This window comes from Alkalihalobacterium elongatum, from assembly GCF_019024285.1.
GTDB classification, from domain to species: domain Bacteria; phylum Bacillota; class Bacilli; order Bacillales; family Bacillaceae_F; genus Alkalihalobacterium; species Alkalihalobacterium elongatum.
This window is the reverse complement of record NZ_WMKZ01000002.1, coordinates 1-57,671: the sequence shown is the minus strand read 5'-3', so window position 1 is coordinate 57,671 and position 57,671 is coordinate 1. Positions and strand designations below refer to the sequence as shown.

Sequence of the window (57,671 nt, the reverse complement as noted above, 5' to 3'; positions counted from 1 at the left end):
TATCAGCTCGTCTTGCAGCAGACGTTTCTGGTGTACCAACACTAGTAATTGCTCGTACAGATGCTGATGCAGCAGACTTAATTACAAGCGACATCGATCCATTAGATGCTCCATTTATTACTGGTGAGCGTACTCCAGAAGGTTTCTTCCGTACAAATGCTGGTATCGATCAAGCGATCGCACGTGGTCTTGCTTATGCTCCATATGCTGACCTTATCTGGTGCGAAACTTCTAAACCAAGTCTTGAAGAAGCGAAGCAATTTGCTGATGCTATTCATGCAAAATTCCCTGGGAAAATGCTTGCATATAACTGCTCGCCTTCATTCAACTGGGAAGCTAACCTTGACAAAGATACAATCGAAACTTACCAACAAGAACTTGGGAAAATGGGATACAAATTCCAATTCGTTACACTTGCTGGTTTCCACTCTCTTAACTACAGCATGTTTGAACTTGCTCGTGGCTACAAGACTCGTGGTATGGGTGCTTACTCTGAGCTTCAACAAGCTGAATTTGCTGCTGAAGAGCATGGTTACACAGCTACTCGTCACCAACGTGAAGTTGGTACTGGTTACTTTGACCAAGTATCTCAAACTGTATCTGGTGGTACTTCTTCAACTACAGCACTTAAAGGTTCAACTGAAGAAGCTCAATTCCAAAAGCAATAATCAATATAGCGGTTTTCTAACAAAACTCTCTCATCAATTTAAATAAATCTTGAAAGGCTGACTCCCAAAAAAGGTGGTCAGCCTTCTTTTTTTCTTCAAGCTTTTGGCAGTTTAAGGATCCAATAGAAAAGTACGTTCTTTAAGAAAAGAACCTTCAAAAATTATAACGTGAAAAAAACGAGCACATAATATGCTCGTTTTAGACATTTTTTTTAAAATTTAATCTAACTTGTTTTCTGCGATTAAGATACCGTCACTATCAGCATAGACATAATGGTTAGGCTGCCAGTTTACTCCTGCAAATTGAACAGGTACATTTCTATCTCCTAATCCTTTTTTAATACTACGAATTGGATTCGTTCCAATTGCAAACACACCAATATTCATTTCGTTAATTTGGGCAGAATCACGAATGCAACCATTGATAATAACACCCGCTAAATTACGTGAGACTGCAATCTCAGCTAAGTTATCTCCCATTAAAGCACATTTTTTTGAAGCTCCTCCATCAACTACGAGAACACTTCCTTCAGGTACTTCTTGAAGAGCTTTTTTTACTAATACATTGTCCTCAAAAACACGTACAGTACATATTGGTCCTTCAAATGTTTTTTTCTGTCCCCAAAATTGAAAGATTGGTTCAGCAAGTATTAATTGATCTCCATGTGCATCGTGTAAGTCAGCAGTTTGTATAGGCATTGTTTCTCCTCCTAGTAAATATTGATGAATAAATATTCGTCATTTCCTCTTAAAATTCCTGCTTTTTTGCTAAATAATTTATATCATGAAGAGAGTTTTTTTGTTATTGTGGGATGTTATAATAGAGGTCTGTTAACTTTTTTGATACAATCATACTATCGGAAAAATTCGTCATCTGTTTTTAACACAACACGACATTTTTCTCATAATCATTGAAAGAAAATATTGGAGGCTTGAACAATGAAAATGATGGATGCAAATGAAATTATCTCTTTTATCTCTAATAGTGTAAAAAAGACACCAGTTAAAGTACATATTAAAGGTGATTTAGAAGGAATTGAATTTGGTTCTGAAACAAAAGCATTTATTACTGGTAATGTAGGTGTACTTTTTGGTGAGTGGAAAGAGATTGAAGCTGCTATTCAGCAAAATGAGGCAAAAATTGAAGATTATGTTGTAGAAAATGATCGTCGTAATTCAGCGATCCCATTACTTGATATGAAAAACATCCAAGCTCGTATTGAGCCAGGTGCAATCATTCGTGATCAAGTTGAAATCGGTAATAACGCAGTCATCATGATGGGTGCTAGCATAAATATCGGTTCAGTTATCGGAGAAGGTACGATGATCGATATGAATGTTGTAATGGGTGGACGTGCTACTGTAGGGAAAAACTGCCACATTGGTGCAGGTGCAGTATTAGCAGGTGTAATTGAGCCACCTTCTGCAAAACCAGTTGTAGTTGAAGATGATGTAGTAGTTGGAGCTAATGCTGTAATTCTTGAAGGTGTTACAGTTGGTAAAGGTGCGGTAGTTGCAGCAGGTGCAATCGTTACTGAAGATGTTCCTCCTAATACAGTTGTAGCTGGAACTCCAGCTCGTGTTATTAAAGAAATTGATGAAAAAACTAAAGGAAAAACAGAAATTAAGCAAGAATTACGTCGCTTAAACGAAGATAATTAATTTACCTACGGCATTCATTAAGCTACCGCTTGATGGATGCCTCAATTCTATCTAAAAAGGAGGGCCACTAATGACGGATTGGCAAAGCCTCGATCAACAATATATGATGTCTACGTATAATCGTTTACCAATTACGATTGAGAAAGGTGAAGGAAACCATCTTATTGATACAGATGGAAAAAGCTATCTAGATTTATTTACTGGCTTAGCAGTTAATGTACTCGGTCACTCACATCCAGAGATTGTGAAAACTATTAAAGACCAGGGTGAAAAGTTTTTACATATATCAAATGTGTTTTTAAATCAACCAGCTATTCAATTAGCGAAAGTGTTAGTGGAGCAGTCAATCGCTGGGAAAGTTTTCTTTACGAATTCAGGAGCTGAAGCGACAGAGGCTGCTGTTAAATTAATTCATAAGTGGACGAAAGATGGAGAAAAAAGTAATCGTGGAGTTGTCGTTCTGGAAAAGAGTTTTCACGGTAGAACGTTGGGGGCATTAAAATTAACTCGCCAACCAGGGGTTTACCAAGACTTCCCTGTAACAGATATGCCTGTTTATGAAGTTGAACCTCACAATCTGGACCAGCTAGAAGAAATTATTAAAACGAAGAAACCTGCTGCAATTTTAATGGAGCCAGTGCTCGGATCAGGAGGTATTTTACCATTAGAAGAGGAGTATTTACGTGAGGTTGTTCGTTTAACGAAAAAGTATGGTGTGCTCTGCTGCATGGATGAAATACAAACAGGAATCGGACGTACAGGAAAAATCTTTGCTTATCAGCACGCTGGAATTTCACCAGATTTAATTTTATTTGCCAAGGGAGTTGGCGGTGGATTACCACTGGGAGGTATTATCGTTTCTAGCGAATTAAGCCATCTATTTAAACCAGGTGATCACGGGACAACTTTTGCGCCTTCACCATTAAGTGCTGCCTTGGGTAATACAGTGTTAAAGGTGTTACTAGAAGATGGTGAACTTGAGAAATCAGTGGCTCGCTCAAAATACTTACACGATAAATTAAATAGTTTAAAAGACAAAAATCCTAATGTATTAGAAAAAATTCGTGGTAAGGGAATGATGGTTGGTATAGTGACATTCCTTGCCCCAGAGGATGCAAAGAGGTTGCAACGTGACCTGTTAGCAGAAGGCTATTTAGTCGATGTAACGCAACAAACGATCATTCGTTTACTTCCACCACTTACCCTAACGGAAACTGAAATAGATGCATTTATCGAAATCTTTGAAGCAAAACTTAAGCTTGTGCAGCAGAAGGAGCTTAACCAATGATTGATGTTTCTAAATTAGTAGAAGTAAGAAGATCACTTCACCAAATTCCAGAGTTAGGCTTTGAAGAAGTGAAAACACAAGCTTTCCTTTTAGACTATATCAACCAACTTCCGCAGGAACACTTGGAAATCAAAACGTGGAAAACTGGTATCGTTGTAAAGGTTCAAGGAAGTGAACCTGCAAAGATGATTGGCTACCGGGCTGACATTGATGGGTTGCCGATGGATGAAGAGACGTCATATTCGTTTCGTTCCACTCACCCTGGTAAGATGCATGCTTGTGGTCATGACCTTCATATGACGATTGCATTAGGGGTACTGACCCACTTTTCAAATGTACAACCTAAGGATGACCTTTTATTTATTTTCCAACCAGCTGAAGAAGGGCCAGGCGGGGCACAACCAATGCTAGCATCAGACATCTTAAAAGATTGGCGTCCTGATCAAATGGTTGCTTTACACATTGCGCCAGAGTATCCAGTCGGTACAATTGCGACGAGAGAAGGTTTGTTATTTGCTAATACCTCTGAGTTGTTTATTGACTTAAAAGGTCAAGGTGGACATGCAGCTTATCCACATACCACAAGAGATATGATCGTTGCTGGTGCTCATTTAGTGACGCAACTTCAATCCATCGTTTCACGAAATGTAGATCCACTCGACTCTGCTGTTGTTACAATTGGAAAAATCACAGGTGGCACGAAGCAAAACATTATTGCTGAAAAGGCACGTATTGAAGGAACGATTCGAACGCTGTCCATTGAATCCATGCAAAAAGTCAAGCAGCGAATAGAAGCACTTGTAAAGGGAATCGAAGCCGGTTTTGAATGTACCGCAACGATCGATTACGGTGCAAACTATTGTCAAGTTTATAATAATGAAGAGTTAACTCGCGAGTTTATGAACTTTACGCGTAACCACTCAAAATTCGACTTGATTGAATGTACAGAAGCAATGACTGGAGAAGACTTTGGTTATTTCTTAGAAGAAATCCCAGGCTTTATGTTTTGGCTGGGTGTCAACAGTTCACATGGCCTTCATGATAGTCGCTTGGAGCCAAATGAACAGGCTATAGAAGTTGCTGTTAGGCATTTAATTGATTACTTACTCTTTAAATCTGAAAAATAGATCTTCACTTGATGTGAGGGTCTTTTTTATTTGATTTAAAAATAAACGAAGTGGAAGTTATTATAAAGACAATGCAGCAATTAAATGCAGATAGTATAGGAATAGGGAGATATGTCAGGAATAGTATAAGTTATAAAGAGTGGAGACAAATCGATTGGAGAGAGGTATACCCAAACATACATGTTACATGTAACGTAGAAGCAGAGATACGGGACTTCGGATATTTTAGATAAAAACAAAATTAGAATAATAATCCTTTTTCTGTACATCCTAACATTGAAACAAATAATTGATATGTTTTTTGGAGGTGTTTGACATGCCAAGAATTGGTGTGGAACAATCGTTAACTGCTGTACAACAAGAACTTCAATCTAGAGGATATGATGTTGTTCAATTAAAGCAAGAGCAAGATGCAAATGGTTGTGATTGCTGCGTAATTACGGGACAAGATCAAGATATGATGGGAATTCAAAATGTGGTTACAGCTGGATCTGTCATTTCAGCACAAGGAATGTCTGCTGAAGAAGTTTGTCAGCAAGTTGAGCAAAAATTAAATCAATAATGATAAAAAAGGTGAGATCATATTTTAAAATGTGATTTCACTTTTTTTTGTGAATAGGACATTCTAGTCACCGAATGTAATAAATAATGGAGGTGATTAGATGTTTTACCATATAAAAGAGTTACAACATCCCGCAAAGCCAGAGTGTCCAGATCCAGTCTATGCTAAAAAATTGCAAGAAGTACTAGGTGGTCAATTTGGTGAAATATCAGTAGCGTTACAATATTTATTTCAAGGCTGGTCATTTAGAGGGGATGAAAAATATAGAGATTTACTTATGGATACTGGAACAGAGGAATTAGCCCATGTTGAAATGTTGGCAACAATGATTGCAAGATTGCTTGACGGTGCCCCAGTCGGAGATTTGGAAGATGCCGCAAAAGATCCTGTCATTGGTGCGATCTTAGGTGGCATGAACCCACAGCATGCGATTGTTTCAGGTTTAGGGGCAATGCCTGCAGATAGTGTAGGGAATCCTTGGACAGCAAGTTATATTAATGCAAGCGGAAATCTATTAGCAGATTTTCGAATGAATTTAACTTATGAGTCTCAAGGACGACTTCAAGCGGTACGTCTTTATGAAATGACAAATGATCGAGGCGTAAAGGATATGCTTTCGTGGTTAATAGCTAGGGATACGATGCATCAAAATATGTGGAAAGCTGCCATTGCTGAGCTAGAAGCTCAAGAAAATATTGTTGTTCCTAGTACGTTTCCTCGGCATTTGGAAAAACAAGAAGTTTCATATACTTTCTTCAATTTATCTCGTGGTGAAGAAAGTAGTAGAGGGCGCTGGGCCAGTGGACCAAGTATGGATAGTATGGGGCAATTCCAGTATGTGGCGCAACCAGTACCATTTGGCAGAAAGCCTAAGCTTAAACCAGCTCCACCATATATGCATAACACGATGCTACCAGGCCATCATCACCATATTCCTCCACATCTCACATAAAGAAAAAGCCCCCTATAGCGAGGCACCTTTTTAAAGTATTAAAGGTGCCTGGCACCACATAGGGGAGTTATTTATAATTAAAGAATGTCGATTTGTACTAGTACAGCTAACAATAATTGAAGTAATAATTGAATGTTAGCTGCAATTTGCGTGTCAGTTGTCGTTACGTTAACGTTACGTGAGTTTTCAATGATTGTTTTTTGGTTCGTTACCTGTTTAATCTTTGATGACTGTAGTAATTCTTGCGTAATCGTTTCTGCTTTAGCACTATCCAATATTGAAATGCTAATTACAATTGCGATGGCTGCTTGAAGAGAAGCTTGAAGTGATAGTGCAGCTTTCGTATCAGTTGTATTTACTGATACATCACAAGAATCTTTAATAAAAATATACTCTTCAGATAGTTGTAATGTTTTATTTGTTTGAGTTGCTCCTTGCGTAACATCATCTTCTTCTACTTTTTTCGGTGGACATAGAGGGTGTTTCTTTTTAGAGTCTAATGCTGACCAATCTGATTTTTTCTTATCAGTTGAATAGAAAACTTCTTGGTTACTCATAATTGGTTATTCCTCCTTTTTAAGTTTCTACTTCAACATATGTACTGACTGACTACCTTGTTTGGACAAATATCATGGTCACTTCGTCCAATGTACAAAAAAACAGCTCCAAATTAATGGAGCTGTGTACTTTAATCACGATATTTATTAAAAAATGTTTTGACAGATTTAATGTCATTTGTTGAATGGTAAGTTGGACGTTTCTTTTGAGTAGGTGGGGCAGACTGTGCAGATGGTGTTGGGTCAGATTGAACTTCGTTTGTTTGATTATTTGAAAAATCACGTTCAGTTAATTGTTTGTTTTGGTTATCAAGAAAGCGTTGAACCTCACTTTCAATATCCCCAACTATTTCTTTAATCTTCTTTTTTTCCTTTTTTGAAAGGTTTATATCTTTAGTGGAAACCTTATGCTTTTTTAACACTTGACCTACAACCAATTCCATTAATTTTTGTTGATTAGTCGGATCGAAGTTATTGCTCATCTCGAATCTTCCTTTCTTTGCGGTACAAGATATTAATAACATATGGTTAAATGACGAAAAAGTGTAGGCGGTTGTCCATGAATTATTAAAGAAAATATAATAGGTTTGTTTCGTTGTTTCCAAAAATGGAGATTAGAAATATAAAAAGTGGCTGAAGTAATCCAGCCACAGATAATTTGAAAAACATTTAACTATTTCTCTTTTCGATATACACCTGATGTGGGAAGGGAATTTCAATGTTATTTGCATCAAGAGCTTCTTTTAACTCCTTACGTAAAATACGCTCGACCGCCCATTGTTCCATATTTGCTGTCTTTGCAACTATTCGAAGAACAACATCAGAATCACCCAAGCTATGCACACCTACAACATTAGGACCTTCAACAATTCTTTCATCCTCAGCTGCAATTCGATCACAAACCTCTTGCATGACAGCAACAGCTTTATCTATATCATCATCATATGAGATGCTCATATCTACTAAAGCACGCATATTGCCTCTTGAGTGATTACTAACATTTGAAATGTTTCGGTTTGGTATGAAGTGTAATGTACCATCAAACCCTCTGATTAAAGTAGTCCGTAAACCTACCTCTTCAACAATCCCATCAATTCCTGAAGCCGTAATGTAATCTCCTACATCAACTTGCCTTTCTAATAAAAGGAAAAAACCAGTAACGACATCACTTACTAAACCTTGGGCACCAAAACCGATTGCTAGTCCAATTATACCTGCACCAGCAATTAGTCCAGTAGCGTCAAGTCCGAATATACTAATAATAATCGTGATAAAAATAAAGATGAGAACATATGAAAAAGCATTCATTGTTAATTTCTCTAATGTTTTAACGCGACCTACCGACATATCTCTTTGTGCTTGCATCTTTGCAAAACCAGTTGTAATCAATTTATTTCCAATAGCCTTAGCGATGAGAAAAGCGATTATAGCTAATAGAGCTTGACCTAGATTAACGATAGCTCCTTCTAGAAATGTCGTCCAATTAATATTTTGTAACCATTGATCCACAAAACCACTCCTATACCATTCAATTATTATCAGTAAGTTTAAGTAAAAACTCACTATGTATAAAGTTCATACCTAACGTAATCAAACCTTCCCTTATTCTATTCCCAGAAAATTTGAATGTAAAACGATTCGCATGAAAAAAATAATATTCTTAAAAGTCAAACTGTGCAAACTGTGTAGGTTCGGTTTCGTTGAGAAACATTGTAGAAGTCAGGAAGGTTATTTCAACCAAGATGTTTTACTATGAAGAACATTCCAAGATAGAAATGTAATGTAAGGGAAATGGTCTTCATATGGATGGTGAACGGATCATTTAATTTATCGAACGCAATACATAACACATAAAAAATGTTGGCTATAATTGTTGATTTTGGGTTCGATGTTAGCAAAGATTAAAATTTAGAAAGCTGCTCATAATACTTAGATAAATGAGAATTAATGGAGTATATTAAGTAGTTTTTTTGAAAAAACATTTATAATTATTTACATAAAATTAAAGTTTAGTTGAGCAAACTGTGGGTATAATAGCAATAGTGTGAAAAAGGAAGGAATATGTTAGTAATTTAAATTAATTATTATTTAATATTGACTAAAAATAACCCTTCTCTTATAACTACGATGTAAAACATTTAGGAGGTATGTACATATGTCAGATAAGCGTATGGTAGCAAAACAAGCTCCTCGTTTCGAAATGGAGGCTGTTTTACCGAACAAAGAATTTGGAAAAGTAAGTCTGGAAGAAAACATGAAAAACGATAAGTGGACAGTTTTATTCTTCTATCCAATGGACTTCACATTCGTATGTCCTACTGAAATTACGGCTTTAAGCGATCGTTACGATGAATTCGAGGATTTAGATGCAGAAGTAATTGGTGTTTCTACTGATACAATCCACACACATAAAGCTTGGATCAACACATCTCGTGATGATAATGGTTTAGGTGAGTTAAAGTATCCATTAGCAGCTGATACAAACCACCAGGTATCACGTGACTATGGTGTATTAATTGAAGATGCAGGTGTCGCTCTACGTGGACTATTCATTATTAGTCCAGAAGGCGAGCTAATGTACTCTGTTGTAAACCACAACAACATTGGTCGGGATGTTGATGAAACGTTACGTGTTCTTCAAGCATTACAAACTGGTGGACTTTGCCCAGCAAACTGGAAACCAGGACAAGAAACATTAAACGTATAATTTAAGCACATATTATAAATGAAATTAAAGGTCTAGCAGCTATGTTAGACCTTTTTCAACTATTTCTTTGATATTATAGGAGGAAAAAATTTATGGCACTGAAATTACGTTCACCAATGCCAGATCTAAGTGGAGCAACCGAGTGGTTAAATGGGAATGAAATTAGTAAAGAAAATTTAGTAGGAGATAAACCAACATTGTTTCACTTTTGGTCAGTATCATGCGGCCTTTGTAAAGAAGCAATGCCAAACATTAATGAATTCCGTGATAAATATGCGGATAAGTTAAATGTAATTGCAATCCATATGCCACGCTCAGAAAAAGATACAGATCTAGAACAAATTAAACAAGTTGCAGAAGAACATGGCATTTCACAATTAATTGCTGTAGACAACGCTCATAAAATTACAGATGCCTTTGAAAACGAGTATGTTCCTGCATACTATGTATTTGATGCTGAAGGTCAACTGCGCCATTTTCAGGCTGGTGGAAGTGGTATGAAGATGTTAACGAAACGAGTTAATCGAGTATTAGGAATTAAAGAAGAGTAGTTCGATTTCAATTGATTGCTAATTATATAGAAATTATGTATTACAAAGAGCAGACGAATTTTTTAGAAATTCAGTCTGTTTTTTTGTACAAACATAAGGCATAAAGAAACATTTTGTTAACCATAACTGATTAGTGCTATTCCATTTAGAACTGATCCAGAAATGACAATAGGCATATCACCCTTTTTCACTCATTGCATATATAAGTAATGAGGTGATTTGATGAATATTATAGACAAGCGTAATTCGTTAGCTAGACACGGAAGTCGTAGATATCGCCGTCGCTCAAGAGGTGCTATTAGAAATATTGCTATTCATCATAGCGCCACCACTTCAGGTAGTGCAGAAGCTTTTGCAAGGTACCATGTAAATAGTTTAGGTTGGCCAGGAATTGGCTACCATTACGTTGTAGATCGCGATGGTTCTATAAGTTGGTGCCATGATCTAGAAGTAGTTAGCTACCATGTAGGTAATAGTAATGGGATGGCAGTTGGTGTTTGTATGGTAGGAGATTTCCGAACGCAAACCCCGACATCGCAACAGCGAGAGGCAGCACTGCAACTAACAGAATATCTAATGAACGAATTGAATATTCCAGTTGATAATGTCTGGGGACATATTGAATTTCCAGGCTATTCTTGGAAACCATGTCCTTCTATTAGTATGACCCAATATCGCTCCCAATTAGCAGAAAGAACAGGTCAAACTGACCGTTCAGCTATACCTTCTCCTACGTACATTGCTGGAGCAAGACAACGTACGGTTTTATCAAGAGGCGACCAAGGTGATGACATTATGGCACTCCAGGAACGTCTCAATGAATTAAATTTTATACCAGGCCCAATAGATGGAATTTTTGGACCACAAACCTATGATGCAGTTGTTCGTTTTCAACGAGCAGCAGGTATTGCTGTAGATGGAATTGTTGGACCACAAACACGTGCTGCTTTAAGAGATTTTAGTGAAACGATGGAAGTCGTAGAGCATGGTTCGCCAACCGATGAACCTAATGAGAGAGAAGACCTCTTTACAAGTGAGTCAAGAAGGATGTTACGGCATATTACCCCTCTGATGCGTGGAGAAGATGTACGTGAGGTTCAACAGAAGGTTGGAGCGATGGTTGATGGACTTTATGGTCCTGAAACAGCACAGAGAGTAAGAGAGTTTCAACAACGAGAAAATATAACTGTAGATGGAATCGTTGGACCGCAAACATGGAGAGCATTAGATCGGGTCAGTGCGAATGAACAGCCTAGCTACTCGCGCTTACTCTCCCTTCAAACACCGTATATGAGGGGGGCTGATGTAAGAAGAGTTCAACGTGCTCTAAATGTTACTGTAGACGGTTTGTATGGCCCGATTACAGAGCGAGCTGTTCGTTCTTTTCAAAGAAGGGAAGGTATAACTGTAGATGGAATCGTTGGACCCCAAACATGGTCACGTTTATTTTCATAATTAGAAACGTCTAATACCTTCTTAAGTGCCAGTATCCTCACAAAGGGTAGATAAGGTGCAACGAATAATTCCTTTATATCGGCTTTGAGGTTCTGGCTCTTCCTGTTTTTTTGGTCACAAATCCCATCATCATGATAGAATAAAGTAAGAAGGCTAAGATGGAGGAAGTTCGTCATGAAAAAGCAATTTGCTGTAATTGGTTTAGGGAGATTTGGAGGGAGTATTTGTAAGGAACTTAGTAGACTTGGAATGGAAGTTTTAGCGATTGATCATTCTCCTGAAAAGGTCGATGAATTTAAAGATATTGTCACTCATGCTGTCGTTGCCAATTCAACTGATGAAATGGCTTTAAAAAACTTAGGGATTCGAAATTTTGAGCATGTGATCGTAGCCATTGGTGATGATATTCAATCGAGTATCCTAACAACATTAATGTTAAATGAACTAGGAGTAAAACACATTACAGTAAAAGCACAAAATGATTATCATGAAAAAGTCCTTGAAAAAATTGGTGCACATGAAATTGTTCATCCAGAGCGTGATATTGGAATTCGAATTGCGCACCATATTGTTTCAAAAAATGTATTAGACTACCTTGAGCTATCTGATGAATATAGCATAGTTGAGTTAATTGCTGGTGAAAAACTGCATGGAAAAACCTTAATTGACTTAAATATTCGTGCTAAATATGGGATCAACATTATGGCCATTAAACGTAAGGAAGATATTAATGTTTCTCCCCGAGCGTATGAAAAGATCATTAGAGGAGACATACTTATTGTCATCGGTGCGGATAAGGATATTGATCGATTTGAGAAGCAGTTATTAGATGAGGAATAGAATAAATATATAAACAATAAGAGAGGTGATTCAAAATGTCAGCCTCTCTTATTTTATATAAATCTTGTTTATACTTCCATAATAATCGGTAAAATCATTGGCTTTCTTTTTGTCCGTTCATATAGGAAAGGACCAAGAATATCACTAATTTCATTTTTAATTTCGGACCATTGTGTTGTCTTTCTTTCCATGACTTCATCAAGATGTTTTGCAAGCAGTTGTTGTGCTTCTTGGATTAGATCGCCTGCTTCACGCATATACACAAAGCCACGAGAGATGATATCAGGACCTGCAGATACTTTAAATTCCTTCATGTTTAAGCTCACTACGACAACGACTAGTCCCTCTTCAGATAAGATACGACGATCACGTAATACTATATTACCAATATCACCGATACCGCTTCCGTCTACATAAACAGAACCAGAGGGAACTTTACCTGAAATCATTGCTTCTTCTTTGTTCATAGATAAGACTTCTCCGTTATCCATAATAAAGCAATTCTTCTCTGGAACACCACAATCCTGAGCAAGTTTGGTATGCATTTTTAACATGCGGTATTCACCGTGAATCGGTAAGAAATATTGGGGTTTAATTAGTCTTAACATTAACTTCTGTTCTTCTTGTCCACCATGCCCAGAAGTGTGAATATTACTTAGTGAACCGTGAATAACATTGGCACCAACCCGATAAAGCTGGTTAATTGTCTTACTTACACTTAATGTGTTTCCTGGAATTGGAGATGATGAAAATACTACAGTGTCCCCAGGAATAATTTGAATTTGACGATGGGTTCCAAACGCTATTCGCGATAACGCAGCCATCGGTTCACCTTGACTACCAGTACATAAAATTGTTATTTGATTGTCTGGAAGTTTATTTAATTGTGATGGTTCAATAAACGTACCTTTAGGAGCACGGATATAACCAAGGTCTTGTCCAATGGTTAAAGCAGATTCCATACTTCTTCCAAATACAGCAATTTTTCGACCGTATTGAACAGCAGACTCAACTACTTGTTGTAAACGGTGAATGTTTGAAGCGAAAGTTGCAAAGATAACACGTCCCTCGACTTTTCTAAAAATGTTATCAATACTTTCACCGACTTTGCGTTCAGACATTGTGAATTCAGGTATTTCACTATTTGTACTGTCAGATAGTAAACATAGTACACCTTCTTCACCGATTTTTGCCATCTTCGTTAAGTTTGCTGGTTCACCAACAGGAGTAAAATCAAATTTGAAGTCACCAGTGTGAACAATGTTTCCTGCTGGTGTTTTTACAATTATTCCGTATGCATCAGGAATACTATGTGTTGTACGGAAAAACTCAACTGATGTATTGGCAAATTTTATCGCTTGGTCTTCGTGAATTTCATACATTTTTACCTTGCGAAGTAGGCCATGCTCTTCTAGTTTATTTTTTATTAAGCCAAGGGCTAGCTTACCACCATATATGGGAATGTTTATTTCTCGCATTAAATATGGAATTCCACCAATGTGGTCTTCATGTCCGTGCGTAATAAATAACCCTTTAATCTTTTCTTCATTCCGAACTAAGTACGTATAATCAGGAATGACATAATCAATTCCCAAAAGTTCGTCCTCTGGAAATTTAATACCAGCATCAATTAAAATAATTTCGTCTTGATATTGGACTGCATAGGTGTTCTTGCCGATCTCACCTAAGCCACCTAAAGCAAAGACGGATGCTTGATTTGGTTTAGCTTGTTTCATGTTTTACCCCTGTTCTATTCTAAAGTTAGGATTTTGTTTTTCGTATTCAAGAAATTCGCCAGAGATTGCTTGAACAAACTCGATGCTAATATTTTTGTCGGCAAGTTTTTTTCGTGCTTCTCTTTCACTATTTGCTTCAACATAATATGACCTTGTGTTTTCCCGAACTGGAACTTGTTCAGGTTTTGGTTGATAAAATACTTTGTAAATCATAATACCTCTCCTTATAACCTTATATTTATTATCATATTATAAATTAAAATGGTTAGATTTTCATGCATTTATTCTTCTTTGCCATTTTAACTCTATTATATTCCTATTTTATGTAAAAAGGGGAGATTTTAAAAATTTCCCCATTGCTTAGTTATACTTATCATTGTGGACTTTGTGCAAGCCTTTTTTTTGGAAGTAATCCACGACAGTGCTTAACTAATTTTCGCTTGATTTTTTTTAGCATGTCCGTCTCCTCCTTTAAGGAAGTGATAAAGTAACCAGTCCTACATTTATTTGTTTTTAGTATGTGGAAATTTACAAAAAAGCTACGAGGTAATTAATGGCTATTTTAGACTTTTTCCTTTTAAATAGGTTCGAAATCCTTCATACTTATACTAGTAGCAACAATCGCTTAGAAAGAGCGTACATAAATAAGTTAAAGGAGCTAAACGATGGGAAGAGAAGAGAAGGTTGTGTTTTTTGATATTGACGGGACGTTATATAACGAAAATAAAACAATTCCAACTTCAACAGTGAAAGCAATTAATGAACTTAAACGAAATGGAGTACATGTAGCGATTGCTACTGGTAGAGCTCCTTTTATGTATAAGGATTTACGTGATCAATTGGGCATTGACACTTATATTAGCTTTAATGGCTCGTATGTTATTTTCAACAATGATATTGTTTTCAAAAGTCCATTAGAGACGGAAAAACTAAAGCGCTTAGAAAAAGATGCTTTGCAAAATGAGCACCCAATGATTTTTCTAGATCATCTCAATCACTATTCTAATTATAAAGAGCACCCTTATATCGAAGAGTGCATTGGAAACCTAAAACTTCATTTACCAGACTACAATCCATCTTTTTATCATACACAAGACGTGTACCAAGCGTTAATATTCTGTAAAGATCAACATGAGGATTTATATACACGCGGACATGAACATTTTGATTATGTTAGGTGGCACCGATATTCGATTGATGTACTTCCAAGTGGAGGATCAAAAGCTAAAGGTATAGAAATTCTTCTGGATCAAATGAATATACCAGTGGAGAACGCATTCGCTTTTGGAGATGGTCTGAATGATATTGAGATGCTATCTTACGTTGGTACAGGTGTTGCAATGGGGAATGGTCATGAAGCTGTAAAAGATGTTGCTAATGTGGTGACAAACCATGTCGATGACGACGGTATACTAATCGGCCTTCAAAAAGTAGGACTTTTAAAATAAAGTGAGTGAAATATTGAATGGAAAAAAAGACGTGACTTCACATTTGTAGTCACGTCTTTTTATTATAGTTTAGGTAATGGTTTTGTATATTTATCTTGGTACCCTTCAATACGGTCGTAGAACATAATTCCATTTAAATGGTCAATTTCATGCTGAAACACGATAGAAACAAGGCCTTTTAATCGCATAGTAACTTCTTTGCCATCAATGGTTGTTCCTTTTACTGTTATTCTTGAATAGCGTGGAACGAGACCAGGTACTTCGCGATCTACTGAAAGGCATCCTTCTCCATTTTCAAGGTGATTAAGTTCAACAGAATGACTAATGATTTTAGGATTAAACATTCCACAGCTTACTAATTCGTCATTTTCATCATAAACATGGACCGCGATCATTCTTTTGCTAATTCCAATTTGTGGTGCAGCTAGACCAATTCCTGGACGTAAACCATAACGTTCCGCAATTTCAGGATCTTGACTATTAATAACAAATTCAAGCATTTTTTGTAAAGTTTCTTTGTCTTCATTTGATGGTGGAAGTTGTACTTCCTTTGCAACTTGTCTTAAGACAGGGTGACCTTCACGTATAACATCTTTCATCGTAATCATTCTTACAACCCCTTTTGATAACTTTTACATATGTACTTTATTAAAACATATTATTTCATACCTATAGTATACCAAAAAAGCTAAGTATGGAAAAAACGGAAGTCTCAATGACTTCCGTTTTTTTGAATCAATGATTAGCAACCGTATTTAGATGCACCTACAATGATTAATAAAATGAAGAGAACGACAATTAAAGCGAAGCCTCTTCCGCGTCCGTGACCATACCCTGGGGCATAAGCACCTGCAACTTGTGGTCCATAACCGTATCCGCAAGGATCATAGCATCCATATCCGTACATTTAAATGACCTCCTTTGAAAAGTACATCGCTAACTTGCGACTCACTAATACACTATGCATTTAATATCATCTTGTTTGGTCATATACCCATTTTTTAGTTATTTTTTTAGTTATTTTCTTAGATTAACTTTGTTTGGTGATTGTAAATTGTGTTACCATTCCTTTTTACAAGCAAAATTATTTCAATGGTTTTAAGTACTATATTTTTTATAAACACAATATACTAACCTATAAAGTACAGGCGTAATTGAAATAAGATATTGTCAATTTGTTTGTTTTCGTATAATGTTTTATTGGATGAATATGTATATTTGGCATAATGGTGAATGGAGGTTTTCAGTTTGAAACTGAAGTATGTTGGCTTAGTCTTAGGAATGGCAATGGTAGTTTTTCTTGCAGCCTGTGGAAACAATCCAGCGGAAGATATGTTTACGCATATGGAAAAGGCGGTTGTTTTAGAAGAAGTTTTTGAGCAACAACAAGAGCCGCTTGTAGCTGCAGAAAAAAAAGAGCATGAAATATATGAACAAATTATTAAATTAGGTATGTCGGAATATGAAGAAATTGTAGAACTTTCTAAACAAGCAATTTCTATTGTTCAAGAGAGAAAACAATTGATGGACAAGGAAAAAATGAGTATTGAAGCGGGATATGAAGAGTTTTTAAAAATTGAACCTGTAATTGAAGAACTAAAAGAGGAAGAATTAAGAGATCAGGCTGTTCAGTTAAAAGAAACGATGACAAAAAGATTTGAAAGTTACCAGGCGTTATACGATGAGTATGATATTGCGCTAAGTTTAGATGAAGAATTATATACAATGTTACAACAAGAAGATTTAACAATTGATGATCTACAGGGAAAAATTGATGAAATTAATGAAGCTTATGAAAAAGTTATGAATGCTAAAGATGTTTTTAATGAGTATACAGAGGCGTACAATGTGGAGAAAAAAGAATTTTACCTCCTTGCTGAATTGGATATTACATTTGAAGAATAGTCGAAAAAGGAAGTGCTTTTTATCAGGCATTTCCTTTTTTTTGCAGTTAAAGGACCCCAAGTCTGCTGAAATATATCAGGGCATATTTTTATAGGTCTGATTAAAGTTTTAAAAATAGAGAACATTAAGCAAAAAGGAGGGAGGATATATAAATTGTTTTTATTAAAAGGTGTATCAATCTGTACTAGTTTATAAATAGTTATTATATAACACAGTTGTCTGGTGTGTATGTGAATAAATTTTAGTTTACCTTTTTAAAAATTGTTGAGCAAAAGGATTGACGAGGGAAAACTTTGTGATGTAGACTTAATCCTGAAAGTAGAATTGTATTAGTGGTTCCTATGAAAAAGTGATACAGTTCGGAAGTTAAATTATATTTTGGTTAAGCTATGAAGACATAGGATATTTAATATATTACATACTTTTATAATTGCGATTGGGTAGACTATGCTCTAATATTTTTTTGATAAAAACAAACTTAACTAAAAGAACAGTATAGTTACTGATCTTAGCGTTGGTGACAGTGTATTGGAATTATGTAAAAATGGGTATCCTAGAAAGTGGGTATTCATGTTACTTTTAGATGTTTTCAACACATTATTTATTTCGGTGCTAAGCATGGTAAGTCCAAATGAAAAAACATGCCAATAGGCTTTTTATTAGAAAGGAAGAGGTGAAGAACTTGAGTACAAAAACAGTAGTAAAACAAATCGAAGATCAGTTTGAGATGTTTCAAATTTTAAATGAAGAAGGTCAGGTTGTTAACGAGGCTGCTATGCCTGAATTATCTGATGAACAGCTTCAAGAAATGATGCGTCGTATGGTTTATACACGTATTTGGGATCAACGTGCGATTTCTTTAAATCGTCAAGGACGCTTAGGGTTTTATGCACCCGTTGCTGGTCAAGAAGCTTCAATGTTAGGTTCTCAATATGCTTTAGATAAGGAAGATTGGATCTTACCTGGATACCGTGATATTCCACAAATGGTATTCCACGGTTTCCCGTTATATAAAGCATTCTTATATTCTCGTGGTCATTATGAAGGTGGAAGAATGCCAGAAGGTGTAAACGTTCTGATGCCACAAATCATTATCGGTGCACAAATTGTACAAACTGCAGGTGTTGCATTAGGCCTAAAGCGTAAAGGTAAAAAGAATGTAGCTATCACCTACACTGGTGACGGCGGAGCTTCTCAAGGTGACTTCTATGAAGGTATGAACTTTGCTGGTGCGTTTGAAGCTCCTGCTATCTTTGTTGTTCAAAACAACCGCTTTGCGATTTCTGTCCCTGTAGAAAAGCAGTCAGCTGCAAAAACAATTGCACAAAAAGCTGTTGCAGCAGGAATTGAAGGAATTCAAGTCGATGGAATGGATATTTTAGCAGTTTATGCAGCCACTTCTCAAGCTCGTGAACGTGCGCTAAATGAGGGAATTCCAACTTTAATTGAAACAATGTGTTACCGCTATGGTCCGCATACGATGGCTGGTGATGACCCGACTCGTTACCGTACAAATGATCTTGATGATGAGTGGGAAAAGAAAGATCCACTAGTTCGCTTCCGTAAATTCCTAGAAGGCAAAGATTTATGGACTGAGGACATGGAAAACGAAATGGTAGATAAAGCAAAAGAAGATATTAAAGAAGCAATTAAACAAGCAGATGCTGCACCTAAACAAAAGGTGACTGATTTAATTGAATTTATGTACGAAGAACTTCCACACAACTTACAAGAACAAATGGAAGAATATAAAGCAAAGGAGTCGAAATAATCCATGGCGCAAATGACGATGATTCAAGCCATTACCGATGCAATGCGTAATGAGCTCAAAAGAGATGAAAATGTTCTCGTATTTGGAGAAGACGTCGGAAAAAACGGTGGAGTATTCCGTGCTACTGATGGATTACAATCGGAATTCGGTGAAGATCGCGTATTCGATACTCCATTAGCTGAGTCAGGTATTGGTGGATTAGCGATCGGTTTAGGTTTAACAGGTTTTCGTCCAGTAATGGAAATTCAATTCTTTGGGTTCGTGTTTGAGGTATTTGACTCTGTAGCAGCTCAAATGGCTCGTATGCGTTATCGTTCTGGTGGAAAGTATCATTCTCCAATTACAGTCCGTTCACCACTCGGTGGAGGTGTAAAAACTCCAGAATTACATGCTGATAACTTAGAAGGATTAGTTGCTCAAACTCCTGGTTTGAAAGTAGTTTATCCTTCAACTCCATATGATGCTAAAGGTTTATTAATTTCTTCGATTCGTGATAATGATCCAGTTATCTTCCTCGAGCACATGAAATTATACCGTTCATTCCGTGGAGAAGTTCCAGAAGAGGAGTATACAATCCCGCTTGGTAAAGCAGATGTAAAACGTGAAGGTAAAGATATTTCAATCATTACATATGGTGCAATGGTTCACTCTTCACTAAAAGCTGCAGAAGAACTTGAAAAAGAAGGTATTGATGCAGAGATTATTGACCTTCGTACTGTTAGTCCACTAGATATTGATACCATCGTTGCTTCAATTGAAAAAACGAATCGTGCCATTGTCGTGCAAGAAGCACAAAAACAAGCAGGTGTTGCTGCAAATGTTATCGCCGAAATTAACGAACGTGCAATCCTTCATTTAGAGGCACCTGTATTGCGTGTAACAGCTCCTGATACGGTATATCCGTTCGCTGCAGCTGAAGATGTTTGGCTTCCTGACTATAAAGATATCGTTGAGAAAGCTAAGCAAGTCGTTAACTTTTAATTAGTCGTACTGGAAAAGAAGTCTCAAAGGTTTCTTTTTCAGTCTTTTTTCACGACTTTTAATGTTGAAAAGGTGTATCACCTATGATGATCTGATAGTAGTGTGATTAAAAATATTAGTCTCAAATTAACTGACAAAAAGGAGGCGCTTTTCGTGGCATTTGAATTCAAACTTCCAGATATCGGTGAAGGTATCCATGAAGGTGAAATAGTAAAATGGTTTGTTAAACCAGGTGACGAAGTAAAAGAAGATGATATTTTACTTGAAGTACAAAACGATAAAGCTGTTGTTGAAATTCCATCCCCTGTTGAAGGTAAAATCCTAGAACTTAAAGTAAGTGAAGGAACGGTTGCAGTTGTAGGTGATGTTCTAATAACGATCGATTATGATGGTGAGGCTCCTCAATCAGCGCATGGTGATCATGAAGAGCAAGCTCCAGCACCTGTAATAGAGGAAGTAAAAGCTGAAGAAGCGAAAGAGGTAGCACCTGTTACTACTGAAACTGAAGTTGATGAAAACCGTCGTGTAATTGCGATGCCTTCTGTACGTAAATATGCTCGTGAAAAAGGAGTTAATATTCGTGCAGTTCAAGGAACAGGAACGAATGGTCGTATCGTAAAAGAAGATATTGATAGCTACTTAGCAGGTGGACAAACTCAAGAACAAGTTGAAAAACAAGTAGAGGCGCCTGTTGCAGATACAACAAAAGCACAGCAAGCACCAAAAACTACTCCTGTTGCTATACCAGAAGGTGCTAATGAAGAGCGAGTTCCGATTAAGGGAATTCGTAAGGCTATCGCTAAAGCAATGGTTAACTCTAAGCATACTGCACCACATGTAACGCATATGGATGAGGTGGATGTAACATCGCTTGTTGCTCATCGTAAGCAATATAAAGAAGCAGCTGCTGAACAAGGTGTTAAATTAACGTACTTACCGTATGTTGTTAAAGCATTAACTTCTGCTTTACGTAAATATCCTGCACTTAATGCATCAATTGACGATGTAAATGAAGAAATTGTTTATAAAAACTACTTCAACATTGGAATTGCTGCTGATACAGAACAAGGTTTAGTTGTACCAGTAGTTAAAGATGCTGATCGTAAATCAATCTATTCAATCGCTGCAGAAATTAGTGAATTAGCTGTTAAAGCTCGTGACGGAAAGTTAAGTGCTAATGAAATGAAAGGTGGAACATGCACGATTTCAAACTTAGGCTCAGCTCGTGGTGCATGGTTTACACCAGTAATTAACCATCCTGAAGTAGCGATTTTAGGGATTGGTCGTATTGAAGATAAAGCGGTAGTTAAGAATGGGGAAATTGTAGCTGCCCCAGTACTTAACCTTTCAATTAGCTATGACCATCGTTTAATTGATGGGGTTACAGCACAAAATGCATTAAACCACGTAAAACGCTTATTAAACGACCCACAATTGTTATTAATGGAGGGATAAACAAATGGTAGTTGGAGATTTCGCAACAGAGGTAGATACTCTCGTCATTGGTTCAGGCCCTGGCGGTTATGTAGCAGCTATTCGTGCTGCACAACTAGGACAGAAAGTAACCATCGTAGAAAAGGGCAACCTTGGTGGAGTTTGTTTAAACGTCGGTTGTATTCCTTCAAAAGCTTTAATTCAAGCTGGTCACCGTTTTCATGATGCTAATTCATCTGAGAATATGGGGATTACAGTTGATAAGGTGAATTTAGACTTTTCAAAAATGCAAGCATGGAAAGCATCCGTTGTAAACAAATTAACGGGTGGCGTTGAAGGACTATTAAAAGGTAATAAAGTTGAGATTATTAAAGGTGAAGCTTACTTTGCGGATAAAGATTCAGTACGTATTATGGATGATAAGCAAGCTCAAACATATAAATTTAAAAATTGTATTATTGCTACAGGATCTCGTCCGATTGAAATCCCTACCTTCAAATTTAGTAAGCGTATTTTAAGTTCAACTGGTGCCCTTAACCTAACAGAACTTCCAAAGAAGTTAATTGTTATTGGTGGAGGTTACATCGGAATTGAACTTGGGGCAGCATATTCTAACCTTGGATCAGAAGTTGTTGTATTAGAAGGTGGAAAACAAATTCTTCCTGGTTTTGAAAAACAGATGAGTCAACTTGTAACACGTCGTATGAAGAAAAATGGTGTGGAACTGTACACTGAAGCTTTAGCACAAGGTGTAGAGGAAACAGAAAATGGAGTCACAGTAACAGCTGAAATCAAAGGTGAAAAGAAGACATTTGAAGCGGATTACGTTTTAGTAACAGTTGGTCGTCGTCCTAACACCGAAGAAATTGGTCTAGAACAAATCGGTGTTGAAATCGATGAGCGTGGATTTATAAAAGTTGATAAACAGTGTAAAACATCTGTTGATGGTATCTATGCGATTGGTGATATTGTACCTGGACCAATGCTTGCTCACAAAGCTTCATATGAAGCGAAAGTAGCAGCTGAAGCAATTGCAGGCCATCCAGCTGAAGTAGATTACTTAGCAATTCCTGCAGTCGTATTTTCTGGACCAGAACTTGCAACTGTCGGTCTAGATGAAAAAGAAGCAAAAGAAAAAGGATATGACGTTGTTGTATCGAAGTTCCCGTTTGCAGCTAATGGTCGAGCGTTATCGCTAGATGAGACTGACGGTTTCATGAAAATGGTAACTCGTAAAGAAGATGGCTTAGTTCTAGGTGTACAAATTGCGGGAGCAAATGCTTCCGATATGATTTCTGAAGCGTGTGTGGCAATTGAAGCAGGTATGACTGCTGAAGATATCGCGTTGACTATTCATGCACATCCATCATTAGGTGAAATTACGATGGAAACTGCAGAAGTTGCACTAGGAATGCCAATTCATATCGTCAAGTAATCAAAATTTTTCTCCCCCTGTATATAAAGAAGAGGCTGAAATAAATTCAGCCTCTTTATTCTTTCTCCAGTTATCAGTGCTTTATATGATGGTAAGATAACTCTTGATCATTTATTTTTAAAGTATTAGTAAGTAAATTGATAATTTCTTCTTTTGAATGATTTCCTTCGATTTTTAACTGAACATCATCGCCACTAAGTACCATTAAAGTTGGGTATGTACTTACGTTAAAGTATCGTATTACATTACGTTCACTGGCGTAGACAATTTGAAACGGGAAGTGTTTCTCTGGGAACAATCGTTGCATTTCTAAAAGTGCATCATAAAAACTCGCTTCTTCTAATATCGAATCCTCATTAGAAAAAAGTACAGTCATATATTCTGTATTGTCAGTAACAAGTGGATTAGTAGTTGCTTCTGATGACCAACACCCTGTAGTAATTAAAAAGGTCGATAAGAGCAAGTAAGATAAATGATATCTCATCCTTTGACCTCACTTCCTATGAAGGATAAAATTAATTGATATTATTTTACCATGCCATTATATGGTTGTACGTGAAGTAACATAAATGTAATGAAATAGAAAAATAATGATAAAAAGACGGTTACATGTTAACCGTCTTTAATCTTCTTTCTTTTTCTTATCCAATTCGTTAACTTTCTTCTTTAATGCAGCAATTTCTTCTTTAAGCTTTAATTTTTCCTCACGCAATCTTAATTTCTCATCCTTCATACGTAACTTATCTTGGTATAGTATAGGTTTTTCTTGGCGCAATGACTTCATTAATGAAATGATCATAAAGATCATAATAATGGCAAACGGAAGTGCTGCTATAATAGATGCCGTTTGTAACGCTCCTAATCCACCAGAAGCTAATAATACTGCTGCGGCTGCAGATTGCACTAGACCCCATATCAATTTCACGGAATTAGCTGGGTTTAAATTTCCGTTTGTTGTTTGCATACCTAGGACAAAAGTCGCAGAGTCTGCAGATGTTATGAAAAAAGAGCATATTAATAAAATTGCAATTGCAGACATGATTAGGCCAAGGGGAAATTGCTCCAATACCGCAAATAAAGCTAATTCCATACCCTGGTCTTCAATGACATCCATGATCCCAATATTACTATGTAGGTCTAGTGAAAGGGCAGTACCTCCAAAGACAGAAAACCATAGTGCTCCAAACAGTGTAGGTACAACCAATACACCAGTAACGAATTCACGAATTGTACGCCCTTTAGAAACTCTAGCAATGAAGGTCCCCACAAAAGGAGCCCAAGCGATCCACCAGGCCCAGTAAAAGATGGTCCATCCTTGTACCCAATTCGTTTCTGGATTATAGGGGTCAATACGGAAACTCATTCCCGCTAAGTTTTGAAGATAACTACCTAATGTTTGCGTGAAAACACCCATAATAAAGGTGGTCGGTCCTACAAATAATAAAAATAATAATAGGCCAATTGCGAGATAAATATTTGTTTTACTTAATATACGTATTCCTTTATTGAGTCCTGTTAGCGAAGATAACATGTAAAGGATTGTAATAACGACAACGATAATTAGTTGTGTAACAATGTTATTGTTAACACCAGGAATAATCTGTGATACACCACCAGAAATTTGTAATGTCCCAAAACCAAGTGATGTTGCCACACCAAAAATAGTTGCAAATACTACTATTACGTTAATTATAGTTCCAATCGATCCGTTTACTCGGTCTCCAAGAAGTGGTTTAAATGCAGCACTAATAACACCAGGAGCATCTTTTCTAAATTGAAAATAGGCAAGAATTAGAGCAACAATTGCATAAATTGCCCATGGGTGTAATCCCCAGTGAAAAAATGCGTAACGCATTGCTTGGCTAGCTGCTTGATATGAATCGAGGTATGGGTTAGGTGGATAATAAAAATGGTACATTGGTTCCGCTACACCCCAAAATACAAGCCCAATTCCCATACCAGCCGTAAATAAAAAAGCAAACCATGTTAAATAATTGTATTCTGGACGATCTTCAGGCTTACCTAATCGTATTCTCCCATAGGGACTAAAAATAAGATAAATAGAAAAAATTAAAAAACCAGTAGATGCTAATAAGTAAAACCAACCAAACTTTTCAGTGATAAAGCTCTGAATTGCTGCTGTAGTACTATCTAAGTGGTTTGGAGCAAGGGTTCCCCATAAAATAAACGCAATGGCTATACATAATGATATAGAAAACACTGGTGTTAACTTCCTCAAAATATCAACCCCTTTCTATCAGACATGAAGTTTAAAAATAAAATTGCAGGAAAATATGTTTGTGTTTTGCTAATTCTTTTAGTATTAATCGTACTGTACTTTACTAGGGAACACATAGCTTGGATAAGTTTGTTCAGTTAAAGAGTATTGTCTTTCTTTTTCAGTAACTTCAGCTAAATCAATTGTTAACTGCTGGATAATTGAAAGCTCATAAAACACGCGTTGAACAAAATGAAGTTCGTCATTGTTATTGGGTTCAATATACTGTAAGTTTTCCTTAATTTTGCTAATCCATTCATAATGCCTTTCGTGCATTTGGTGTAATGGATCTTTATAAATCTCAGCAAGGGCCGCGATCGACTTTTTTATTAGATCCCATTCAAATTCTGAGAAATGACTTCTTTTTATCTGTTGATATGTCAGGTTTCCGATCCTTAAATTAATTTGTTCTATAAAATGGAGCTTTTTAATTAAATATTGAAAAGAGCGGAATTCATTTTCTTCAAAATTACGGTATTTCCATTCATCGGTCTGAAACTGCGTCAACTTATATATTTTTTCTATCTGTTGGGAAAGTGGTCGATACGTTACAGAAGGGTGTTCCTCTGTAGAGTTATCAATTAGTAACGTTAATTTATTTGCTGCTTCTGCATAAAGTGTCTCAATTTGTTGGACAACTATAGGCCCGAACTTTGGCGGTAGGATTACATAGTTTACACAGGTTGAAACGATAATTCCAATTGAGGTACCAGATAACCTAAGAATAAAGTCATGTAACATACTATCTGTTGTACCTGGTATCATTGCAACTGCTGTCAAAGTGGCAACAAGTGTACCGGTATCTAGCTTTAAGCGAGCACATGCAATAATAGTTAGCATTGCTACTAATGAATAAGTTAAAGCTGATTGACCAAGAAAAAATTCTATTAATACAGCAAAAAGAGCGCCTATTGCGGCGGCTGGCAAGCGAACTAATCCTTTTTTTAATGAATCTGCTGCAGTTGGTTCAGTAGTTACAATTGCTGTAATAATTGCAAAAACAACAGGGAGATCAAGCAGTTTACAGATAAATGCTGTTACAAACACTGCGAGACCAGTCTTTATTACTCGTCGTCCAACCCATTTTGTATTTTTCATAAAACCACCTTCTTAGTTGACTATCCATCAATAGTATTGGATTGCTATTTATTTGCTATACAAAGAAAAGCTGTATTTAAAATAAAAATTTGCTAATATATTCTCTAAAAGAGGATGTCTGCAGCTGTGTTTGAAATTTAATTTTAAGGTTGGTGTATGTATGAAATGGTTGATTGTTTTGCTATTGAGCTTTGTTATTGTAAGTGCTGGATGTAATTATGAGAGTAATGAAAAAGAAAGTGCCACTACTAATGAGGAAGTTACAGAGGATGCTTTTGAGGAAAAGGAGGCATTAGAGAACTATGAAGCCCTTGAAGGGGAAGATGAATTAGAACTGGAAAATAAGATGGACGATGAATTAACGGAACAAGAAGTAAGTGAAGATATAGAGAAGGTAGTACAACCGAAGTACGAATTGAACGAAGCAAATTTTCTTGTTCAACCTATAAAGGAAGGAGTAAATGAAAAAGTTGTCCTGCTAACAATTGATGACGCTCCTGATCAATACGGTGCAGAGATGGCTCGAATTCTGTATGACATAGAAGCAAATGCTATCTTCTTTGTAAATGGGATATTTATTAACAAGGCTAATGGACAGGAACAACTTAAGGAAATACATGAGTTAGGATTTGAAATTGGTAACCATACGATGAGTCATAAAAATTTAAGTGAACTTTCAGAAGAAGAGCAGAGAAAAGAGATAGTTGATCTTAATGACCTCATCGAAGAAATCACTGGAGAACGCCCACGATTTTTTAGAGCCCCATACGGAGTCAATACAGATATCTCTAAGCAAGTAGTCAAAGAGGAAGGAATGCAATGGATGAATTGGACGTATGGGTATGATTATTTTCAACAGTATACGAATGCTGAAGCATTAGCAGATATTATGGTAAATGCTCCAGAACTTATGAATGGTGCTAATTTATTAATGCATGACCGTAAATGGACAATGGAAGCGTTAAAAGATATTGTAGTAGGCCTTAGAGAGAAAGGATATGAGATTGTTGATCCAAAGGAAATCCAATAGATTAGAATAAATTATTTAAAAAGCGTCAAAGCTGATATATAGCTTTGACGCTTTTTATTGTTTAGCTACTGTTCTTAAACAGTGCTAATTGAAGTTTGTAAAAAAATGTCGAAAAGGTAAAATTATAAATTAATTTGAGTGATTAGAGAGTAGAGATGATGATGAATAAAAGAATTTTATATACTTTTTATACTTTGCTATTTTTCATTCTAGCTTTTACAGGTTGTCAATCTGGTCATAAAGAGCTTGGAGAGATGCCTCAAAAGAAAATTGAAAAAGAATCTCATGTCGTCCAATTACCAATGGAACTTACAAATAATGAAACGAGATTTTCTGTAGAGGATCTAGTAACAGAAATGAATGGTACCTTTGAATATGATCCATTACATCGTACTTTACATTTAACGATTGATCAGGATCATTTTTACTTAATAGATGGGGTGCCAGTTTTAGAGAGAAACGGTGAGTATCTTGCAAGCGATGATATTTATTTAATCATTGATGATGAAGACCAGCCGTTTTTACCTGCATCATTTCTAGAAGTAGGACTTGAAATGAATACGACCTATTCTAAAGACGCTATTTCATTTGAATGGTTTGGTCCAGTTGAAAAAGTAGGGGGTCCACCAGATCAATTTAATTTTGAGACTTGGGATACAGATCAAATGATTGAATATTTATCGTTTCTAAATAAACCAATAAAAGGGGCGCAAGTTAGTACAATTCCTAGTCATTTACCAGGTGCGAAGCGATTATACCGTAATGGCTATCATGAAGGGTTAGATTGGTATGACTTTGCATCTGGAGGAGATATTAGCTTTGATACCCCTATTTATGGGATGGCAAAAGGAACAGTGGTTCGTGCAGACCATAATTACGAAGAGTATCCGTCTCCAGAAGTTAGAAATTTAGACTTGAAGTTTACATCTAGTGTAGGAGAAACTCCTGAATACATTTTCGATAAGTTAAGAGGTAAACAAATTTGGGTTCAGTATCCAAAGGGGGTTATGGTTCGGTTTGCTCATTTATCTGAAATCCCTGAAGGTATTCACGTAGGGCAAGAAATTGATGAAAATACAATAATAGGATACGTAGGTAACTCTGGCACTAGTGGAGCCGTCAATCAAGATCGAACAGAGTTACATCTACATCAAGATCTTTTAATATACGGTGAACTGTTTTGGAAACCTTTCGATCAAGATCAAGTTCTAACAGTATTGAAACGTATATTTAAAGAGTAGAAGAAACAAGCACAGGCATTATACCTGTGCTTATCTTTTATAAAAGTACATAATTCTTCCGTTGAACAAATGCACTTCGGCTTGTAATTTCTTCCCTAAAAATTTACAGAATTCATTTGCTTTACCTTTATCGCCGTGTGTTGCACCCTCTGGTAGAATAACATGTATGTATGTTTGCGAAGTTTCATTACCATCATTGTCTTCAATGATCTCTTTACCTACACCAAAAACGATATATTTATATCTTGTTGATGTTCCATTACTTTTCAAATAGATCCAGCTACCATCACTATCCGGTAAATCGGTCACTACATAAGGGAATGCAGCTTCTCCATAACCCCAATCTAATTGATTTCCCGTCTTAGTGGTGATTACTTGATAATAATTGAAAATATCCTTCAATTCTTCGATGGTCATCTCTTGCTGAGTCGACTTTTTCACTAGCTTTATGTATGCGTGGTCGGACATAGACATCTACTCCCAACTATAAAACGTTTTCATTTCCATCTATTATCTTAGCATTAGTCTTTCAAGCTGACAACATAATAAAAATAGGATAAATGACCGAAGGTATTAAGAATCATGAAATTGAATTATAAAGAATATAATAATGATGAACAAATTTATAGTTTTTTTTCATAAATTTGGAATACTAATATTAGATAAATGAACTGAAGTAAAAATGGGGGAAGAAATATGGATAAGTCAGCATTCTTAGATGAGCTAAGGCTTGAGGTGGGGCTTGTTTCTGATCATGCAAATTCACAACATGAATTCTTTAATGGAATTATCCAAGTATTTGGAAAGTACATAAAGCATGGATTTAGTGCTGGATTGTATAAATCACAAGTAGATTTTTTTAAATTGATAGCGTGTGCTGGTGACGGAGCATATGATGCGATGGAGCTTTTTGGTGAAGGCCATTTAAGTTTATGTGCTATAAGAGGACGTATTTCAATTCTAGATCTAGAATATTCTAGTCGTATATTGGCACCCTTTTATGAAGGTCACCATTTAATTGGTATTATCGTATTTGACTTACCAAAGGTTGAATACGAGGTAACCGAAGAAGATTTAATCTTTGTTCGTGAGATATGTAGGCACATTGAGCTGAATCAAAACCAGTACAGTAATTAACTAAAGTTGAATATTCATAATATTTTCACAATTTAGTACTATAGTTGGTTGCTTAATCATGAAAAACTAGTTATAATAATATCAGAATATTATAAAAGTTATTTTGTAACTTAATTTAAGGACATAGCAATACAACAAAAAGACGTCTCCTTTTTGTTTATTGTTGTCAATATATGAATTAATTTTGGAGGTGGACTAAATGAATTTGTTTGAGCGTTTATACGACGAGCAAGAAAATGTGAAGGTGCAATTTATTGGGTTTACTACTGACGATGTTCGTTATGATTTTGGCATTGTCTATACAAACATGTTCTTTGGTAAACCTCTTGTGGTCTGCATGCAAACAGGCCGTTCTGCACTCCTATGTGCTGACGATGTAAGAAATGTAGATCATATTCAAAAAGTATTTCATATTCGATCATCTAAAGAGGCAGAGGATCTCGCAACATTCTTCGAAAAGACATTGCCGACAATGCCACTAGAGCCGCAATATTAATAAATGAAACATACTAAATTAATATAATAGGTTCACTAAGAGGCTGATATTAACAATATATCAGCCTCTTAGTTATTAATCTGAACCCCAAAAAGTGTATGTAACGCTATATATTATAATTTTTAATAAAAAAAGAATTAAATGTGTTATACGATTTGCTGTTGACAATATTAATGTGACATATTATTATAATTACATAGACATCAGAAAACGTTTTCAATAAAAACAATAATTTGTTAAGGGAGATGGAATTTGTGGGGATCATCGTATGTCAAACTTGCAACTCAACCATTGAACATTTCGAAGGCGAGAAAGTGACAACTTTGTATGCAAAGTGTACTGGTTGTGAAAAGTGTAAAGAAAAAATTAATAAACTAAAATAAATCATAATTAATAATTGGGACTTCTAGATGGAGTCTCTTTTTCTTTGTTTTGTAAGAAAAACAATGTAGATGGAAACTATTCTAGACAATAATAAAAAACAAAAAACCCAAATAAACGTTGTTTGGGTTTTTTGAGGTGATTAAAAATATACTATTTAATGATGTCTAGATTTAGTTTAGCGGTTAACTAGGTGCTTCCGCTTTTCTGATGTTATTGAATTGGGCGTCTTTCTTTAATTACGCGAATTTTCTTAAATGTAGCATCTTCTGGACCTTGAACTGGTAATCCTGCGTATAAATTCTCTTGAATGTAATTAATATTCTCTTCAGTAATAACTTCTCCAGGAATGAGAATAGGGATACCAGGTGGATACACCATAACGAATTCAGCAATAATTCTGCCTGCAGAGTAATCAAATGAAATGACCTCTGTTTCCGAATAAAAGGCATCACGAGGTGATAAAGCAAGTGTTGGACTATTAGGTACATAAACGGAGGCCGTTTCTCGTGCTTCAATCTTATCTTGATGTAATTCTGATAGTTCTTGTAAAGCATTAATTAAAGCCTTTGTTTCTCTTTCAGAATCTCCAAAAGTGATAATGCAAAGGATATTGTATAAATCTGAAAGTTCAACTTCAATATTGTGTTTTTCACGTAGCCAAACTTCTACTTCGTAACCTGTAATACCAAGATCTTTAATGGAAATAATCAATTTTGTTGGGTCATAATCATAGGCAGCTTTAGAGCCTAATATTTCTTTTCCAACACAATATAACCCAGGGATCAAATTGATCTCATCTCTTGTTTTGTTTGCTAGCTGAATAGAATTTTCGATCATTTGTTTACCAACTGTAGCCAATTGCTTTCGGGCAACATCCAGGGAAGACAGTAATAAATATGACGTTGATGTTGTCGTAAGCATACTAATAATCGCCTGAACTCTCTTAGGAGATACAAGTCCTTCTTTTACATTAAGTACAGAGCTTTGTGTCATTGAGCCACCTAATTTATGAACGCTTGTGGCTGCCATGTCTGCTCCAGCTTGCATTGCCGATAATGGTAGTTCATCATGAAAATGAATATGAACACCGTGTGCTTCATCCACCAATACAGGTATGTTGGCGTTGTGAGCGATGTCAACAATCTCTTTCAAGTTTGCTGATACCCCAAAGTAAGTTGGGTTAATAACGAGTAATCCTTTAGCATCTGGATGTTGCTCAATAGCTTTTTCGACAGATTGGGTGGTAATCCCATGAGATATCCCTAAATTTTTATCGATTTCAGGATGAATGAAAATTGGGTTAGCACCTGAAAAAATAATAGCAGACATGATCGATTTATGAACATTTCTTGGAACGATTATTTTATCGCCAGGTCCACAAACACTCATAATCATTGTCATGATCGCACCACTTGTACCTTGAACAGAAAAGAAAGTATAATCTGCACCAAACGCTTCTGCAGCTAGTTCTTGTGCCTCCTTAATAATTCCATGCGGATGATGAAGGTCATCTAGTGGTCCTATATTAATTAAGTCTATGGATAAGGCATTTTCACCTATAAACTCTCTAAATTCAGGATCGATTCCATTTCCTTTCTTATGACCAGGAATATGAAATTGAATAGGGTCTTTTTTTGCATGATTTTTTACGCCAGTATACAGCGGAGTTAAACGTTGTTGCGACAACCGATTCACCTCTTCTATCTTCTAATTGCAAGTTGTCACCTTGCACATAAAACAAGATTGAGTATATCAAAAATTAACTGAAAATCAATGAAAATTTTTACTTTCATCGACAGAAGTATTCCCTTTAGTTTGTAGGGTTTTCTTAAATACTTGTCGAAATAAATAATAGAGCGCTTTCACTAACCATTTCGGTCTTAAAATTTAGCTACTTTTATAGTTTGGTTAATGAAAGAAATGATATACAAAAGTAAGGAGGAATATCATGAATTGGGAAACGCGTGTTACAAAAATGTTAAATATTCAATACCCTATTATCCAAGGTGGATTAGCCTATTTAGCTTATTCAGATTTGGCAGCAGCTGTTTCGAATGCTGGTGGTTTGGGACAAATAACTGCAATGTCTCTAGGTTCACCCGAAGAGTTAAGAAAGGAAATTCAGGCCGTAAAGTTAAAGACAGATCGGCCATTTGGGGTAAACTATGCTATTGGGCAACATGGTAGACCGTTCGAACATATGTTAGAAGTGGCTATAGAAGAAGAAGTTCCAGTTATAACGATGACTGGTGGTAATCCTGCTCCAATCTTTGATATGCTTAGTGGGGTTGATACAAAGAAACTGGTCCTTGTTGCTGCAAGAAGACAAGCTGAAAAGGCAGAAGAATTAGGTGCTGATGCAGTTATGGTTGTTGGACAAGAGGGTGGTGGCCACCTTGGTAGAGCCGATACGGGTACAATGGTATTAATACCACAAGTCGTGGAAGCTGTTTCAATCCCAGTTATCGCTTCTGGTGGAATTGGAGATGGTAAAGGTTTAATGGCAGCTCTTGCTTTAGGTGCTGAAGGAATAGAGATGGGTACTCGTTTTATAGCAACAAAAGAATGCATTCATGCACATGAAGCTTATAAGCAAAAATTAGTTGAGGCAAGCGAAGATGACACAGTGGTGATTAAGCGCTCAATCGGTGCTCCAGCTCGTGCAATTAAAAATGAATGGACTCAAAAGATACTTCAAGTTGAGGAAAAGAATCCGACTTATGATGCGTTAAAAGATTTAATTAGCGGAGAAGCTAATATGAAGTATATTTATGACGGAAATGAATCTCAAGGCTTTGGGTGGGCTGGTCAAGTAATGGGTAGAATAAAGGATGTCCCATCTGTACAGGAACTTTTTAATCGTATGATTAAAGAAGGAGAGGACATTCGAACAATTTGGAGTAAATAACCTTAAAAAGGTGGAATAAAAGTAATGAATATGCCAATTTCCTTAGATTGGAGTAAAGAAGAGGTAATAGATGTAATGGCTTTTTTTCAAGCTGTTGAAGACGCTTATAGTGGTGGGGTAGAGCGTGCTAAATTATTATCTTTATATCGTCGCTTTAAGGAAGTTGTTCCTTCTAAGAGTGAAGAGAAACAATTATTTAAGCAATATGATCAAGAAGCTGGAGTTTCATGCTATCATACGCTAAAAAAAGCGCGTGAGGATGAGCAGGCTCAAAAGATAAGGATGTAAATAAAGAAAAAGGGAAAACGCTTATGCGCTTTCCCTTTTTTTAGGTATGAATTGGACTAGTTAATCGATATAATGGGGCTAGAGTTGTAAATGTTTCATCGATTTCCTTTAATAAACCTTGTCCATCTGAAACAATAGGGTCATTTCGGTCAATATGTATACCACATAAGATTTCTGCTTTTTTTACATCGCGAAGTCGTTCGAATAATGCCTGTAAATCAACTGCCTCATGAGATGTAGCTTCAGGTTTTGTATGGTCTCCAGACCATACAAAGTGAGCAGGTATTTGTTGTTTAATCGTATTCATTTGCGATAATAATTGCTCTGCAAATTGTTGCTTAATTGGACATTCATAAATTAAAGCAAACCATACAAATAGATGGGTTTCGAATAAGCCAATCTGAAAATGAGGAAGCATTTTATAACCTCTGTTACTGTTGGCGATCGCTACCCAAGTATCTTTTGGTGGGTTAACTTTCCTTCTAGCATGCTTGGCTACATGGTAGTGCATCTCATCGCCAACTAATGACGATAAAGTTGGGGCGAAGTGATGTCCCAATTGTTCCAGCTTAGGACGAATTTTATTTTTAAGTTCATCCATACGGGGCTCTAATCCTTCGATTGTAAAAACATTAAAATCTTCTTGGGTAAATCCCTTAAATGACATTAAATCACCTTCAAACTTATTTTTTCATTAGTTTACCATAAATATTAAATAGGTTGTGCCATTTTACCGTTTACTAACATATGATATAATAACAAAACAATAATCTGAATATTCGGTTAAATGATTTTGGACACGGTTTGAAAAAATTATAGAAATTTAAGGGGTGTGAGTTTCTATGGAACAAGTCATTCAAGCCTTCAAGAGAAGAGATGCCGAATTAAGAATCCCAGTCCTACGTCTAGAAATTGATTATGAATTAGCAACTCTTCACGATGCTATGTTAGCAGAAGATTTAGAGACAATGAACAGATGTAAAAGTAAATTAAAAAGACTTAGTCAAGAATTACTTTTGTTAGAAGCATAAATAAATAATAAACTTGAAAGTGCAGATCTAAATCTGCACTTTTTTACTTTCATGAGCATTTTTTTAGACAATAAACAGCTCCGGTTAAACCAGATTTGGTTAGAGTAAATAAGTAAAGAAACCATTTAACCCTAAAAACTTTTCGTAGTTAGGCACTTTCTTTAAATATTATATTTTTGTCTTACACCCAATTATTGTATTCTTAATTTTAGGAATTTGTTCAAGATTTTTGACTTTTCTTGAAATGTGTATTTATGTCATAATATATCATAACAAAAAAAGCTTACTTGCGTTACTCAAACAGGGGGTCTATATATAGATGGAACAATTCGATTGGCTCAAAATAAAGCAGATGGCTATTATATGGGTAAAAGAAGCAAGTAATCAATTAAAAGCTTCCTTATTAGAAACCATACAAGTTGAAACAAAATCAAGTCCTGATGACCTTGTTACAGAAATGGATAGAAAAATTGAGCAGTATTTTCTACAAAAAATTCAAACTCACTTTCCATCCCATGCTTTCCTAGGTGAAGAGGGCATGAGTGATGAGGGATACTTTAACAACGATACGATCTGGATTATAGATCCGATTGACGGGACGACAAACTTTGTTCATCAGCAGTATAATTTTGCTATAAGTGTTGCCGTTTATCATAAAGGCGAAGGTAAAGTTGGGTTAATTTATGATGTAATGAATGATGAACTGTATCATGCTGTTGCAGGTGAAGGAGCATATAAGAATGAAGAACGTCTAGAAAAGTTAACTTCTGTTGATGTCAATAAAGCAATTCTTGGTCTCAATGCCAGGTGGCTATTAAATCATACGAGAAGGTATCAACCCTTCCTTATAAATATAGTCAAAAATGTTCGAGGGATTCGTTCGTACGGCTCTGCTGCACTAGAGATGGCCTACGTTGCATCGGGGCGATTAGATGGATACATTAGTTTAAAATTATCTCCATGGGATTTTGCCGCTGCCTTAGTTTTACTTAATGAGGTGGGAGGACGTTATTCCACTTTTTATGGAGAACCGTTAGCTATTCTAAAATCAAGTTCAGTATTTGTAGGAAAACCTCAGTTTCATGAGGCAATTATTAGAGAGTTTGTACATAGGAGTTGAAGTCATGAAAATAGGGTTTATTGGTCTTGGAACGATGGGACTTCCAATGACGAAAAATATATTAGCTGCGGGATATGACACTTATGTAGTAAGTAGAAGTCGTCCGCCAATAGAAGAGGCTGTAAACTCGGGAGCCAAAGAAGTAAAAAGTCCAAGAGAGTTAGTAGAAATATGTGATATCATATTAACTTGTTTACCTTTACCACAACATATTCTTGATGTATATGAGGGTGAGAATGGCTTAATTGCTGGTGCAACTGAAGGTAAACTCATAATTGATCACTCTACTGTTAGTCCTGAATTAAATCAGCAAATGAGTGAAGGGTTAGCTAGTAAAGGGGCATTATTTATGGATGCTCCTGTCAGTGGTGGACCAATGGGAGCGAAGGCAGGGTCTTTAACTATTATGTGTGGCGGAGCGGAAGAAGCTTTTATAAAGTCGTATGATCTATTAAAAGTCATAGGTGAATATGTCGTTCATGTAGGGCCGACAGGAAGTGGAAGTGTCATTAAACTCATTAATAACATGCTAGTTGGTGTTCATACAGCTGCGCTATCGGAAGCATTTGTTATGGGAGAAAAGGCAGGAGTCAATCCTCAAGTTTTATACGATATTGTAAAGCAAAGCTCTGGTTTTTCCAAAAGTATGGACTGGTCTGTAGAAGCTATTATGGATAGACAGTTTGAGCAACGATTCAGTATTAATTTACTACATAAGGATATGGGACTTGCTATTGACTTAGCAGAGCAATTAGGTGTACCAATTGAGCTCGTTGAACATTCTGAAAATATCGTTCGTAGAGCAAAGGAAAACTATGGTATAAATGATGTTTGTGCAATTATTCGTCCACTTGAACAACAGGTAGGAGTCGAAGTGAAGCGTTGGAAGTAAAATTCTAATAAAAAGGCAGAAAAAAAAGTCGATCGAGTTAGTAAACTCAACCGACTTTTTTTTATACTTCTTCCGATTCTCTAAGCTTTTTTCTTAAAGAAAAGCCCATTCCACAAGCAGCTGTTATGCCAATTAGTGAAAGTATTCCAATAAGAATACTACGTTCTGCAATCGCAACACCAATAGCCATAATAGCGATCACGGTTGCAATAGCAAGCGTTAAAAAAAGTATATTCTCTTTCTTCACACTATTTCCCCCTGATTTGTCATTTCTGATAAGTACTTATATTTTACCTTGAATTGGACAAAAGAAAAAGACCAATAATATGACAATATAGTTAAACATCATCGGAATAGTGGAATAAATTTCAGATAAGTTATTGATAATTTTTGATTTGTGATATAATTAGACAGTTATAATAACCTGTAAAAGGATAGGAGCGTTCAATTAGTATGAAATTACGTGAAGATATTAGAAATATAGCCATTATTGCCCACGTCGACCATGGAAAAACGACATTAGTAGACCAATTATTAAAACAATCAGGAACTTTCCGTGAAAATGAACAAGTTGACGAGAGAGCAATGGATTCCAATGCCTTAGAAAAAGAGCGAGGTATAACAATCCTAGCAAAAAACACTGCGATTAATTACAATGACAAACGAATTAATATATTAGATACACCAGGACACGCTGACTTCGGTGGTGAAGTAGAGCGTATTATGAAAATGGTTGACGGTGTATTATTAGTTGTTGACGCATATGAAGGAACGATGCCACAAACGAGATTCGTTTTGAAAAAAGCGTTAGAACAAAAGCTAAACCCAATTGTTGTCGTTAATAAAATTGATAAACCGTCTGCTCGTCCAGCTGAAGTTGTCGATGAGGTAGTTGACTTACTAATTGATTTAGGTGCAGATGAGGATCAGCTTGAATTCCCAGTTGTCTATGCATCTGCAATTAATGGAACAGCAAGTGCTGACGCAGAAAAGCAAGATGAAGATATGACAGCTTTATTTAATGCAATTATTGAGCATACTCCTGCTCCAGTTGACAATAGTGATGAAGCTCTCCAATTTCAAGTAACTATGCTAGATTATAGTGACTATTTAGGAAGAATTGGAATTGGCCGTGTGTTCCGTGGGACAATGGAAGTAGGTCAGCAAGTAGCACTTATGAAGCTTGATGGCTCAGTTAAACAATTCCGTGTAACTAAAATATTTGGATTTTTAGGCCTTAAGCGAATTGAAATTCAAAAAGCTCAGGCTGGAGACTTAATTGCTGTTTCAGGTATGGAAGAAATTAATGTTGGAGAAACGGTATGCCCTGTTGATCAACAAGAAGCTTTACCAATCTTACGTATTGACGAACCGACATTACAAATGACGTTTTTAGTTAATAACAGCCCCTTTGCAGGTCGTGAAGGTAAACATGTTACGAGTCGAAAGCTAGAAGAACGTTTAAAATCACAGCTTGAAACGGACGTTAGTTTACGTGTTGAAGATACGGATTCTCCTGATGCATGGACTGTATCAGGTCGTGGAGAGCTTCACCTTTCAATATTAATTGAGAATATGCGTAGAGAAGGATACGAGCTTCAAGTTTCGAAACCAGAAGTAATTATTCGTGAAATTGATGGTGTGAAGAGTGAACCAGTCGAAAGAGTTCAAATTGATGTTCCAGAGGAATATACGGGAGCTGTTATGGAATCACTTGGAGCACGTAAAGGTGAGATGATTAATATGACGAACACGGGTTCAGGTCAAGTTCGTTTAGAGTTCATGGTCCCTGCTCGTGGTCTTATTGGATATACAACGGAGTTTTTATCACAAACTCGTGGTTACGGTATTATTAACCATTCATTTGACTCTTACCAACCAATGATTCAAGGACAAGTAGGTGGACGTCGCCAAGGTGTACTAGTTTCAATGGAAACAGGTAAAGCATCACAATATGGTATTATGGGTGTAGAAGATCGAGGTACAATATTCGTTGAACCAGCAACAGAAATCTACGAAGGAATGATTGTTGGGGAACATAATCGTGAAAACGACTTAACCGTTAACATTACAAAGGTAAAACAAGCAACAAATATTCGTTCTGCTAATAAAGAACAAACGGTAAGTATGAAAAAGCCACGTATCTTATCATTAGAAGAAGCACTAGAATATTTAAATGAAGATGAGTACTGTGAAATTACGCCAGAATCTATTCGCCTTCGTAAAAAAATCTTAGACAAAAACGAGCGCGAGCGTATTATTAAGAAGAAAAAGCTGGCTAATCAGTCTAGCTAATAACATACTACTCATCTGAAAAAGGGAGAGAATCAGTATGGAAGGAAGACCTGAAATTGATGTTGAATCATTGTCGTGGCTACCACGAATAGTTGCAGAAAACCCAAATATGGGACTTTGGGTTTATTTAGGAATTGTTGCATTATCAATTCTTGTATTTAATCTAGGATTTGCAAGAAAGCTGCCTATTTTAAAATTGATAATCGTTTATATTGCTCTTTTTATTGGGTGTATCGTCATGTTTTTCTTAGCTCTGATGGGAGCACCGATAGTTGAGGTCCTTCTAATTTCAACTGCTGTTTTAGGAGTTTATAAACTAAGAATGCTACAAAGAAAACGTGAAGAGGCGAAAGGGTAATTTTTGATGAATCTTCAAGATGCATTATACAATTGGTTATCGATAAAAGTTGTACATGAAGCAAGACGTGATGATCAGGCAGCGTTAGATACGTATGAGTTTTTTACGACGATCTTAACAGAGGATCATAAACTTGAGGAGATTGAAGTTGAAGTGGATGACCCTATGTATATCGTTAATTATGTAAAAGACGGAAATAAAGAACAAAAACAATTTCCTATTGAGCTAATTGAAGCTTTATTAGTACAAATCGAGTCTGAACCAAAATATAATTAAGAAAAACAGGCTGTTGAGTATTTGCTCAACAGCCTGTTTTTTTGCTATTCTCGTTGTTCTTGCTACTCGGTCGCTTCGGTCCAGCAAACGTGTCCAAAGAGCAGGTCACTTATTTCTGGCCCTCCAGCGCTTATCGCCGATAAGCAGACTTTTCGATGTCTAGCTACGGCTCCTAGCGTCTAGTGGACTTCGCTCTCCTCCTTACGATAAGTCAACATCGGTTCGTTGCCTCACCGTGTATCCTTTATCTCATACGGAGGGCTCCAGTCCCTACGCCGCTAACCAGTCGCCTCCGCTTTTCTACTTGTCTAGCTACAGGTGCCATCGGCTCGAGGTCGCTTCGGTCCATCCAACGTGTCGAAAGAGCAGGCCACTTATTGCTGGCCCTCCAGCCTTGTCGCCAATAAGCAGGCACCTTTCGCTTTTCTAATTACCAATCGTTTTCGGTTTTTTGGGGGCGGTATAGGCGGAAGTTTCCGGAGGCTTTTCTTTCTTCAGTACGGTCCGAAATTCGTTCATAGCATTCATCGCACATGTAAGTATGAATTGGACGATTTCTTAGTTTTTTTGCTAAGGGACTATAATCATCAATTTTATCAATTTTATCACAGACTACACACTTGACTCTCAACACATTCACCTCACACTTGACGAAGGTACATTTCATATCTTAATTGTTATAGAATACCATTTAATTACACTAATAAAAAGGAAATTGAATAGTGTTCTTATTATCTCGTTTGTACTATTTTATCATTTTAACGTATTTCTTGAAAAAATAAATGAAAATAAAGCATATATGTTTTAACGAAGATTAAAAATAGGTATAGTATAGATGTAATTATAAAACGTGGAGGGATATAAATGGGAAACCAAGTGGAACCGAAACTAACGGAAGAATTATTACCATTGCTACAATCTGAGCGATTTGTTACTATAGCTACAGTTGATCATGAAACTGGAACGCCTAATGTTAATGCGATTTCATGGGTATTTGCACCTTCTCAAGAAAAAGTTCGTTTCGCAGTTGATAATCGTTCAAGAATTATTGAGAACATTAACAATCATAGTGGTGTAACATTAAATTTAATTGGTAATGGTTCTACATATTCAATTGTAGGAGATGCAACCGTTATTAAAGAAAAAATGGATGATGTACCACTTAAACTGGCACTAGTTGAAATCAATATTAAAGAAGTTCGCGATGTAATGTTCTATGGGTCACGTATTGCTGTTGAACCTAAGTATGAAAAAACATATGATGCAAATGCTGCTGCAAAATTAGATAGCCAAGTTATGGATTCGATGAAAAAAGCTTAGTCTCTGACTAGGCTTTTTTTTTGTAAAGGTTTTATTAAGGAATTAAGAAAATAAAGGGGATTGAATTAAAAGGAAAGAATTCTTATTAGTGGAGCCCTATTCTCAATAGCGAAAAAACATGTCTAAGAAAATTCTGTGTGATTGACTGAATTTTCTTCTATCTTTAGCCCATTTATCATACATCTATACTATAAGCCAAGTTTGCTTAGATAACGAATTCATTCATATGTGCATAGAATGATTATAAGAAATGTTGACAAATGAACTTTAGTCAGGAGGCGCAAATATTGAATAAAGTTTACGTCTTGGATACGAATGTATTACTACAAGATCCTCATGCGATTTATGCTTTTGAAGACAATGAAGTGGTCATTCCAGCAGTCGTACTAGAGGAAGTAGACTCAAAAAAGCGTTACATGGATGAAATTGGGCGTAATGCTAGGCAATTCTCTAAAATGATGGACAGCCTAAGAGGGAAAGGAAAATTGCATGAAGGAGTCGCTATTGAAACAGGTGGTACTGTTAGAGTAGAGCTTAATCACCGCTCTTTTCAAAAATTAAAAGATTTATTTGCTGAAATGACAAATGATAATCGAATTATCGCTGTTGCACTTAATTTAATGCTTGAGGAACAGGAGAAAGAGTACGGAAGAGAAGTTGTTCTTGTAAGTAAAGATGCATTAGTGCGTGTAAAAGCAGATGCATTAAAGATACCTGCTGAAGATTATTTGAGTGACCGTGTTATACAGTTTAACGATGTATATCCTGGTTATGTTGAAGTCTACGTTGATAAAGAAGTTGTTAACCAATTCTTTGTTGATAATGAGATTGCCATATCTGAACTAGCCAAGCACCCCTTTTATCCTCACCAATTTATTATTATGAAAGATGCGCTCGGAGGTTCCAGTTCAGCTATAGGAAAAGTTGAACCAGATGGAAAAAAAGTAAAACCATTTCAAGTTGACCCTGATCAAGTATGGGGTATAAAAGCAAGAAATGTGCAACAAAAAATGGCTCTTGAGCTCCTTCTTAGACAAGACATCCCCCTTATAACATTAATTGGGAAAGCTGGAACAGGGAAAACGTTACTTTCTTTAGCCGCTGGCCTACTACAAACAGAGGATCTAGGCCTGTATAAAAAGCTATTAGTAGCAAGACCAGTAATTCCTGTAGGTAAAGATATTGGATATTTACCAGGAGAAAAAGAAGAGAAGCTAAGACCTTGGATGCAACCAATATATGATAATTTAGAATATCTTTTTAATACTAAGAAGCCGGGCGAATTGGATCAAATATTAGCGGGAATGGGCTCCATTCAAGTTGAAGCATTAACTTATATAAGGGGCCGAAGCATCCCTGATCAATTTATAATTATCGATGAGGCACAAAATCTAACCAAGCACGAGGTGAAAACTATTCTAACTCGTGTGGGTGAAAGAAGTAAAATTGTTCTAATGGGCGACCCGAAACAAATCGACCATCCTTATTTAGACGAATATAATAACGGTTTAACGTATGTCGTTGAAAAGTTCAAGGATCAAACAATTAGCGGGCATGTAAAACTGCAAAAAGGTGAACGTTCTGGATTAGCACAGCTTGCAGCTGACTTACTCTAATGAGATTAATATCGGTTAAGAATAAGGCTGACAGTTGTCAGCCTTATTTTATCGTAAATTGTTTAACGTTCTTTATAGGATTCGTACGATTTGAACCGTCACCAAATAAGATGTAAATTGGCCCATCTTCTCTTAGTGGTTTACCAATATGTGAAAATTGTAAAATAAACTGTTTGGCCATTTCAAGTGAAAAAATCTCTTTTTTTCCATCGTGTGTTTCTACAATCATTTCTGAAACACCTTCTTCTGGTTGAGCGTTCTTAATAAAAGGAAGAAGATGCATGCCGAAGGTTCCGTTCTCAAGCTCTTGCCGTTTATACTTGATAACATTCCCGTTTGTTGGTTTTGGAGGTTCAGAGCCTTCTGTAATTTCTTTATCCCATTGCTTAGAGATAGCTTTCGTATATTTAGTTAATTCATCTTCCTCATCCCTTGGTAAATCAAAATATGTATTTAGATCAACCTTTCTTTCATCAAAGATCCAGACTGAAGGGTCAATTGTTAAAGGATGAGAAACTTTCCCGTTTATAAATATCACAAATTCCATATGTATCCTCCTTGTGCTTTTGACTATCCTAAGTATAAAGGGACAGGTCGAATTTGTCACATTGAATGATAGGAGTGGAAATTGTGAGTTGCTATAAAAAAGAAGATCTAGTAGAAATGGTAGAAGAAGCAAAAAGGTTAACTGAAAAAGGGAAGGTGGCAGATTATATCCCTGCTTTAGGTGAAGCTGATCCATCAACATTAGCTATCGCAATTTATACAGGTGAACAGGAATGTATGTATGCAGGAAACATAGATGAATTATTTACATTACAAAGTATTTCTAAGGTTTTAACACTAGCTTTAGCACTAATGGACCGCGGGCCAGAATATGTTTTTCAAAGAGTAGGTATGGAACCAACAGGTGATCCATTTAACTCTATTTCCAAATTGGAAACGAGTGTACCATCTAAACCTCTTAATCCAATGATAAATGCAGGTGCATTAGCAGTTACAGATATGTTAGTCGGCAATACACAAGAGGATAAACTAGAAAGGTTGCTTAATTTCATACGTAAACTCACAGGTAATGAGAATATAACATATAACCCAGTGGTTGCCCAATCTGAATTCGAGACTGCTGACTTAAACCGAGCACTCTGCTATTTCATGAGACAACATGGGATTATCAAGTCTAATATTGAAGATTTAATAGATCTTTATACGAAGCACTGTGCGATTGAAATGAATTGTAATGATTTAGCCAAACTAGGTTACGTCATCGGCAATGAAGGGAGAGACCCAGACTCTGATCAAAACATTATTCCACTAGAAATAGCGAGAATAGTGAAGACGTTCATGGTTACATGTGGAATGTACAATGCTTCAGGAGAGTTTGCTATAAAAGTTGGCATCCCAGCCAAGAGCGGTGTTTCAGGTGGTATTCTTGGTTCTGTCCCACATGGAGTTGGAGTTGGTATTTATGGTCCTGCACTTGATGAGAAGGGGAATAGTATCGGTGGCTTAAGGTTGTTAGAGTTACTTGCCAAACGATACAATTTAAGTATCTTTTAAGCTCAAATTAGATTCCTATCTTTTCAGATATTAAAAACATTGCATTTTTTTTCTATAGAATATACTATTAGTGTTAAATAGTAATATTGATCTTAAGAGTTTTCAGTTTAAAGGAGGGATCACGTTCTATGGAGACGATGACAGGACATAGCGAGAAAGCATATGCCCTTCTTAAATCGGATGCAGAAAAAATCCAGAAACTTATAGAAGTACAAATGGAGAATTTAACAATGCCTCAATGTCCTCTATATGAGGAAGTTTTAGATACACAAATGTTTGGACTTTCAAGAGAAATTGACTTTGCGACTCGTTTAGAATTAATTGACGAAGAAACAGGGAAGCAAATCTTATCTGATTTAGAACGGCGACTTGCTGCACTGCATGAAGCCACAACAAATGAGAAATAATAGAGAGGCTGGCTCAAACGTGAAATGTCAGGTACCTCAATTGTGAAATAATGGCTAAGAAATGTGTAGCTTTATTTTCACTAGAGGCGCTTAACGATGAGTCAGCCTTCTTTTTGTTAGTATTATACGGTGATTTTTTCCGATAAAAGGTTTAATTAGCAGTGATAACTAAAGCTCATAAGTATGATACAATAATAAAAATTGTTTGAAAGATATGAATACAAGATATATACTAAAATAAATAATTTCATCAGGTTATCAGACGTTTGAAGAAGTTGTGAAACTTAACTTTTTTCTTGCTTTATACTGAAAACCTTTTTAAAATAGTAAAAATAAAATTGAATATTCTTTCATTTTACAAGGGGGTCTATATGAACAGTTTAAGAAACATTAAGAAGGTATTAGTAGCAAACCGTGGTGAGATTGCCATCCGAATTTTCCGAGCTTGTACTGAACTACATATTCGTACGGTTGCTATTTACTCAAAAGAGGATACAGGTTCTTATCATCGTTATAAAGCAGATGAAGCCTACCTCGTGGGAGAAGGAAAAAAACCAATTGATGCCTACCTTGATATTGAAGGAATAATTGAGATTGCAAAGCGTAATGGCGTTGATGCGATTCATCCAGGCTATGGATTCCTTTCTGAGAATATTGAGTTCGCTAAACGATGCGCTGAAGAAGGCATTATTTTTATTGGTCCAAAAGAAGAGCATCTTATGATGTTTGGTGACAAAGTCCAAGCACGCCAGCAAGCTATTTTAGCTAATATTCCTGTAATTCCTGGTAGTGATGGGCCTGTTGAAAGTTTGGAGGAAGTCATAGATTTTGCTAAACAGCATGGCTACCCATTTATTATTAAGGCAGCCTTAGGTGGTGGCGGTCGTGGCATGCGTATCGTCCGTACTGAAGCTGAATTAAAAGAAGCATATGATCGTGCAAAGTCTGAAGCAAAATCCGCCTTTGGTAATGACCAAGTTTACGTAGAAAAGTTTGTTGAAAATCCAAAACATATTGAAGTACAAATTCTTGCTGATACACATGGTAATATCGTACACCTTTATGAGCGTGATTGCTCTGTGCAACGTCGCCACCAAAAAGTAGTAGAGGTAGCACCAAGTGTCTCAATAAATCAACAATTACGTGAAGAGATTTGTGAAGCTGCTGTTCAGTTAACGAAAAATGTAAATTATGTTAATGCAGGAACAGTGGAGTTTCTTGTTAGTGAAAATGGAGAATTTTTCTTTATTGAGGTAAACCCTCGAGTTCAAGTAGAACATACAATAACAGAAATGGTAACTGGAATTGATATTGTTCAATCACAGATTTTGATTGCTGACGGTGAACAATTACATGGACCAAAATTAGTTATTCCAACACAAGATAAAATTACTTGTAATGGTTATGCGATCCAGTCTCGTGTTACAACAGAAGATCCGAGCAATAACTTTATGCCAGATACAGGTCGTATTAATGCCTATCGTTCTGGTGGCGGATTTGGTGTTCGTTTAGATGCAGGAAACGGTTTCCAAGGTGCTGTCATAACACCATATTATGATTCTTTATTAGTAAAAGTTTCAACTTGGGCACTTACATTTGAACAAGCTGCGGCGAAGATGTTAAGAAACTTAAGAGAGTTCCGTATTCGTGGGATTATTACAAATATTCCATTCTTAGAAAATGTAGTTCAACATGAGAATTTTATTTCAGGTGAATATAACACTTCATTCATTGATACAACACCTGAATTATTTGTATTCCCAATAAGAAAAGACCGTGGAACGAAAATGCTAACATTTATTGGAGAGACGATAGTTAATGGTTATCCTGGACTGGAAAAAGTAAAGAAACCAGTGTTTGATAAACCTATTGTTCCTTCTGTAAAATACACAGATCCTATGCCTTCTGGTACAAAACAAATTTTAGACGAGCATGGAGCTGAAGGTCTTGCTAAGTGGGTTAAAGAACAAAAGGAAGTTCTTTTAACCGATACAACATTCCGAGATGCACATCAGTCACTTCTTGCAACTCGAGTTCGTACCCATGATTTAAAGAAAATTGCAGAACCTACTGCAAGGTTAGTTCCAAATTTGTTCTCTGCTGAAATGTGGGGCGGAGCAACCTACGATGTTGCTATGCGTTTCTTACATGAAGACCCATGGGATCGTTTATTTACATTAAGAAAGCAAATGCCAAATGTATTATTCCAAATGCTTCTTCGTGCTTCTAATGCGGTCGGATACACAAATTACCCTGATAATTTAATTCGTGAATTCGTAGATAAGTCTGCAAATGCAGGTATTGACGTTTTCCGAATATTTGATAGTTTGAACTGGGTAGAAGGTATGAGACTTGCGATTGATGCTGTAAGAGACACAGGGAAAATTGCGGAAGCAACTATGTGTTACACAGGTGATATTCTAGACCCGTCAAGAACAAAGTATGATTTAGCTTACTATACAAACCTAGCGAAAGAATTAGAACAATCAGGAGCTCACATATTAGGTATTAAAGATATGGCTGGTTTATTAAAGCCTGAATCGGCGTATCAATTAGTTTCTACATTGAAAGATACAGTTGATATCCCAATTCACCTTCATACACATGATACAAGTGGTAACGGATTATTTACGTATTCACGTGCAATTGAAGCAGGAGTAGATATTGTTGATGTTGCGATTGGTTCTATGGCTGGGTTAACGTCACAGCCGAGTGCAAATAGCTTATATTATGCACTATCAGGGTCAGATAGGCAACCGAATGTAAATATCGAGTCTCTAGAAAAATTAAGTGAATTCTGGGAAGGTTCTAGAAAATACTACAGTGGTTTTGAAAGTGGCATGAATGCACCACATACAGAAGTATATGAGCATGAAATGCCGGGTGGTCAATATAGTAATCTGCAACAACAAGCAAAAGCTGTCGGCTTGAAAAATCGTTGGGATGAAGTTAAGAAAATGTACCGAACTGTAAATGATATGTTCGGAGACGTAGTAAAAGTTACGCCATCATCTAAAGTAGTTGGCGATATGGCACTTTATATGGTTCAAAATAACTTAACGGAAGAAGACGTTTACGAACGAGGTGCTTCATTAGATTTCCCTGATTCAGTCGTGGAGTTCTTCCAAGGTAACTTAGGGCAACCATACCAAGGCTTCCCGAAGAAACTTCAAGATATAATCTTAAAGGGAAGAGAAGCGATTACTTGTCGACCTGGGGAGCTAATGGAACCAGTAGACTTTCCGAAATTAAAAGAAACATTATTTAATGAAATTGGTCGTCAAGTTACTGATTTTGACGTAATCTCATATGCGTTATATCCTAAAGTCTTTATGGAATACGAGCGATTTAGCCAACAGTTTGGAGATGTATCCGTATTAGATACACCAACATTCTTCTACGGCTTACGATTAGGGGAAGAAATTGAAGTAGAAATTGAACAAGGTAAAACATTAATAGTCAAACTCGTTTCAATTTCAAAACCACAAGACGACGGAACAAGAATCGTATACTTCGAACTAAATGGTCAACCTCGTGAAGTTATGATTAAAGACCAAAGTGTAAAAACATCTGTAGTAGTTCGTCCAAAAGTTGAAAAAGGCAACCCAAATCAAATTGGGGCTTCAATGCCAGGTACAGTTGTTAAAACGTTAGTGACTAAAGGCGATAAAGTCAAAAAAGGTGATCACCTGATGATTACTGAAGCGATGAAGATGGAAACGACGGTCCAAGCACCATTTGATGGAGAAATTCTTGATCTATACGTTAAGAATGGTGAAGCAATTCAAACAGGTGACTTACTGATTGAGTTATCTAAATAATAAATAGACGTAAGAAGGCTGACTCAATAAATGTTGGCACCCTCTGTAATTGATGAGACAATAAAATTCGTCAATTAGCGATAGGGTGTAAATATTTAAGTCAGCCTTCTGCCTTTTATCAAACTTATTTTAGGATGGTCTTGAGGTGAATGAACGTGTCAGAAATAATAGGTGTTTGGTTTCGAAGAGACTTTAGGTTAAATGATCAAACTGCACTTTTTCACTGTCTAGAACGAATAAAAGAATCAAATGGAAAATGGGTCGCAATATTTCATTTAGACCCTCAATTTACAAAAGATCTTACCCCTCACCATCAGTATTTTTATCAAACCGTTTATCAGTTCAAGCAATATTGTGAAAACCTAGGAATTACGTTACATGTTATCTATGGTCCTATTACAGAGTTTATTAATAAAATAGTCCAAGCAATACCTACAATAAAAGCAATCTACTATAATAAAGATGAAGTTGGAAAAGGAAAAGCTAGAGATGACCTAGTGAATGAAGAACTTGAAAAACGAGGGATTTCAATCTCTTCATTTCTTGATACCCACTTAACGTCTGCCGCACAAGGTGTTAAAGCTGATGGTCAACCTTATAAAGTGTACACCCCTTATTTTCGGACGTGGTTTAAACAAGAAAAACCATTACCGCTAACAATTGATATCTTTGAGTTAAAAAACTTTAACTATCATACAGATAAAATTGATTTATACGGTGAAGATTATTTCATCAATATAATTAATAAAATAAACCGTAATTGGGGGAAGCTTGGTGAAAGTGAAGCATTAAATCGTTTAGAACAATTTACCTCAAATATATATACATATCATATTAAAAGAGACATACCATCAGAGTATGGCACAAGTCAGTTATCTCCTTTTTTAAAAACGGGTGTTATATCTATACGGACCGTCTATAAAAAAATACTTGATTGCCAATTAGATGTAGGAGAAGGTGCACATACCTACATAAAGGAATTAGCTTGGCGGGAATTTTACAATATGCTCTATCATTTTTATCCAGACAGTAAACTAAAAGCATTTCGTGAAGAGTACCATGACCTTGATTGGGAAACTGATCCAGAACGATTTGAAAGGTGGAAAGAGGGGATTACCGGCTTTCCAATAGTTGATGCTGGAATGAGACAGTTGAAAAACGAGGGGTGGATGCACAACCGTCTTAGAATGATTACCGCTTCCTTTTTAACGAAAGATTACTTAATAGATTGGAGAATGGGTGAGCAATACTTTGAAAAAATGCTGATCGATTATGAAGAAGCTTCAAACATAGGTGGTTGGCAGTGGGCAGCTTCTGTAGGTTCCGATGCAGTACCTTATTTTCGGGTGTTTAACCCAACCCTTCAATCCGAGCGATTTGATCCTTTAGGAGAATATATAAAAAAATACATACCAGAACTTAATCACCTTCCTAAGAAATACATTCACCAACCATGGAAGGTAACAGAAAAATCAAAGTTTATGGATAGCTTTGTAGTGGGAAAAGATTATCCTGCACCAACTATAGATCATCAGGTACAAAGGCAAAAGGCGATCGCATTTTTTAAAGGAGGGCAATAAATGGAAGTAAGGAAACTGACTAAAAACGATATAGATGAAAGTTTTGATTTATCTCAATTTGCTTTTCAATATACACTTTCAGAAGAGGAACGAGAACATCGTCGAACCATTACACGTCCAGAAGATTCAATAGGTTATTATTCTGATGGAGAGTTACTAGCAAAAATGACAACCCTTCCATTACAAATACAAATTGAGGGGGTCTCGTTTGAAATGGGCGGTGTTTCTGGTGTAGCAACCTATCCAGAATATAGACGTAGTGGTTTGGTGAAAAACTTATTACAACAAGCACTAAAAGAAATGAAAGAGAATGGGCAAAGTATATCCTGTTTATTCCCTTTTTCAATACCTTTTTATCGGAAGTATGGATGGGAACTTTTTGTTGACTATCAAAAACTAACAATGACTAGAGATCAATTACCTAAATTTAATAATGTTAGTGGTATTGTGAAGAAGATTGATGGTACATCTATTGAAGTTTTAAAAGAAATTTATGATAACTATTCCAAGTCTTATACAGGGATGCTCATACGAAATGATAATTGGTGGAAAGATTGGGTCTTCTACCGTAAAAAAGGCAGAATGGCTGTTTATATAAACCCTAATGGAACACCAAGAGGCTATATTATTTACGAAGTGAAAGAGAGAAAAATGACAATCAAAGAACTAGTCACTCTCGATGAAGAAAGTAGAATAGGGTTATGGAATTTTATTGCTAATCACGATTCAATGGCAGATGAGTATATTATTTTGCAATTACCTTTAAGTGAGCCATACCCATATTGGTTACCAGACCCTAAAATACAAAAAGAGGTTGTTCCTTACTTCATGGCAAGAATAGTAGATGTAGAAAAGTTTTTACAAAATTACCCTTTTAATAAAAGATCAAAAAGTGTATTGTTTTTGCATGTTGTCGATAATTTTGCTGTTTGGAACAGTGCAACCTATCAAATTACTATTAACGAGTCAGAAATAAAAGTTATAAAACATGAGCCAAAAGAAAAAGGTACTTGCCAGCAAGAACCGAAACGAGGAATTTTTTGTAATATTAATGACCTTACAGCAGTGTTATTAAATTACCAATGTCCTAGCCACTTATTTCAAATGCAGCGAATTAAAGGACGGATAGAAGAAATAGATTTATTAAAGCAACTAACTGTTAAGAATGCAACTGGATTTATTGACTTTTTCTAAGGTGTATGAAAAAAATAAAAGACGAGAATGGCTTTTCATTCCCGTCTTTACTATTGTGGAGAATAATTTCTAAGAATATTTTTTTCGTGTAATAATCATTGTTAGATAACATAATGTCGTAAACAATAAGGAAATAATTAAAGCATGTAGCATTGCAGTGAATAAAGAAGCTGCAGTAAACACAATTGCAACACCACTTATTAATTGCGCTGTTACAAAAAGTAATGATAGACCAGTACCCCAAATGATTGTAGGTTCGTGGCGGTAGTTTCGTATTGCCCAAACAAACATTCCTAATATTACAAAGAACAGCGCGATCCCAACAATTCGATGGAAATAATGCGATCCGATAGGGCCAGCAAACCCAGGGAAAACTTGTCCATTACAGAGCGGGAAGCCTGAACATGCTAAAGTTGCTTGAGTATGTTTTACATAAGCACCTGTATAAATAACCAAATAACAATAGATGATGGCAAAAAATACATAATTCCTAAAACTTTTTGACACATTAGGTACAGGTACCTTTGATCTACCGTCTTCAAATGCTAGAACAGTTAATAATACAACTGTTGCTAACGATATTGCTGAAATTCCAAAATGTAACGCAAGTATCGCTTTAGATTGACCAAAGACAACAGCACCAGCTCCTAGTAAACCTTGGAAAAGGATAAAAAATACTGCCATAAGTGCCAAAAATTTCGCTTCGCGCATGTGAGAAAGTTTTCGCCAAGCCCATATTGCAAAGATAATTATTAATAGTCCCATTAACGCAGAAACTATTCGGTGACTATATTCAATAATAGTTTCTATTTGTGGAGAGGTAGGAATGACTTCTCCAAAACATAATGGCCATGTTGCTCCACAACCTTCGCCAGAGCCAGTCTTAGTAACTAGTGCACCTTGTAGTAGAACAATTAACATCCCTATGGATGTGATAACGCCAAATATTTTTAAATACCTATGCAATTCATTCACCTTCTTTTCAATTTGAGTTAGATGTATTAAAATATATGAGGCTATTATTGATCTTAAAAAAAAAGAACGGCTTAGTCAATTTCTATTGGATGAACATTTTATGTACACATAAAAATGTGAAGATAGTGTGAAACTTTTGATTTTGATGAAACAAAGTAGATTTTAAGATATAATGTGGATATGACTCGATAGAATATTAATTTAGTCTGTTGATGTTAGCCGTTCTCGAAAAAGGGGGTGAAAGGGAGATGAATAAGACCAACACAGTGATAGAAGCTACAAATGTAATTCCTGATGAGTCAAGTATAATAGTTACCGACCAGCAAAAGTCTTGGAAGGATTATCTAACACTTGGCAAAATAGGGATCGTTACTTCAAACCTTATCACTACATTTGCTGGTCTATTTCTAGCAGCAAAGTATTCGGGTATTAGCTTGGCAGATAACCTCCATATTGTCATTTTTGCACTCTTAGGTGCAGCTTTGGTTATGGCTGGTGGATGTACTTTAAATAATTTTATTGATAGAGATATTGATCCTATTATGAAGCGTACAAAAGATAGACCATCTGTTAACGGGAGGTTTCAAGCAAATCATATCCTCTGGGTAGGTCTTATCCAGTCAGGTTTAGGTATTTTGTTACTAGCATTTGCCAACTCCGTTGCAGCTGTCATTGGAATTATTGGTTTATTCGTATATGTAGTATTGTATACAATGTGGTCAAAACGTACGCACTCGTTAAATACAGTGATTGGGAGTATTTCTGGAGCTGTACCTCCATTAATAGGGTGGGCTGCACTTGACCCAGGACTTCATACGTATGCTTGGCTGTTATTCTTTATCATGTTCTTTTGGCAACCTCCACATTTCCTAGCGTTAGCTATGAAGAGATGTGAGGAATATCGCGCTGCGGGTATCCCGATGTTACCTGTTGTTGCGGGTTTTGAGATGACGAAACGTCAAATGGTTCTCTATGTAGCTATATTGATCCCAGTATCATTAATGTTAGCACCATTTGGCCTCGTATATACAATAGTAGCTACTGCACTTGGTGTAGGTTGGTTAATCTTGGGGATAGCAGGTTTTAAGATGAAGGATGATATTAAATGGGCACGATTAATGTTCGTTTATTCCCTTAATTATCTTACAATCTTGTTTGTTCTTATGGTCATTGTCCACATATAGAGAGAAAACTATGAGGGGAATAGTGACTGTAAAATAAAAAAAACGTAGTATTCACTACAAAGCGAAAGTGAGGATTGATTGTCAGATGAGAAATTGGAAAAATGCATTGCGTTTGCTTCCTCTTTCACTTCTTGTCTTTTTTATGACAGGGTGTGGTGAGGCAAACCTTACTGCGCTTGATCCGAAAGGACCGCAAGCACAGTGGATTTATGACAAAATGTTATTGTCATTATTTGTCATGATTTTCGTGGCAGCATTTGTTTTTGCAGTATTCTTTATTATTCTAATTAAGTTTAGAAGAAAACCTGGCGATGATGCGTACCCTAAACAAGTTCACGGGAGTACAACGCTAGAAATTATTTGGACAGCTATTCCTATTCTTTTATTAGCAATTTTAGCTGTACCAACAATCACAGGTTCTTTCATGATGGCCGATACTGAGCCAGAGGGAGATCACACTGTTCATATCAAAGTAACAGGTCATCAGTTCTGGTGGCAATTTGATTATGAGGATGAAGGCTTTACAGCAGGTCAAGATGTATACATCCCTACTAATGAAAAGGTTATCTTTGAATTACATGCAAGTGATGTACAACACTCTTTCTGGGTACCGGCACTTGGAGGTAAAGTAGATAATGTTCCTGGTATTACGAACCATCTTTGGTTAGAAGCATCTGAGCCAGGAATTTATAAAGGTAAATGTACAGAGCTTTGTGGACCAGAGCATGCTCTTATGGACTTTAAAGTAATTGCTTTAGATCGTCCAGATTACGATGCATGGGTTGCAGGTATGCAAGCAAAAGCAGAAGATAATTCTGAAGTTTTAGCACGTCAAGGTTATGAAGTATTTGAAAACCAAGGTTGTATTGGCTGTCACGCGATTAGCGGTGCAGGTTCTGACCTAGGACCAACACTTACTAACTTTGGTGAGCGTACAGTTATTGCAGGTTACCTTGAGTATACTGACGAGCATTTAGAAGCTTGGATCCGTGATCCTGAGTCGTTAAAACAAGGTAATAACATGCCAGCATATCCTGATCTAAGCGATGAAGATATGACAGCATTAATCGCATTCTTAAAATCTTTAAAAGTTAACGAATAATATATAAATTTGAATAAAGGAGGGAATCCCCATTGGCTACAACTGCATTGGCTAATACAAAGTCAAAAAGTGTAATTTGGGATTGGTTAACTACTGTTGACCATAAGAAAATAGCCATCCTCTACTTAGTAGCTGGTACGCTTTACTTCGTTCAAGCTGGACTAATGGCATTATTAATGCGGATCCAGTTAATGTACCCAGAAAATACGTTTATGACGGGTCAAACTTTTAATGAATTACTTACAATGCACGGTACGGTCATGCTATTCTTTGTGGCAACGCCGTTACTGTTTGCTTTTATGAACTATATGATTCCATTACAAATCGGAGCACGTGATGTTGCGTTCCCATTTGTTAACTCATTAGGTTTCTGGATTTTCTTCTTTGGTGCTCTATTAACTAACATGAGTTGGTTTTTTGGTGGTGGACCAGATGCAGGTTGGACAGCATACGTTCCTCTTGCTGGACGTGACTATGCTGGTCTTGGACTTGACTTCTACGTATTAGGTTTACAGGTTGCTGGTATCGGTACATTATTATCGGGTATTAACTTCCTAGTAACGATCATTAACATGCGTGCACCTGGTATGACAATGATGCGTTTACCGTTATTCGTATGGACATCATTCATTTCATCAATGCTAATTTTATTTGCTTTCACACCATTAGCAGCAGGTCTTGCTTTACTAATGTTAGACCGTATTTTTGGTGCACAGTTCTTCATCCCTGGTATGGGTGGTAATACAGTATTATGGCAACATATTTTCTGGATTTTCGGACACCCAGAGGTTTATATTCTAGTACTTCCTGCATTTGGTATTATTTCTGAAGTACTTCCTGCTTTCTCAAGAAAGCGTCTATTTGGTTATACAGCAATGGTATTCGCGACGATCGTTATCGCATTCTTAGGTTTCATGGTTTGGGCTCACCACATGTTTACTGTAGGTATGGGACCAATTGCTAACGCAATTTTTGCAGTAGCAACGATGACAATTGCAGTACCAACTGGTATTAAAGTATTTAACTGGTTATTTACAATGTGGGGCGGTAAAATAACATTTAATACATCAATGTTATTCGCTTCAACTTTCGTTCCAACATTCGTACTTGGTGGGGTTACAGGTGTAATGCTTGCAATGGGACCTGTAGACTACCTATACCATGATACGTACTTTGTAGTAGCGCACTTCCACTACATTATCGTTGGTGGTATCGTATTTGCATTATTCGCTGGGTTATTCTACTGGTACCCTAAAATGTTTGGTCATAAGCTTAATGAGAAGCTAGGGATCTTCATGTATATCTTATTTGCAATCGGGTTCCATTTAACATTCTTCATTCAGCACTTCTTAGGTTTAATGGGTATGCCTCGTCGTGTGTACACATACCTAGATGGTCAAGGTTTAAATGCATTTAACTATATTAGTACAATTGGGGTATTCTTCATGAGTGCTGCAGTTATCGTACTAGTAATCAACGTTATTTATTCAGCATATAAAGGTGAGCGTGTAACAGTTGCAGATCCATGGGATGCTCGTACATTAGAGTGGGCTACTCCTACTCCAGTTCCAGAGTATAACTTTGCACAAACGCCACAAGTTCGTTCATTAGACCCACTTTTCTATGAGAAAGTTCATGGAGATGGAAAAATGAAGCCAGCTGAACCAATTGCTCCAATTCACATGCCAAATGGATCAATTATTCCGTTCATTATGTCAATTGGATTATTCATCTTAGGTTTTGGTTTTGTTATGATGAACATGGAAAACCCAATCGTGCCTCCATTTGTTATTATCGCTCTAGGTGCTGTTGTAACATTTGGTTCTATGATTGCTCGTTCAGTTAAAGAAGATCATGGATATTACATTCCAGTTGAAGAAATCAAAGAGAAGGAGGTAAGCTAACGATGGGACACGCGGTAGATACTTCTAAAGGGCTTCCTCCTCATCCAGAGAGGGCGACACTCGAAGGGAAAAATAAGTTTTTAGGCTTTTGGTTCTTCTTAGGTGGAGAAACTGTACTATTTGCAACTTTCTTTGGTACGTATCTCGGTCTACGTAATGGTGTTGCTGATGGTCCAACTGCAGCAGAAATTTTCCAGTTACCATTAGTATTCATTATGACAATGCTACTTTTAACAAGTAGTTTAACGAGTGTACTAGCAATGTATGCCATGAAAAAGAATAATTTCAAGGCAATGGTTGCTTGGTTATGGGTTACAGTATTATTAGGACTTGGGTTCTTAGGTATGGAGATTTACGAGTTCTACGAGTATTCAGTTCACTATGGTTTAGGTTATACGACAAGTGCTTTCGCATCATCTTTCTATACATTAGTTGGTTTGCATGGTGCCCACGTTGTCTTCGGTCTTTCATGGATCGTTTGTTTGTTAATTCGTTACCGTCGTTCTGGTATTACGTTAACAAATGCTCCGAAATTCTACGTTGCCAGCCTTTACTGGCACTTTATCGACGTAGTTTGGGTGTTTATCTTTACAGTAGTATATTTAATGGGAATAGGAGGTTAAGTTTATGGCAGACAACTTAAGTACTTCTTTTTCTAAAAGTGCAATGTCAGAAGAAGAATTAAGAAAGACGAATGACGAGCAGAAGCGTCAAATTATCGCGTTTGCGTTAATGATCTTCTTAACGTTATTGGCTTTCGTAGCAGTAGCTACTGAAATTATCCCTGCTACTTTTGCCATCCCTTTCATCTTAATTCTAGCTGTTATTCAGCTATTCCTTCAGCTGTTATATTTCATGCATTTGAAGGATAAAGACCATGGGTGGGCTAGCTCGTTTATGGCATCTGGATTTGTTATTGCAATTCCAGCAATCGCTGCGTTAATGCTTCTACTAGGAATTACGAAGTATTAATTCAGAACAAAAGTCGGCTGTATTTTAACAGCCGGCTTTTTTTGTTCACCCAGCATGGGCGAACTCTAACGGGTGAAAGTCCCGAGTACAACCTTGTAGCGGTAAGTACATAGCCAAAAGCAAGG

60 protein-coding genes and 2 pseudogenes (1 of these 62 running past the window's edge) are annotated in these 57,671 nt (G+C 36.4%); 43 read left to right on the top strand and 19 right to left on the bottom strand.

All coding sequences use genetic code 11. From position 1 onward, the window contains the following. Nucleotides 1–668: the 3' portion of an isocitrate lyase gene (gene aceA, locus GKP30_RS04180; RefSeq protein WP_216828156.1), read on the top strand. Its footprint begins 625 nt before the window's first position; 668 of the gene's 1,293 nt are visible here — the last part of the coding sequence; the start codon falls outside the window, past its left edge; the stop codon is at nt 666–668. A gap of 219 nt (nt 669–887) precedes the next feature. On the opposite strand, the gene rraA is transcribed toward aceA, so the two are convergent. Then, nucleotides 888–1,367 (bottom strand): ribonuclease E activity regulator RraA, encoded by a 480-nt coding sequence (rraA, locus tag GKP30_RS04175; RefSeq protein ID WP_216828155.1) that lies wholly within the window; start codon nt 1,365–1,367, stop codon nt 888–890. A 240-nt stretch (nt 1,368–1,607) separates the two neighbouring features. On the opposite strand from rraA, the gene dapD reads away from it, so the two are divergent. From dapD to GKP30_RS04145, 6 genes are all read left to right on the top strand, one after another. Next, nucleotides 1,608–2,330 (top strand): 2,3,4,5-tetrahydropyridine-2,6-dicarboxylate N-acetyltransferase, encoded by a 723-nt coding sequence (gene dapD / locus GKP30_RS04170; RefSeq protein WP_216828154.1) that lies wholly within the window; start codon nt 1,608–1,610, stop codon nt 2,328–2,330. A 70-nt stretch (nt 2,331–2,400) separates the two neighbouring features. After that, nucleotides 2,401–3,618, top strand: a complete 1,218-nt coding sequence (locus GKP30_RS04165) for an aspartate aminotransferase family protein (RefSeq protein ID WP_216828153.1) — start codon at nt 2,401–2,403, stop codon at nt 3,616–3,618. Then, complete coding sequence (locus tag GKP30_RS04160) at nt 3,615–4,745, top strand: N-acetyldiaminopimelate deacetylase (RefSeq protein WP_236034892.1); 1,131 nt, start codon at nt 3,615–3,617, stop codon at nt 4,743–4,745. The genes GKP30_RS04165 and GKP30_RS04160 overlap by 4 nt, the downstream gene beginning before the upstream one ends. Nucleotides 4,746–4,795: 50 nt before the next feature. After that, nucleotides 4,796–4,978: a Ger(x)C family spore germination C-terminal domain-containing protein gene (locus tag GKP30_RS23990; protein ID WP_216828152.1), complete on the top strand. Its 183-nt coding sequence runs from the start codon at nt 4,796–4,798 to the stop codon at nt 4,976–4,978. Between the two features lie 83 nt (nt 4,979–5,061). Next, nucleotides 5,062–5,307 carry a YkuS family protein gene (locus tag GKP30_RS04150; protein ID WP_216828151.1) on the top strand — a complete coding sequence of 82 codons (246 nt, stop codon included), beginning with the start codon at nt 5,062–5,064 and terminating at the stop codon, nt 5,305–5,307. Between the two features lie 100 nt (nt 5,308–5,407). Continuing rightward, nucleotides 5,408–6,259 carry a manganese catalase family protein gene (locus GKP30_RS04145; protein ID WP_216828150.1) on the top strand — a complete coding sequence of 284 codons (852 nt, stop codon included), beginning with the start codon at nt 5,408–5,410 and terminating at the stop codon, nt 6,257–6,259. Between the two features lie 77 nt (nt 6,260–6,336). Here GKP30_RS04145 and GKP30_RS04140 read toward each other — a convergent pair whose 3' ends face one another. From GKP30_RS04140 to GKP30_RS04130, 3 genes are all read right to left on the bottom strand, one after another. Beyond that, nucleotides 6,337–6,816 (bottom strand): spore coat protein, encoded by a 480-nt coding sequence (locus tag GKP30_RS04140; RefSeq protein WP_216828149.1) that lies wholly within the window; start codon nt 6,814–6,816, stop codon nt 6,337–6,339. A gap of 131 nt (nt 6,817–6,947) precedes the next feature. Next, nucleotides 6,948–7,298, bottom strand: a complete 351-nt coding sequence (locus GKP30_RS04135) for a hypothetical protein (protein ID WP_216828148.1) — start codon at nt 7,296–7,298, stop codon at nt 6,948–6,950. Between the two features lie 187 nt (nt 7,299–7,485). Further along, complete coding sequence (locus GKP30_RS04130; protein WP_216828147.1) at nt 7,486–8,325, bottom strand: mechanosensitive ion channel family protein; 840 nt, start codon at nt 8,323–8,325, stop codon at nt 7,486–7,488. 646 nt (nt 8,326–8,971) lie between these two features. Here GKP30_RS04130 and GKP30_RS04125 point away from each other — a divergent pair. From GKP30_RS04125 to GKP30_RS04110, 4 genes are all read left to right on the top strand, one after another. Next, nucleotides 8,972–9,523, top strand: a complete 552-nt coding sequence (locus tag GKP30_RS04125) for a peroxiredoxin (protein WP_216828146.1) — start codon at nt 8,972–8,974, stop codon at nt 9,521–9,523. A 92-nt stretch (nt 9,524–9,615) separates the two neighbouring features. Further along, nucleotides 9,616–10,074, top strand: coding sequence for a TlpA family protein disulfide reductase (locus GKP30_RS04120; protein ID WP_328703116.1), 459 nt, complete (start codon nt 9,616–9,618; stop codon nt 10,072–10,074). Nucleotides 10,075–10,296: 222 nt separating this feature from the next. Continuing rightward, nucleotides 10,297–11,529, top strand: a complete 1,233-nt coding sequence (locus GKP30_RS04115; RefSeq protein ID WP_216828145.1) for a peptidoglycan recognition protein family protein — start codon at nt 10,297–10,299, stop codon at nt 11,527–11,529. A gap of 174 nt (nt 11,530–11,703) precedes the next feature. Further along, nucleotides 11,704–12,369 (top strand): potassium channel family protein, encoded by a 666-nt coding sequence (locus GKP30_RS04110; RefSeq protein WP_216828144.1) that lies wholly within the window; start codon nt 11,704–11,706, stop codon nt 12,367–12,369. Between the two features lie 68 nt (nt 12,370–12,437). On the opposite strand, the gene rnjA is transcribed toward GKP30_RS04110, so the two are convergent. Together rnjA and GKP30_RS04100 are read right to left on the bottom strand one after the other, a co-directional pair. Next, on the bottom strand, nt 12,438–14,105 hold the full coding sequence (gene rnjA / locus GKP30_RS04105; protein ID WP_216828143.1) for a ribonuclease J1: 1,668 nt from the start codon (nt 14,103–14,105) through the stop codon (nt 12,438–12,440). A 3-nt stretch (nt 14,106–14,108) separates the two neighbouring features. Beyond that, nucleotides 14,109–14,318, bottom strand: coding sequence for a DNA-dependent RNA polymerase subunit epsilon (locus tag GKP30_RS04100; RefSeq protein WP_216828142.1), 210 nt, complete (start codon nt 14,316–14,318; stop codon nt 14,109–14,111). 452 nt (nt 14,319–14,770) lie between these two features. Here GKP30_RS04100 and GKP30_RS04095 point away from each other — a divergent pair, with 452 nt between their 5' ends. After that, complete coding sequence (locus GKP30_RS04095) at nt 14,771–15,553, top strand: Cof-type HAD-IIB family hydrolase (protein ID WP_216828141.1); 783 nt, start codon at nt 14,771–14,773, stop codon at nt 15,551–15,553. 62 nt (nt 15,554–15,615) lie between these two features. Here GKP30_RS04095 and def read toward each other — a convergent pair whose 3' ends face one another. After that, nucleotides 15,616–16,161 (bottom strand): peptide deformylase, encoded by a 546-nt coding sequence (gene def, locus GKP30_RS04090; RefSeq protein WP_216828140.1) that lies wholly within the window; start codon nt 16,159–16,161, stop codon nt 15,616–15,618. A gap of 134 nt (nt 16,162–16,295) precedes the next feature. After that, nucleotides 16,296–16,460 (bottom strand): YjcZ family sporulation protein, encoded by a 165-nt coding sequence (locus tag GKP30_RS04085; RefSeq protein WP_216828139.1) that lies wholly within the window; start codon nt 16,458–16,460, stop codon nt 16,296–16,298. A 341-nt stretch (nt 16,461–16,801) separates the two neighbouring features. On the opposite strand from GKP30_RS04085, the gene GKP30_RS04080 reads away from it, so the two are divergent. From GKP30_RS04080 to lpdA, 6 genes and pseudogenes are all read left to right on the top strand, one after another. Then, nucleotides 16,802–17,458, top strand: coding sequence for a YkyA family protein (locus tag GKP30_RS04080; RefSeq protein ID WP_216828138.1), 657 nt, complete (start codon nt 16,802–16,804; stop codon nt 17,456–17,458). A gap of 727 nt (nt 17,459–18,185) precedes the next feature. Beyond that, a complete protein-coding gene (gene pdhA, locus GKP30_RS04075; protein ID WP_236034913.1) occupies nt 18,186–19,229 on the top strand; it encodes a pyruvate dehydrogenase (acetyl-transferring) E1 component subunit alpha in 1,044 nt (347 codons plus the stop codon). A gap of 3 nt (nt 19,230–19,232) precedes the next feature. After that, on the top strand, nt 19,233–20,210 hold the full coding sequence (locus GKP30_RS04070; protein WP_216828136.1) for an alpha-ketoacid dehydrogenase subunit beta: 978 nt from the start codon (nt 19,233–19,235) through the stop codon (nt 20,208–20,210). Between the two features lie 153 nt (nt 20,211–20,363). Then, nucleotides 20,364–20,853: pseudogene (locus tag GKP30_RS23985) on the top strand (biotin/lipoyl-containing protein); the annotation flags it as partial. Continuing rightward, nucleotides 20,838–21,665 carry a dihydrolipoamide acetyltransferase family protein gene (locus tag GKP30_RS23980; RefSeq protein ID WP_407928584.1) on the top strand — a complete coding sequence of 276 codons (828 nt, stop codon included), beginning with the start codon at nt 20,838–20,840 and terminating at the stop codon, nt 21,663–21,665. The pseudogene GKP30_RS23985 and the gene GKP30_RS23980, both read left to right, overlap by 16 nt. 4 nt (nt 21,666–21,669) lie before the next feature. Continuing rightward, nucleotides 21,670–23,079: a dihydrolipoyl dehydrogenase gene (lpdA, locus tag GKP30_RS04060; protein ID WP_216828134.1), complete on the top strand. Its 1,410-nt coding sequence runs from the start codon at nt 21,670–21,672 to the stop codon at nt 23,077–23,079. A 73-nt stretch (nt 23,080–23,152) separates the two neighbouring features. Here the strand turns inward: lpdA and GKP30_RS04055 are convergent, their stop codons facing one another. The 3 genes from GKP30_RS04055 to GKP30_RS04045 form a co-directional block, all read right to left on the bottom strand. Continuing rightward, nucleotides 23,153–23,563, bottom strand: coding sequence for a hypothetical protein (locus tag GKP30_RS04055; protein WP_216828133.1), 411 nt, complete (start codon nt 23,561–23,563; stop codon nt 23,153–23,155). 138 nt (nt 23,564–23,701) lie between these two features. Then, nucleotides 23,702–25,318: a glycine betaine uptake BCCT transporter gene (locus tag GKP30_RS04050; protein WP_216828132.1), complete on the bottom strand. Its 1,617-nt coding sequence runs from the start codon at nt 25,316–25,318 to the stop codon at nt 23,702–23,704. Nucleotides 25,319–25,402: 84 nt separating this feature from the next. Then, nucleotides 25,403–26,455, bottom strand: a complete 1,053-nt coding sequence (locus tag GKP30_RS04045) for an FUSC family protein (RefSeq protein ID WP_216828131.1) — start codon at nt 26,453–26,455, stop codon at nt 25,403–25,405. Between the two features lie 160 nt (nt 26,456–26,615). On the opposite strand from GKP30_RS04045, the gene GKP30_RS04040 reads away from it, so the two are divergent. Then, nucleotides 26,616–27,485 carry a polysaccharide deacetylase family protein gene (locus GKP30_RS04040; RefSeq protein ID WP_216828130.1) on the top strand — a complete coding sequence of 290 codons (870 nt, stop codon included), beginning with the start codon at nt 26,616–26,618 and terminating at the stop codon, nt 27,483–27,485. Nucleotides 27,486–27,643: 158 nt separating this feature from the next. Next, nucleotides 27,644–28,726, top strand: a complete 1,083-nt coding sequence (locus GKP30_RS04035) for a M23 family metallopeptidase (protein WP_236034891.1) — start codon at nt 27,644–27,646, stop codon at nt 28,724–28,726. Nucleotides 28,727–28,756: 30 nt separating this feature from the next. On the opposite strand, the gene GKP30_RS04030 is transcribed toward GKP30_RS04035, so the two are convergent. Beyond that, the gene (locus tag GKP30_RS04030) at nt 28,757–29,194 is read right to left on the bottom strand and encodes a DUF1885 family protein (RefSeq protein WP_216828128.1); all 438 of its coding nucleotides are present in this window, start codon (nt 29,192–29,194) and stop codon (nt 28,757–28,759) included. 228 nt (nt 29,195–29,422) lie between these two features. Between GKP30_RS04030 and GKP30_RS04025 the strand changes: the two genes are divergently transcribed. From GKP30_RS04025 to GKP30_RS04015, 3 genes are all read left to right on the top strand, one after another. Further along, on the top strand, nt 29,423–29,863 hold the full coding sequence (locus GKP30_RS04025) for a hypothetical protein (protein ID WP_216828127.1): 441 nt from the start codon (nt 29,423–29,425) through the stop codon (nt 29,861–29,863). A gap of 199 nt (nt 29,864–30,062) precedes the next feature. Continuing rightward, a complete protein-coding gene (locus GKP30_RS04020) occupies nt 30,063–30,359 on the top strand; it encodes a DUF3055 domain-containing protein (protein ID WP_216828126.1) in 297 nt (98 codons plus the stop codon). 245 nt (nt 30,360–30,604) lie between these two features. After that, entirely contained in the window at nt 30,605–30,742 is a 138-nt protein-coding gene (locus tag GKP30_RS04015) for a GapA-binding peptide SR1P (RefSeq protein WP_236034890.1), read from the top strand. Nucleotides 30,743–30,953: 211 nt separating this feature from the next. Here GKP30_RS04015 and GKP30_RS04010 read toward each other — a convergent pair whose 3' ends face one another. Further along, complete coding sequence (locus tag GKP30_RS04010) at nt 30,954–32,429, bottom strand: aminotransferase class I/II-fold pyridoxal phosphate-dependent enzyme (RefSeq protein WP_236034889.1); 1,476 nt, start codon at nt 32,427–32,429, stop codon at nt 30,954–30,956. A gap of 256 nt (nt 32,430–32,685) precedes the next feature. Here GKP30_RS04010 and GKP30_RS04005 point away from each other — a divergent pair. After that, a pseudogene (locus GKP30_RS04005) lies at nt 32,686–33,651 on the top strand (NAD(P)H-dependent flavin oxidoreductase); the annotation flags it as partial. 24 nt (nt 33,652–33,675) lie between these two features. Beyond that, a complete protein-coding gene (locus GKP30_RS04000; protein ID WP_216828122.1) occupies nt 33,676–33,939 on the top strand; it encodes a UPF0223 family protein in 264 nt (87 codons plus the stop codon). Nucleotides 33,940–33,979: 40 nt separating this feature from the next. Here GKP30_RS04000 and GKP30_RS03995 read toward each other — a convergent pair whose 3' ends face one another. Beyond that, complete coding sequence (locus GKP30_RS03995; protein WP_216828121.1) at nt 33,980–34,606, bottom strand: YktB family protein; 627 nt, start codon at nt 34,604–34,606, stop codon at nt 33,980–33,982. Between the two features lie 175 nt (nt 34,607–34,781). Between GKP30_RS03995 and GKP30_RS03990 the strand changes: the two genes are divergently transcribed. The 3 genes from GKP30_RS03990 to GKP30_RS03980 all read left to right on the top strand — a co-directional run bounded on the left by GKP30_RS03990 (nt 34,782) and on the right by GKP30_RS03980 (nt 36,982). Beyond that, nucleotides 34,782–34,970 (top strand): hypothetical protein, encoded by a 189-nt coding sequence (locus GKP30_RS03990; protein WP_216828120.1) that lies wholly within the window; start codon nt 34,782–34,784, stop codon nt 34,968–34,970. A gap of 319 nt (nt 34,971–35,289) precedes the next feature. Continuing rightward, nucleotides 35,290–36,090: an inositol monophosphatase family protein gene (locus tag GKP30_RS03985; protein ID WP_216828119.1), complete on the top strand. Its 801-nt coding sequence runs from the start codon at nt 35,290–35,292 to the stop codon at nt 36,088–36,090. Between the two features lie 4 nt (nt 36,091–36,094). Beyond that, the gene (locus GKP30_RS03980) at nt 36,095–36,982 is read left to right on the top strand and encodes an NAD(P)-dependent oxidoreductase (RefSeq protein WP_216828118.1); all 888 of its coding nucleotides are present in this window, start codon (nt 36,095–36,097) and stop codon (nt 36,980–36,982) included. A 61-nt stretch (nt 36,983–37,043) separates the two neighbouring features. Here the strand turns inward: GKP30_RS03980 and GKP30_RS03975 are convergent, their stop codons facing one another. Next, nucleotides 37,044–37,229 (bottom strand): DUF5325 family protein, encoded by a 186-nt coding sequence (locus GKP30_RS03975; protein ID WP_216828117.1) that lies wholly within the window; start codon nt 37,227–37,229, stop codon nt 37,044–37,046. 206 nt (nt 37,230–37,435) lie between these two features. On the opposite strand from GKP30_RS03975, the gene typA reads away from it, so the two are divergent. From typA to GKP30_RS03960, 3 genes are read left to right on the top strand one after another with little or no spacing between them, the layout of a single operon-like run. Further along, nucleotides 37,436–39,277 carry a translational GTPase TypA gene (typA, locus tag GKP30_RS03970; protein WP_216828116.1) on the top strand — a complete coding sequence of 614 codons (1,842 nt, stop codon included), beginning with the start codon at nt 37,436–37,438 and terminating at the stop codon, nt 39,275–39,277. Nucleotides 39,278–39,314: 37 nt separating this feature from the next. Continuing rightward, nucleotides 39,315–39,635, top strand: coding sequence for a YlaH-like family protein (locus GKP30_RS03965; RefSeq protein ID WP_216828115.1), 321 nt, complete (start codon nt 39,315–39,317; stop codon nt 39,633–39,635). A 3-nt stretch (nt 39,636–39,638) separates the two neighbouring features. Then, entirely contained in the window at nt 39,639–39,911 is a 273-nt protein-coding gene (locus GKP30_RS03960) for a hypothetical protein (RefSeq protein WP_216828114.1), read from the top strand. Between the two features lie 244 nt (nt 39,912–40,155). On the opposite strand, the gene GKP30_RS03955 is transcribed toward GKP30_RS03960, so the two are convergent. Together GKP30_RS03955 and GKP30_RS03950 are read right to left on the bottom strand one after the other, a co-directional pair. Further along, the gene (locus GKP30_RS03955; RefSeq protein ID WP_216828113.1) at nt 40,156–40,326 is read right to left on the bottom strand and encodes a hypothetical protein; all 171 of its coding nucleotides are present in this window, start codon (nt 40,324–40,326) and stop codon (nt 40,156–40,158) included. A gap of 15 nt (nt 40,327–40,341) precedes the next feature. After that, nucleotides 40,342–40,542, bottom strand: coding sequence for a YlaI family protein (locus GKP30_RS03950; protein ID WP_216828112.1), 201 nt, complete (start codon nt 40,540–40,542; stop codon nt 40,342–40,344). A 233-nt stretch (nt 40,543–40,775) separates the two neighbouring features. Between GKP30_RS03950 and GKP30_RS03945 the strand changes: the two genes are divergently transcribed. Next, entirely contained in the window at nt 40,776–41,231 is a 456-nt protein-coding gene (locus GKP30_RS03945) for a pyridoxamine 5'-phosphate oxidase family protein (RefSeq protein ID WP_216828111.1), read from the top strand. Nucleotides 41,232–41,518: 287 nt separating this feature from the next. Then, entirely contained in the window at nt 41,519–42,847 is a 1,329-nt protein-coding gene (locus tag GKP30_RS03940) for a PhoH family protein (protein WP_216828110.1), read from the top strand. Between the two features lie 43 nt (nt 42,848–42,890). On the opposite strand, the gene GKP30_RS03935 is transcribed toward GKP30_RS03940, so the two are convergent. Further along, nucleotides 42,891–43,394, bottom strand: a complete 504-nt coding sequence (locus GKP30_RS03935; protein ID WP_216828109.1) for a peptidyl-prolyl cis-trans isomerase — start codon at nt 43,392–43,394, stop codon at nt 42,891–42,893. Nucleotides 43,395–43,477: 83 nt separating this feature from the next. Here GKP30_RS03935 and glsA point away from each other — a divergent pair, with 83 nt between their 5' ends. The 5 genes from glsA (at nt 43,478) to GKP30_RS03910 (ending at nt 51,409) form a co-directional block, all read left to right on the top strand. Further along, the gene (gene glsA, locus GKP30_RS03930; protein ID WP_328703115.1) at nt 43,478–44,407 is read left to right on the top strand and encodes a glutaminase A; all 930 of its coding nucleotides are present in this window, start codon (nt 43,478–43,480) and stop codon (nt 44,405–44,407) included. Nucleotides 44,408–44,535: 128 nt separating this feature from the next. Further along, nucleotides 44,536–44,814 (top strand): YlaN family protein, encoded by a 279-nt coding sequence (locus GKP30_RS03925; protein WP_216828107.1) that lies wholly within the window; start codon nt 44,536–44,538, stop codon nt 44,812–44,814. Nucleotides 44,815–45,185: 371 nt separating this feature from the next. Continuing rightward, the gene (gene pyc / locus GKP30_RS03920) at nt 45,186–48,635 is read left to right on the top strand and encodes a pyruvate carboxylase (RefSeq protein ID WP_216828106.1); all 3,450 of its coding nucleotides are present in this window, start codon (nt 45,186–45,188) and stop codon (nt 48,633–48,635) included. A gap of 155 nt (nt 48,636–48,790) precedes the next feature. Continuing rightward, nucleotides 48,791–50,215 carry a cryptochrome/photolyase family protein gene (locus GKP30_RS03915; protein WP_328703114.1) on the top strand — a complete coding sequence of 475 codons (1,425 nt, stop codon included), beginning with the start codon at nt 48,791–48,793 and terminating at the stop codon, nt 50,213–50,215. Beyond that, a complete protein-coding gene (locus GKP30_RS03910) occupies nt 50,216–51,409 on the top strand; it encodes a GNAT family N-acetyltransferase (protein ID WP_216828104.1) in 1,194 nt (397 codons plus the stop codon). Between the two features lie 69 nt (nt 51,410–51,478). Here GKP30_RS03910 and GKP30_RS03905 read toward each other — a convergent pair whose 3' ends face one another. Further along, nucleotides 51,479–52,375, bottom strand: coding sequence for a COX15/CtaA family protein (locus GKP30_RS03905; RefSeq protein ID WP_216828103.1), 897 nt, complete (start codon nt 52,373–52,375; stop codon nt 51,479–51,481). A 257-nt stretch (nt 52,376–52,632) separates the two neighbouring features. Between GKP30_RS03905 and cyoE the strand changes: the two genes are divergently transcribed. From cyoE to GKP30_RS03880, 5 genes are all read left to right on the top strand, one after another. Next, nucleotides 52,633–53,568 carry a heme o synthase gene (cyoE, locus tag GKP30_RS03900; RefSeq protein ID WP_216828102.1) on the top strand — a complete coding sequence of 312 codons (936 nt, stop codon included), beginning with the start codon at nt 52,633–52,635 and terminating at the stop codon, nt 53,566–53,568. Nucleotides 53,569–53,653: 85 nt separating this feature from the next. Continuing rightward, nucleotides 53,654–54,670, top strand: coding sequence for a cytochrome c oxidase subunit II (coxB, locus tag GKP30_RS03895; RefSeq protein ID WP_216828101.1), 1,017 nt, complete (start codon nt 53,654–53,656; stop codon nt 54,668–54,670). A 32-nt stretch (nt 54,671–54,702) separates the two neighbouring features. Continuing rightward, the gene (ctaD, locus tag GKP30_RS03890) at nt 54,703–56,574 is read left to right on the top strand and encodes a cytochrome c oxidase subunit I (RefSeq protein ID WP_236034888.1); all 1,872 of its coding nucleotides are present in this window, start codon (nt 54,703–54,705) and stop codon (nt 56,572–56,574) included. A 2-nt stretch (nt 56,575–56,576) separates the two neighbouring features. Next, a complete protein-coding gene (locus GKP30_RS03885) occupies nt 56,577–57,197 on the top strand; it encodes a cytochrome (ubi)quinol oxidase subunit III (protein ID WP_216828100.1) in 621 nt (206 codons plus the stop codon). Nucleotides 57,198–57,201: 4 nt separating this feature from the next. Next, nucleotides 57,202–57,546: a cytochrome C oxidase subunit IV family protein gene (locus tag GKP30_RS03880; protein ID WP_216828099.1), complete on the top strand. Its 345-nt coding sequence runs from the start codon at nt 57,202–57,204 to the stop codon at nt 57,544–57,546. The last annotated feature ends 125 nt before the right edge of the window (nt 57,547–57,671 follow it).

Excerpts from the sequence above, each read along its gene's own strand:
- rraA (WP_216828155.1), bottom strand. The coding sequence starts at position 1,367 with ATGCCTATACAAACTGCTGACTTACACGATGCACATGGAGATCAATTA.
- dapD (WP_216828154.1), top strand. The coding sequence starts at position 1,608 with ATGAAAATGATGGATGCAAATGAAATTATCTCTTTTATCTCTAATAGT.
- GKP30_RS04165 (WP_216828153.1), top strand. The coding sequence starts at position 2,401 with ATGACGGATTGGCAAAGCCTCGATCAACAATATATGATGTCTACGTAT.
- GKP30_RS04160 (WP_236034892.1), top strand. The coding sequence starts at position 3,615 with ATGATTGATGTTTCTAAATTAGTAGAAGTAAGAAGATCACTTCACCAA.
- GKP30_RS04150 (WP_216828151.1), top strand. The coding sequence starts at position 5,062 with ATGCCAAGAATTGGTGTGGAACAATCGTTAACTGCTGTACAACAAGAA.
- GKP30_RS04145 (WP_216828150.1), top strand. The coding sequence starts at position 5,408 with ATGTTTTACCATATAAAAGAGTTACAACATCCCGCAAAGCCAGAGTGT.
- GKP30_RS04140 (WP_216828149.1), bottom strand. The coding sequence starts at position 6,816 with ATGAGTAACCAAGAAGTTTTCTATTCAACTGATAAGAAAAAATCAGAT.
- GKP30_RS04135 (WP_216828148.1), bottom strand. The coding sequence starts at position 7,298 with ATGAGCAATAACTTCGATCCGACTAATCAACAAAAATTAATGGAATTG.
- GKP30_RS04125 (WP_216828146.1), top strand. The coding sequence starts at position 8,972 with ATGTCAGATAAGCGTATGGTAGCAAAACAAGCTCCTCGTTTCGAAATG.
- GKP30_RS04120 (WP_328703116.1), top strand. The coding sequence starts at position 9,616 with ATGGCACTGAAATTACGTTCACCAATGCCAGATCTAAGTGGAGCAACC.
- GKP30_RS04115 (WP_216828145.1), top strand. The coding sequence starts at position 10,297 with ATGAATATTATAGACAAGCGTAATTCGTTAGCTAGACACGGAAGTCGT.
- GKP30_RS04110 (WP_216828144.1), top strand. The coding sequence starts at position 11,704 with ATGAAAAAGCAATTTGCTGTAATTGGTTTAGGGAGATTTGGAGGGAGT.
- rnjA (WP_216828143.1), bottom strand. The coding sequence starts at position 14,105 with ATGAAACAAGCTAAACCAAATCAAGCATCCGTCTTTGCTTTAGGTGGC.
- GKP30_RS04100 (WP_216828142.1), bottom strand. The coding sequence starts at position 14,318 with ATGATTTACAAAGTATTTTATCAACCAAAACCTGAACAAGTTCCAGTT.
- GKP30_RS04095 (WP_216828141.1), top strand. The coding sequence starts at position 14,771 with ATGGGAAGAGAAGAGAAGGTTGTGTTTTTTGATATTGACGGGACGTTA.
- def (WP_216828140.1), bottom strand. The coding sequence starts at position 16,161 with ATGATTACGATGAAAGATGTTATACGTGAAGGTCACCCTGTCTTAAGA.
- GKP30_RS04085 (WP_216828139.1), bottom strand. The coding sequence starts at position 16,460 with ATGTACGGATATGGATGCTATGATCCTTGCGGATACGGTTATGGACCA.
- pdhA (WP_236034913.1), top strand. The coding sequence starts at position 18,186 with ATGTTTCAAATTTTAAATGAAGAAGGTCAGGTTGTTAACGAGGCTGCT.
- GKP30_RS04070 (WP_216828136.1), top strand. The coding sequence starts at position 19,233 with ATGGCGCAAATGACGATGATTCAAGCCATTACCGATGCAATGCGTAAT.
- lpdA (WP_216828134.1), top strand. The coding sequence starts at position 21,670 with ATGGTAGTTGGAGATTTCGCAACAGAGGTAGATACTCTCGTCATTGGT.
- GKP30_RS04055 (WP_216828133.1), bottom strand. The coding sequence starts at position 23,563 with ATGAGATATCATTTATCTTACTTGCTCTTATCGACCTTTTTAATTACT.
- GKP30_RS04045 (WP_216828131.1), bottom strand. The coding sequence starts at position 26,455 with ATGAAAAATACAAAATGGGTTGGACGACGAGTAATAAAGACTGGTCTC.
- GKP30_RS04040 (WP_216828130.1), top strand. The coding sequence starts at position 26,616 with ATGAAATGGTTGATTGTTTTGCTATTGAGCTTTGTTATTGTAAGTGCT.
- GKP30_RS04035 (WP_236034891.1), top strand. The coding sequence starts at position 27,644 with ATGATGAATAAAAGAATTTTATATACTTTTTATACTTTGCTATTTTTC.
- GKP30_RS04030 (WP_216828128.1), bottom strand. The coding sequence starts at position 29,194 with ATGTCCGACCACGCATACATAAAGCTAGTGAAAAAGTCGACTCAGCAA.
- GKP30_RS04025 (WP_216828127.1), top strand. The coding sequence starts at position 29,423 with ATGGATAAGTCAGCATTCTTAGATGAGCTAAGGCTTGAGGTGGGGCTT.
- GKP30_RS04020 (WP_216828126.1), top strand. The coding sequence starts at position 30,063 with ATGAATTTGTTTGAGCGTTTATACGACGAGCAAGAAAATGTGAAGGTG.
- GKP30_RS04015 (WP_236034890.1), top strand. The coding sequence starts at position 30,605 with ATGGAATTTGTGGGGATCATCGTATGTCAAACTTGCAACTCAACCATT.
- GKP30_RS04000 (WP_216828122.1), top strand. The coding sequence starts at position 33,676 with ATGAATATGCCAATTTCCTTAGATTGGAGTAAAGAAGAGGTAATAGAT.
- GKP30_RS03995 (WP_216828121.1), bottom strand. The coding sequence starts at position 34,606 with ATGTCATTTAAGGGATTTACCCAAGAAGATTTTAATGTTTTTACAATC.
- GKP30_RS03990 (WP_216828120.1), top strand. The coding sequence starts at position 34,782 with ATGGAACAAGTCATTCAAGCCTTCAAGAGAAGAGATGCCGAATTAAGA.
- GKP30_RS03985 (WP_216828119.1), top strand. The coding sequence starts at position 35,290 with ATGGAACAATTCGATTGGCTCAAAATAAAGCAGATGGCTATTATATGG.
- GKP30_RS03980 (WP_216828118.1), top strand. The coding sequence starts at position 36,095 with ATGAAAATAGGGTTTATTGGTCTTGGAACGATGGGACTTCCAATGACG.
- typA (WP_216828116.1), top strand. The coding sequence starts at position 37,436 with ATGAAATTACGTGAAGATATTAGAAATATAGCCATTATTGCCCACGTC.
- GKP30_RS03965 (WP_216828115.1), top strand. The coding sequence starts at position 39,315 with ATGGAAGGAAGACCTGAAATTGATGTTGAATCATTGTCGTGGCTACCA.
- GKP30_RS03945 (WP_216828111.1), top strand. The coding sequence starts at position 40,776 with ATGGGAAACCAAGTGGAACCGAAACTAACGGAAGAATTATTACCATTG.
- GKP30_RS03935 (WP_216828109.1), bottom strand. The coding sequence starts at position 43,394 with ATGGAATTTGTGATATTTATAAACGGGAAAGTTTCTCATCCTTTAACA.
- GKP30_RS03925 (WP_216828107.1), top strand. The coding sequence starts at position 44,536 with ATGGAGACGATGACAGGACATAGCGAGAAAGCATATGCCCTTCTTAAA.
- pyc (WP_216828106.1), top strand. The coding sequence starts at position 45,186 with ATGAACAGTTTAAGAAACATTAAGAAGGTATTAGTAGCAAACCGTGGT.
- GKP30_RS03910 (WP_216828104.1), top strand. The coding sequence starts at position 50,216 with ATGGAAGTAAGGAAACTGACTAAAAACGATATAGATGAAAGTTTTGAT.
- cyoE (WP_216828102.1), top strand. The coding sequence starts at position 52,633 with ATGAATAAGACCAACACAGTGATAGAAGCTACAAATGTAATTCCTGAT.
- coxB (WP_216828101.1), top strand. The coding sequence starts at position 53,654 with ATGAGAAATTGGAAAAATGCATTGCGTTTGCTTCCTCTTTCACTTCTT.
- GKP30_RS03885 (WP_216828100.1), top strand. The coding sequence starts at position 56,577 with ATGGGACACGCGGTAGATACTTCTAAAGGGCTTCCTCCTCATCCAGAG.
- GKP30_RS03880 (WP_216828099.1), top strand. The coding sequence starts at position 57,202 with ATGGCAGACAACTTAAGTACTTCTTTTTCTAAAAGTGCAATGTCAGAA.